At 44.9% G+C, this 56789-nt stretch carries 58 protein-coding genes and 3 riboswitches (1 of these 61 only partly in view); of the genes, 36 read left to right on the top strand and 22 right to left on the bottom strand.

Annotation, left to right across the window (positions count from 1 at the left end):
- Positions 1–426 carry the 5' portion of a sulfite oxidase-like oxidoreductase gene (locus AC4EHK_RS01650; RefSeq protein ID WP_490977910.1) on the bottom strand. Its footprint begins 237 nt before the window's first position, so only the first 426 of its 663 coding nucleotides appear in the window; the start codon lies at positions 424–426; its stop codon lies off the left edge, out of view.
- Between the two features lie 81 nt (positions 427–507).
- A riboswitch (SAM riboswitch) is annotated at positions 508–619 on the bottom strand.
- A 172-nt stretch (positions 620–791) separates the two neighbouring features.
- On the opposite strand from AC4EHK_RS01650, the gene modA reads away from it, so the two are divergent.
- From modA to AC4EHK_RS01675, 5 genes are all read left to right on the top strand, one after another.
- Positions 792–1562: a molybdate ABC transporter substrate-binding protein gene (gene modA / locus AC4EHK_RS01655; protein ID WP_490977060.1), complete on the top strand. Its 771-nt coding sequence runs from the start codon at positions 792–794 to the stop codon at positions 1560–1562.
- Complete coding sequence (gene modB, locus AC4EHK_RS01660; protein WP_490977061.1) at positions 1559–2242, top strand: molybdate ABC transporter permease subunit; 684 nt, start codon at positions 1559–1561, stop codon at positions 2240–2242. The genes modA and modB overlap by 4 nt, the downstream gene beginning before the upstream one ends.
- A gap of 4 nt (positions 2243–2246) precedes the next feature.
- Positions 2247–2885 carry an ATP-binding cassette domain-containing protein gene (locus tag AC4EHK_RS01665; protein WP_490977062.1) on the top strand — a complete coding sequence of 213 codons (639 nt, stop codon included), beginning with the start codon at positions 2247–2249 and terminating at the stop codon, positions 2883–2885.
- 89 nt (positions 2886–2974) lie between these two features.
- Complete coding sequence (locus tag AC4EHK_RS01670; RefSeq protein ID WP_490977063.1) at positions 2975–3994, top strand: ThiF family adenylyltransferase; 1020 nt, start codon at positions 2975–2977, stop codon at positions 3992–3994.
- Between the two features lie 18 nt (positions 3995–4012).
- Positions 4013–4528, top strand: a complete 516-nt coding sequence (locus tag AC4EHK_RS01675; protein WP_490977064.1) for a MogA/MoaB family molybdenum cofactor biosynthesis protein — start codon at positions 4013–4015, stop codon at positions 4526–4528.
- A gap of 99 nt (positions 4529–4627) precedes the next feature.
- Here the strand turns inward: AC4EHK_RS01675 and moaC are convergent, their stop codons facing one another.
- The gene (gene moaC / locus AC4EHK_RS01680; RefSeq protein WP_490977065.1) at positions 4628–5116 is read right to left on the bottom strand and encodes a cyclic pyranopterin monophosphate synthase MoaC; all 489 of its coding nucleotides are present in this window, start codon (positions 5114–5116) and stop codon (positions 4628–4630) included.
- A 247-nt stretch (positions 5117–5363) separates the two neighbouring features.
- Here moaC and AC4EHK_RS01685 point away from each other — a divergent pair, with 247 nt between their 5' ends.
- Entirely contained in the window at positions 5364–5990 is a 627-nt protein-coding gene (locus AC4EHK_RS01685) for a Yip1 family protein (protein WP_490977066.1), read from the top strand.
- 37 nt (positions 5991–6027) lie between these two features.
- Here AC4EHK_RS01685 and AC4EHK_RS01690 read toward each other — a convergent pair whose 3' ends face one another.
- Together AC4EHK_RS01690 and AC4EHK_RS01695 are read right to left on the bottom strand one after the other, a co-directional pair.
- Entirely contained in the window at positions 6028–6834 is an 807-nt protein-coding gene (locus AC4EHK_RS01690; protein ID WP_490977067.1) for a DUF2382 domain-containing protein, read from the bottom strand.
- 134 nt (positions 6835–6968) lie between these two features.
- Complete coding sequence (locus AC4EHK_RS01695; protein WP_490977068.1) at positions 6969–7781, bottom strand: YsnF/AvaK domain-containing protein; 813 nt, start codon at positions 7779–7781, stop codon at positions 6969–6971.
- A gap of 193 nt (positions 7782–7974) precedes the next feature.
- Between AC4EHK_RS01695 and AC4EHK_RS01700 the strand changes: the two genes are divergently transcribed.
- The 6 genes from AC4EHK_RS01700 (at position 7975) to AC4EHK_RS01725 (ending at position 12510) form a co-directional block, all read left to right on the top strand.
- Positions 7975–9093 (top strand): GTP-binding protein, encoded by a 1119-nt coding sequence (locus AC4EHK_RS01700; RefSeq protein WP_490977069.1) that lies wholly within the window; start codon positions 7975–7977, stop codon positions 9091–9093.
- Between the two features lie 12 nt (positions 9094–9105).
- Positions 9106–9255 carry a 50S ribosomal protein L33 gene (gene rpmG / locus AC4EHK_RS01705; protein WP_142826743.1) on the top strand — a complete coding sequence of 50 codons (150 nt, stop codon included), beginning with the start codon at positions 9106–9108 and terminating at the stop codon, positions 9253–9255.
- A 48-nt stretch (positions 9256–9303) separates the two neighbouring features.
- On the top strand, positions 9304–9573 hold the full coding sequence (gene rpsN / locus AC4EHK_RS01710; protein ID WP_490977070.1) for a 30S ribosomal protein S14: 270 nt from the start codon (positions 9304–9306) through the stop codon (positions 9571–9573).
- A gap of 226 nt (positions 9574–9799) precedes the next feature.
- On the top strand, positions 9800–10600 hold the full coding sequence (locus AC4EHK_RS01715; protein ID WP_490977071.1) for an alpha/beta fold hydrolase: 801 nt from the start codon (positions 9800–9802) through the stop codon (positions 10598–10600).
- 4 nt (positions 10601–10604) lie between these two features.
- Positions 10605–11549 carry a GGDEF domain-containing protein gene (locus AC4EHK_RS01720; protein ID WP_490977911.1) on the top strand — a complete coding sequence of 315 codons (945 nt, stop codon included), beginning with the start codon at positions 10605–10607 and terminating at the stop codon, positions 11547–11549.
- Between the two features lie 121 nt (positions 11550–11670).
- The gene (locus AC4EHK_RS01725) at positions 11671–12510 is read left to right on the top strand and encodes an STAS domain-containing protein (RefSeq protein WP_490977072.1); all 840 of its coding nucleotides are present in this window, start codon (positions 11671–11673) and stop codon (positions 12508–12510) included.
- Positions 12511–12560: 50 nt separating this feature from the next.
- Here AC4EHK_RS01725 and dapA read toward each other — a convergent pair whose 3' ends face one another.
- The gene (gene dapA / locus AC4EHK_RS01730) at positions 12561–13451 is read right to left on the bottom strand and encodes a 4-hydroxy-tetrahydrodipicolinate synthase (protein WP_490977073.1); all 891 of its coding nucleotides are present in this window, start codon (positions 13449–13451) and stop codon (positions 12561–12563) included.
- A 128-nt stretch (positions 13452–13579) separates the two neighbouring features.
- Positions 13580–13758: riboswitch (Lysine riboswitch) on the bottom strand.
- A gap of 106 nt (positions 13759–13864) precedes the next feature.
- Between dapA and AC4EHK_RS01735 the strand changes: the two genes are divergently transcribed.
- From AC4EHK_RS01735 to AC4EHK_RS01770, 8 genes are all read left to right on the top strand, one after another.
- Positions 13865–14476 (top strand): SAM-dependent methyltransferase, encoded by a 612-nt coding sequence (locus tag AC4EHK_RS01735; protein WP_490977074.1) that lies wholly within the window; start codon positions 13865–13867, stop codon positions 14474–14476.
- Between the two features lie 57 nt (positions 14477–14533).
- The gene (gene ypfJ / locus AC4EHK_RS01740; RefSeq protein ID WP_490977075.1) at positions 14534–15376 is read left to right on the top strand and encodes a KPN_02809 family neutral zinc metallopeptidase; all 843 of its coding nucleotides are present in this window, start codon (positions 14534–14536) and stop codon (positions 15374–15376) included.
- A gap of 133 nt (positions 15377–15509) precedes the next feature.
- The gene (locus AC4EHK_RS01745; protein WP_490977076.1) at positions 15510–16676 is read left to right on the top strand and encodes a TraB/GumN family protein; all 1167 of its coding nucleotides are present in this window, start codon (positions 15510–15512) and stop codon (positions 16674–16676) included.
- Between the two features lie 115 nt (positions 16677–16791).
- Complete coding sequence (locus tag AC4EHK_RS01750) at positions 16792–17040, top strand: hypothetical protein (RefSeq protein ID WP_490977077.1); 249 nt, start codon at positions 16792–16794, stop codon at positions 17038–17040.
- A gap of 98 nt (positions 17041–17138) precedes the next feature.
- Positions 17139–20186 carry an efflux RND transporter permease subunit gene (locus tag AC4EHK_RS01755; RefSeq protein WP_490977078.1) on the top strand — a complete coding sequence of 1016 codons (3048 nt, stop codon included), beginning with the start codon at positions 17139–17141 and terminating at the stop codon, positions 20184–20186.
- 106 nt (positions 20187–20292) lie between these two features.
- Entirely contained in the window at positions 20293–21711 is a 1419-nt protein-coding gene (locus AC4EHK_RS01760) for a DHA2 family efflux MFS transporter permease subunit (RefSeq protein ID WP_490977079.1), read from the top strand.
- 163 nt (positions 21712–21874) lie between these two features.
- Positions 21875–23086, top strand: a complete 1212-nt coding sequence (locus AC4EHK_RS01765) for a NupC/NupG family nucleoside CNT transporter (protein ID WP_490977080.1) — start codon at positions 21875–21877, stop codon at positions 23084–23086.
- 44 nt (positions 23087–23130) lie between these two features.
- Positions 23131–23352, top strand: a complete 222-nt coding sequence (locus AC4EHK_RS01770) for a hypothetical protein (RefSeq protein ID WP_490977081.1) — start codon at positions 23131–23133, stop codon at positions 23350–23352.
- Between the two features lie 48 nt (positions 23353–23400).
- On the opposite strand, the gene AC4EHK_RS01775 is transcribed toward AC4EHK_RS01770, so the two are convergent.
- The gene (locus AC4EHK_RS01775; RefSeq protein WP_490977082.1) at positions 23401–24312 is read right to left on the bottom strand and encodes a nuclease-related domain-containing protein; all 912 of its coding nucleotides are present in this window, start codon (positions 24310–24312) and stop codon (positions 23401–23403) included.
- A gap of 336 nt (positions 24313–24648) precedes the next feature.
- On the opposite strand from AC4EHK_RS01775, the gene AC4EHK_RS01780 reads away from it, so the two are divergent.
- Both AC4EHK_RS01780 and AC4EHK_RS01785 read left to right on the top strand, forming a co-directional pair.
- On the top strand, positions 24649–25947 hold the full coding sequence (locus AC4EHK_RS01780) for an NCS2 family permease (RefSeq protein ID WP_490977083.1): 1299 nt from the start codon (positions 24649–24651) through the stop codon (positions 25945–25947).
- A gap of 95 nt (positions 25948–26042) precedes the next feature.
- Complete coding sequence (locus AC4EHK_RS01785) at positions 26043–26228, top strand: hypothetical protein (protein ID WP_038705039.1); 186 nt, start codon at positions 26043–26045, stop codon at positions 26226–26228.
- Between the two features lie 44 nt (positions 26229–26272).
- On the opposite strand, the gene AC4EHK_RS01790 is transcribed toward AC4EHK_RS01785, so the two are convergent.
- Positions 26273–27160, bottom strand: a complete 888-nt coding sequence (locus tag AC4EHK_RS01790; protein WP_490977084.1) for a MerR family transcriptional regulator — start codon at positions 27158–27160, stop codon at positions 26273–26275.
- A 152-nt stretch (positions 27161–27312) separates the two neighbouring features.
- Positions 27313–28512 (bottom strand): MFS transporter, encoded by a 1200-nt coding sequence (locus AC4EHK_RS01795; RefSeq protein ID WP_490977085.1) that lies wholly within the window; start codon positions 28510–28512, stop codon positions 27313–27315.
- A gap of 353 nt (positions 28513–28865) precedes the next feature.
- Between AC4EHK_RS01795 and scpC (AC4EHK_RS01800) the strand changes: the two genes are divergently transcribed.
- From scpC (AC4EHK_RS01800) to scpC (AC4EHK_RS01810), 3 genes are all read left to right on the top strand, one after another.
- Positions 28866–30392 carry a succinyl-CoA:acetate CoA-transferase ScpC gene (scpC, locus tag AC4EHK_RS01800; RefSeq protein ID WP_490977086.1) on the top strand — a complete coding sequence of 509 codons (1527 nt, stop codon included), beginning with the start codon at positions 28866–28868 and terminating at the stop codon, positions 30390–30392.
- 74 nt (positions 30393–30466) lie between these two features.
- A complete protein-coding gene (locus tag AC4EHK_RS01805; RefSeq protein ID WP_490977087.1) occupies positions 30467–31111 on the top strand; it encodes a LytTR family DNA-binding domain-containing protein in 645 nt (214 codons plus the stop codon).
- 346 nt (positions 31112–31457) lie between these two features.
- Positions 31458–32972 carry a succinyl-CoA:acetate CoA-transferase ScpC gene (gene scpC / locus AC4EHK_RS01810; RefSeq protein ID WP_490977088.1) on the top strand — a complete coding sequence of 505 codons (1515 nt, stop codon included), beginning with the start codon at positions 31458–31460 and terminating at the stop codon, positions 32970–32972.
- Positions 32973–33286: 314 nt separating this feature from the next.
- On the opposite strand, the gene AC4EHK_RS01815 is transcribed toward scpC (AC4EHK_RS01810), so the two are convergent.
- On the bottom strand, positions 33287–33757 hold the full coding sequence (locus AC4EHK_RS01815; RefSeq protein ID WP_490977089.1) for a VOC family protein: 471 nt from the start codon (positions 33755–33757) through the stop codon (positions 33287–33289).
- A 156-nt stretch (positions 33758–33913) separates the two neighbouring features.
- Between AC4EHK_RS01815 and rlmN the strand changes: the two genes are divergently transcribed.
- The 8 genes from rlmN (at position 33914) to AC4EHK_RS01855 (ending at position 40783) form a co-directional block, all read left to right on the top strand.
- Entirely contained in the window at positions 33914–34987 is a 1074-nt protein-coding gene (gene rlmN, locus AC4EHK_RS01820) for a dual-specificity RNA methyltransferase RlmN (RefSeq protein ID WP_142826765.1), read from the top strand.
- 137 nt (positions 34988–35124) lie between these two features.
- Positions 35125–36249, top strand: a complete 1125-nt coding sequence (locus AC4EHK_RS01825) for an ABC transporter ATP-binding protein (protein WP_490977090.1) — start codon at positions 35125–35127, stop codon at positions 36247–36249.
- 21 nt (positions 36250–36270) lie between these two features.
- A riboswitch (TPP riboswitch) is annotated at positions 36271–36374 on the top strand.
- Positions 36375–36459: 85 nt separating this feature from the next.
- A complete protein-coding gene (gene tenA / locus AC4EHK_RS01830; RefSeq protein ID WP_490977091.1) occupies positions 36460–37143 on the top strand; it encodes a thiaminase II in 684 nt (227 codons plus the stop codon).
- 1 nt (position 37144) lies between these two features.
- Entirely contained in the window at positions 37145–37930 is a 786-nt protein-coding gene (gene thiM / locus AC4EHK_RS01835; RefSeq protein WP_490977092.1) for a hydroxyethylthiazole kinase, read from the top strand.
- Positions 37927–38772 (top strand): bifunctional hydroxymethylpyrimidine kinase/phosphomethylpyrimidine kinase, encoded by an 846-nt coding sequence (thiD, locus tag AC4EHK_RS01840; protein WP_490977093.1) that lies wholly within the window; start codon positions 37927–37929, stop codon positions 38770–38772. The genes thiM and thiD overlap by 4 nt, the downstream gene beginning before the upstream one ends.
- 19 nt (positions 38773–38791) lie before the next feature.
- Positions 38792–39409 (top strand): thiamine phosphate synthase, encoded by a 618-nt coding sequence (thiE, locus tag AC4EHK_RS01845; RefSeq protein WP_490977912.1) that lies wholly within the window; start codon positions 38792–38794, stop codon positions 39407–39409.
- Positions 39406–39888, top strand: a complete 483-nt coding sequence (gene thiW / locus AC4EHK_RS01850) for an energy coupling factor transporter S component ThiW (RefSeq protein ID WP_490977094.1) — start codon at positions 39406–39408, stop codon at positions 39886–39888. Before thiE ends, thiW begins: the two co-directional genes overlap by 4 nt.
- A gap of 94 nt (positions 39889–39982) precedes the next feature.
- Positions 39983–40783, top strand: a complete 801-nt coding sequence (locus tag AC4EHK_RS01855) for a YkuS family protein (RefSeq protein ID WP_490977095.1) — start codon at positions 39983–39985, stop codon at positions 40781–40783.
- A 110-nt stretch (positions 40784–40893) separates the two neighbouring features.
- Here AC4EHK_RS01855 and AC4EHK_RS01860 read toward each other — a convergent pair whose 3' ends face one another.
- Positions 40894–42171: an MFS transporter gene (locus AC4EHK_RS01860; RefSeq protein WP_490977096.1), complete on the bottom strand. Its 1278-nt coding sequence runs from the start codon at positions 42169–42171 to the stop codon at positions 40894–40896.
- A 304-nt stretch (positions 42172–42475) separates the two neighbouring features.
- Here AC4EHK_RS01860 and AC4EHK_RS01865 point away from each other — a divergent pair, with 304 nt between their 5' ends.
- Positions 42476–43231: an exodeoxyribonuclease III gene (locus AC4EHK_RS01865; RefSeq protein WP_490977097.1), complete on the top strand. Its 756-nt coding sequence runs from the start codon at positions 42476–42478 to the stop codon at positions 43229–43231.
- Between the two features lie 393 nt (positions 43232–43624).
- Here the strand turns inward: AC4EHK_RS01865 and AC4EHK_RS01870 are convergent, their stop codons facing one another.
- The 11 genes from AC4EHK_RS01870 to AC4EHK_RS01920 form a co-directional block, all read right to left on the bottom strand.
- Positions 43625–44812, bottom strand: coding sequence for a CDP-glycerol glycerophosphotransferase family protein (locus AC4EHK_RS01870; RefSeq protein ID WP_490977098.1), 1188 nt, complete (start codon positions 44810–44812; stop codon positions 43625–43627).
- Between the two features lie 234 nt (positions 44813–45046).
- A complete protein-coding gene (locus AC4EHK_RS01875) occupies positions 45047–45763 on the bottom strand; it encodes a P-II family nitrogen regulator (RefSeq protein WP_490977099.1) in 717 nt (238 codons plus the stop codon).
- Positions 45753–46490 carry a DUF1538 domain-containing protein gene (locus tag AC4EHK_RS01880; protein ID WP_490977100.1) on the bottom strand — a complete coding sequence of 246 codons (738 nt, stop codon included), beginning with the start codon at positions 46488–46490 and terminating at the stop codon, positions 45753–45755. The genes AC4EHK_RS01875 and AC4EHK_RS01880 overlap by 11 nt, the downstream gene beginning before the upstream one ends.
- Positions 46487–47182 (bottom strand): DUF1538 domain-containing protein, encoded by a 696-nt coding sequence (locus tag AC4EHK_RS01885; RefSeq protein ID WP_490977101.1) that lies wholly within the window; start codon positions 47180–47182, stop codon positions 46487–46489. Before AC4EHK_RS01885 ends, AC4EHK_RS01880 begins: the two co-directional genes overlap by 4 nt.
- Positions 47183–47349: 167 nt before the next feature.
- Positions 47350–47703 (bottom strand): Na+/H+ antiporter subunit G, encoded by a 354-nt coding sequence (locus AC4EHK_RS01890; protein ID WP_490977102.1) that lies wholly within the window; start codon positions 47701–47703, stop codon positions 47350–47352.
- Positions 47681–47965: a Na(+)/H(+) antiporter subunit F1 gene (locus tag AC4EHK_RS01895; protein WP_490977103.1), complete on the bottom strand. Its 285-nt coding sequence runs from the start codon at positions 47963–47965 to the stop codon at positions 47681–47683. Before AC4EHK_RS01895 ends, AC4EHK_RS01890 begins: the two co-directional genes overlap by 23 nt.
- A complete protein-coding gene (locus AC4EHK_RS01900; RefSeq protein ID WP_490977104.1) occupies positions 47962–48447 on the bottom strand; it encodes a Na+/H+ antiporter subunit E in 486 nt (161 codons plus the stop codon). The genes AC4EHK_RS01895 and AC4EHK_RS01900 overlap by 4 nt, the downstream gene beginning before the upstream one ends.
- Before the next feature lie 31 nt (positions 48448–48478).
- A complete protein-coding gene (locus AC4EHK_RS01905; protein WP_490977105.1) occupies positions 48479–49963 on the bottom strand; it encodes a Na+/H+ antiporter subunit D in 1485 nt (494 codons plus the stop codon).
- On the bottom strand, positions 49956–50294 hold the full coding sequence (locus AC4EHK_RS01910) for a Na(+)/H(+) antiporter subunit C (RefSeq protein ID WP_490977106.1): 339 nt from the start codon (positions 50292–50294) through the stop codon (positions 49956–49958). The genes AC4EHK_RS01905 and AC4EHK_RS01910 overlap by 8 nt, the downstream gene beginning before the upstream one ends.
- 3 nt (positions 50295–50297) lie before the next feature.
- Complete coding sequence (locus AC4EHK_RS01915) at positions 50298–50720, bottom strand: Na(+)/H(+) antiporter subunit B (protein ID WP_490977107.1); 423 nt, start codon at positions 50718–50720, stop codon at positions 50298–50300.
- Positions 50707–53112 carry a Na+/H+ antiporter subunit A gene (locus AC4EHK_RS01920; protein WP_490977108.1) on the bottom strand — a complete coding sequence of 802 codons (2406 nt, stop codon included), beginning with the start codon at positions 53110–53112 and terminating at the stop codon, positions 50707–50709. The genes AC4EHK_RS01915 and AC4EHK_RS01920 overlap by 14 nt, the downstream gene beginning before the upstream one ends.
- Positions 53113–53429: 317 nt before the next feature.
- Between AC4EHK_RS01920 and AC4EHK_RS01925 the strand changes: the two genes are divergently transcribed.
- Both AC4EHK_RS01925 and AC4EHK_RS01930 read left to right on the top strand, forming a co-directional pair.
- On the top strand, positions 53430–54122 hold the full coding sequence (locus AC4EHK_RS01925; protein ID WP_490977109.1) for a universal stress protein: 693 nt from the start codon (positions 53430–53432) through the stop codon (positions 54120–54122).
- A gap of 67 nt (positions 54123–54189) precedes the next feature.
- The gene (locus tag AC4EHK_RS01930; protein ID WP_490977110.1) at positions 54190–54831 is read left to right on the top strand and encodes a pentapeptide repeat-containing protein; all 642 of its coding nucleotides are present in this window, start codon (positions 54190–54192) and stop codon (positions 54829–54831) included.
- Positions 54832–55209: 378 nt separating this feature from the next.
- On the opposite strand, the gene AC4EHK_RS01935 is transcribed toward AC4EHK_RS01930, so the two are convergent.
- A complete protein-coding gene (locus AC4EHK_RS01935; protein WP_490977111.1) occupies positions 55210–56706 on the bottom strand; it encodes a peptide MFS transporter in 1497 nt (498 codons plus the stop codon).
- Positions 56707–56789: the final 83 nt, after the last annotated feature.

The following is a 56789-nucleotide window of genomic DNA, read 5'->3' on the forward strand; positions in this document are numbered from 1 at the left end:
AAGAGAATGGGCGAGCAGCACATCCTCACGGTCAAGGTCTGACAGAGCAACATTGGTCGTGTAGTCATAATCGCCGTGAAGCATGACGTAGCCGCTTTTTGGCGTGACGCCCAATTCTTTCATCAAGTCGATAAAGCGGACGCCGGTGAAGGTATTGTCGAAGCGGGACCAGCGTGTCACACAGTGGATGTCGCGGGTCACGGTCGTTTGCGGCAATTTCAACAAGTCATCGTAATGCAAGGTGACTTCCTTGTCGACCTGCCCAAAGATTTTCAATGTCCATGTAGCCATGTCGTATTCTGGCACTTCGCCTTCGTGCAGAACAGGAAAGCGCTCGGTCAAGACTTGTCCAGGCGGCAGGCGTTCAGCCAGCGCAGGATCCACTACAGGGACCCGTGTTCGTTTAATCCGTTCGGCTTTGCTCAACTTCATGCAATCACTCCCTAAAATTAATAAAACTCCTCCGCTGAAAAGTGGAAGAGTGGCTGTCTGTTGGTGAATTTCTCTTCCTCATCTTTCAGAACTTCTAAGCTCTGCTGGATTTGGCACCATTCCAGTTCGTGAACTGGCGGTTGCCGGGCGTCGTCGGGCCATTTCCCTCTGCCTCTCTTGATAAGGATGGTGCAGTATTTAATTTTTTGCTTGCCTCATTTTACCTAATCTATCCGCTTCTTACAAGATTATTCGGAAAATTATTCAGCTTCTCTCTCGCTGGCGTTATACTAGAAAGACGTAGAGAATTTTGGTCATCGGAAATAAACGTTACTTGATGCAAATGAGGAGTCCTCCAAATGAAAAAAATGATCGGTCTTATAAGTTTGACGCTCTTCATGAGCGGTTGCAGCAACACTTCGGCAAGCGACGGGGAGCTGTTGGTTTCAACAGCTTCCAGCTTGACGGAAGTAATGGGGAAGATGGAAGAGGAATTTCAAAAGGCAGAGCCCGATATTGAACTGAGCTTTAATTATGGATCATCCAGCAAACTGCGGAGCCAGATCGAGCAAGGGGCGCCAGCGGATCTGTTTTTGTCTGCCAGTGAAAACGATATGAATTTGCTTCAATCGCAGCAGCTTGTCGAATCAAACAGCATTGTATCTTTCGCTGAAAATCGGCTGGTCCTGGCTTCGCTCGAAAAGTTTCCGGAAACAGCCGATTTTGTGGAAACATTAATGAGTACAGAAGAAACCATTGCAGTCGGAGAACCTGATAGTGTACCACTAGGAAATTATACGAAGCAGGCGCTGGCCAACCAAAATTTATGGCAGCCGCTTGAAGGCCGCCTTGTCTATGCCAAAGATGCAAGGCAAGTAGTAACTTATATCGAGAGCGGAAACGCTGAACTCGGCGTCATCTATTCCTCCGATGCGGTTATTTCCCAGGAAATAACCGGGACGCTCGAAGTGCCCGGACAAATAAGTCCTGTGGTTTACCCAGGTGCTGTCGTAGCGGCTTCCCAAAAACAGCCCACCGCAGAAGCTTTTTTGGATTTTGTCACTGGTCCAAAAGGCCAGGAAGTTCTTAAAGAGTACGGATTTTTGGCGCCAAACGGAGAAACACCATGATGCCCTATGATCTGTCTCCGCTATGGCTGTCGTTGAGAGTTGCAGTTATTTCCACATTTTTTGTGTTTTTGGTCAGCCTGGCTCTGGCACGATTGATGAACAGGCGCGACTTTTTCGGCAAAAGCTTTGTGGAAGCCTTAATACTGCTGCCGTTGGTTTTGCCACCGACGGTCATTGGCTTTGGTTTGATTGTTTTGTTCGGTGCTAATGGTCCGCTCGGCATCTTACTGGAACAATGGTTTGGGTTCCGTGTTGTTTTTACCTGGATCGGTGCGGCCATAGCTTCATTTGTTGTTTCATTGCCGCTGATGTACCAAAGCGTCCTTGCAGCTTATGAAAAAGTAGATCCTCGCTGGGAGAATGTGGCACGGACAATGGGTGTCTCTGAATGGCGCATCTTTCGGACCATCACGTTTCCGCTGGCCTGGTCGGGCATTCTGGCAGGTCTGATTCTTGCTTTTGCACGCGGCATCGGCGAGTTTGGGGCAACCTTGATGATTGCCGGCTATATTCCAAGGGTGACAGAAACGGTGCCATTAGCGATTTACTTTGCCTATGAAGCAGGAGATATGGAAAAAGCCTTGTTTTGGGTAGTGATTATTTCCTCTCTTGGAGTCGCTGCGATCACTTGGGTCAATTATTGGCGCAAAAAAACGGCCATACGAATCGGGAGGGAATGAGCCCATGCTTTTAGTTGATTTTCAAAAACAATTGGACCATTTCAGTTTAAAAATGCAATTCGAGCTGGACCGGGAAATCTTGGCGCTGGTCGGCTCTTCCGGTTCGGGGAAAACCACGCTATTGAATTGCCTGGCTGGTATTGTCCACCCGGATGCTGGTACGATTTCCTTGAATGGCAGAAGTTTTTTCAGCGGAGAACAAAAACCATTAAAGATCCAGAAAAGAAAAGTTGGTTATTTGTTTCAAGATTACGCCTTGTTTCCGCATTTGAGCGTCGAACAAAACATTCTGTACGCACTGTCGCGGGGGGCAGATGTATCGCATATTACCGAACTGACAAAAATTCTAGGCATCACCGGTCTGCTTGGCAAATACCCGCACCAGATTTCTGGGGGTGAAAAGCAGCGTGTCGCGTTAACGCGTGCAATGGCCGTACAGCCGGATATTCTGTTGCTTGATGAACCTTTTTCTGCTTTGGATGACGCCAATCGTGACCGCTGCCAGGATGAACTGCTGCGGATTCACCAGCAATGGCAAATCCCAATTATCTTCGTGACTCATCGGATTGCGGATGCTGAAAAGCTGGCAGACCGGGTGATGCGGATTGAAAAAGGCCGGATGACCGAAGAAACGGGCCATTAAAGCAGACTGTCGTTTGGAAATGCCAACAGTAAACTTATTATAATGAAGAAATGGCTTGAGCGATCAAGCGATAGGAAGTGGGAATCAACGTGGATGAACGCTATTCAAGACAAGTCCTATTCAAGCCGCTTGGCCAAACCGGCCAGGAAAAGCTGGCTTTATCAACTGTCACAATAATCGGCTGTGGAGCATTAGGATCGGCTATTGCCGAAACACTGACGCGTGCCGGTATCGGAACCATACACTTGGTCGACCGCGATTATGTAGAGCTGTCGAATTTGCAGCGCCAACAGCTTTTCACCGAAAAGGATGCCGAGCAGATGCTGCCGAAAGTGACTGCGGCAGAGCAAAGGCTCAAAGCCATCCGCAGTGATCTGCGTTTGTTCACTTATTTGGAGCATTTGGATGCAGCGGGAATAGAAAAACTGGCAGCTATCAGCGACTTGATCCTTGATGCCACTGACAATTTTGAAACCCGCCTGTTGATCAATGACGCATCCGTTAAATACGGTGTGCCTTGGATTTATGGCGCCTGTGTTGGCAGTTCGGGAGTGGTGTTTCCGTTCATACCGAGGGAAAGCTCTTGTTTCCGCTGTTTGCTGCCAGTACTGCCGGCCATTAATGAGACTTGTGATACAGTCGGCATCATCTCGCCGGCGGTTCAAGTGACAGCTGCGCTTCAATGTACAGAAGCCTTAAAATGGTTGAGCGGCAACCGTGAAGCGATGCGGAAAAAGATCCATCACTTCAACTTATGGGACAATAGCCAGCTGGATATCGGTGTTTCACGCATCAAAGATCCGGATTGTAAAACATGCGGACCGGCTGCCGTTTTTCCATCGCTTAACGACACGGGCATAAGCACTTATGCGGTTTTGTGCGGCCGCGATGCCGTGCAAATCTTGCCTGATCCAAACCGGCCCATTACATTAGACGATGCCGAAAAAGTCGGCAACCGGCTGGAAGCTGGAGTGAAACGGACACCTTATTTTGTCGAATTGAAAGTGTTTGATCACCGCATGGTGCTGTTTGGAAATGGCCGGTTGCTGATTCACGGTGTCCACAATGTAGCAGAAGGCCGAAAAATGTACCATCAAGTGTTTGGGTAAACAGAAGGGGGAGTTTGCATGTCGGAGTCGTTTCAAACAAATCATCGGGTGCGCATGGCGGTATTGACCATCAGCGACACACGGACACGGGAAACAGATACCGGAGGGCAGCTTGTCCAGCAGCTAGCTTTAGACAAAGGACTGGAACTTGCGGATTATGCTATTGTGGCAGATGACGTAGCAGCCATTCGCGTTACCCTGTCTGACTGGCTGGAGAAGGATAGAGTGGATGTGATTGTCACCACTGGCGGAACCGGAATTGCTAAACGCGATGTTACCTTAGAAGCGATCGAACCGTTTTTTGAAAAGAAAATAGATGGATTCGGAGAACTCTTCCGTTACGTTAGTTTCGCGGAAGACATTGGCACAAAAGCACTCTTGAGCCGAGCGGCTGCTGGAGCAGCTAATGATAAAGCCATCTTTGTCCTGCCAGGTTCTCGTGGAGCGGTGAAATTGGCGATGGAACGGCTCATTTTGCCAGAAATTGAGCATGTCTACTCTGAGTTGACCAAACATCGTGAGCCTCTTTCGTAGTTGGCTGACAAGAAAATATGGCATGTTAAAACCCTAAGTGGCCGTCAGTTCCCGACGGCCACTTAGGGTTTTCATTGGATTCAGAGCATATAAATGCTGTCAGCTGCGCTCGTAGTCGCCTGACTTCCCACCAGTTTTCTGAAGCAGCATGGTTGGCCCAATGACCATTTCCTTGCCAGCGGCTTTGCACATATCGTAAATGGTCAAAGCAGCGGCGGAAGCAGCCGTGAGAGCCTCCATCTCGACACCTGTAGGTCCTTTTGTTTTCACCTCGGCTGTCAGCAGAACTTCAAAATGATTGGCGTCTTCATCGACGCTCCACTGGAATTCGATATCGACTCCACTAAGAGCCAAAGGGTGGCACATGGGGATGATTTGTGCAGTATTTTTGGCGGCCATAATCCCAGCAACTTGGGCAACAGCAAAAACATCGCCTTTTTTATTGGTGCCTTCCTTGATCTGCAGGTAAATGGCTTTATTCAACAGGACAGAAGTGGTGGCGCGCGCCGTGCGGACGCTGTCTTTTTTATCAGAGACATCGACCATTTTGGCACGTCCCTGGGAATTAAAATGAGTCAGTTCAGACAAGGAGATCATCCTTTCGATATGAAGTTCCTTTAGTATAACATGACTTGCAGAGGTCGATTGATTCAAGAAAAGTGAATAACTGCTCGACAGTTGGCATCAAGAAGCAATCCAGTAGTTTCGGCTCTTTCGTTGAAAAGCAAAGCTTGAAAGGACTCCTCTTCATTAATTCCAATATTTACTATCATTTACATTATTACTCCAGTATGTTTGAATAGAGAGAACACAACAACTGAAAGTGGGAATCAACATGCATAAAACAGAAGGCTATGAAAACTTAAATCCATTTACTGCAATTTGGACCCGGCCGCGTACTGCAGTGCGGCATGTAATTGAAGAGAAGTCTTCCGGCTTTATTTTCCTGCTGCTTGTGCTGGCTGGTTTTGCCGCGGGTCTACTGAGCACGATGAGCTCCGAACAGGTGTTTCCGGTCTTGGGAATTTTGCTGGGAGCACTTTTGTTGGGTCCGATTGGTGTTGCAGTAAGTACCGCCATTGGTGCTGCCATTTACTTGGTAGTCGGCAAGCTGTTTAAAGGCCAAGCTACTTACACAGAAATGTTCCGAGCGATTTTGACAAGTCAGATTCCGCAGATTTGGATTAGTCCAATCATTCTTTTGTGGATGCTGATTTTGCCGGAAACTTATTTCTTGCAGGAAAATGAAGTGCCATTTACAGCGCCCGATCTGCTGTCACTGTTGTTTATTATCATCTTAGCTGTTATGTCCATCTGGACGTTCTTTATCCAGTGCAAAGCAGTGGGGGAAGCACACAAGCTTTCGGCCTGGAAAGGTTTTTTCATCATCATTATCCCTACAGTGCTATTCATTATTGCCATTTCGGCTATAGTTGCTGTTATTGTAATGGCACTTCTATAGCAAATCAAAACAAGGCAGCCGTTTCGGCTGCCTTGTTTTATTTATCAGTTTTATGGACAGTCCCGTTTTCTTCAACATCTGCTACTTCCCGACGGACGGTTTCATTGATGATTTGAACATCTTTGACTTTGCGTTTGCCAATGACAATCTCTTCGCGTACCACTTTCTTTTTGCCGATATCCAAACGCTCTTCGGAAAGCGGAATGTAAATGGCGTCGCCTTTTTCATAAGCTTGTTTTGGTGTCAGTACCTGTTCTTCTTTTTCGGCATCTGTTTCCTCAGAAAGGGGGCGCCGGTCGATGACGATTTCCTCACGCTCAATGGGCACCTCGATTTTCCTGTCCTCTTCCACCACATTTTTCTGGACATGAATTTCACCTGTCTGAACCTGTTCTTTGCCAATGCTTAAACGTTCTTCGTGAAGTGCCAATCGCTGCTCTTCGGGATCGCTACTTGCAGTGCTGCTCTGGTCAGCAGCCGCAGCTGTTTCCGCCTGAAGCGCAGCCGCTGGTTTCCTGTTTGTGTGAAGCAGGAGTTTGCCATTTTCAACTTGCTGAAAATAATAGTCCGTTTCTTCGGCACTTAAACCCATTCGGTTAAAGGCATCTTTTGTAATATCTTCGCCGGCTAAAAAGGCCATGACTTTGCCCTTGAAGTTATCCCGATCCTGCGTATCTACATAAACACTCGTGTATTCAATCAGCAAGTCGATTTGTTCATCATGCTTTGCTACAAGATACATTTCCTCTTCTTCATAACCTGCTGCTTTCAATTCACCAACTTGAATCAATACTTGTGCTTGTGCATCAAAAATACCGACGAGCTTATTTCCTTTTTTCTCCACGCTCAATTCCTCCAGTTTCAGTTGCACCAATTTACTTTGTTAAAGCACATTTACCCACAGTGCCGTACAGGGTAAACCTATGCAAAACAAGGCACATTCGAAAGTTCATTCGAATGTGCCTTGTGTGCTGATCACTATGAGTTGCGGTTCTCTTTTTTTGATGGAATTTGTTCGTCGATATCGGCTTCTTCACGGCGAACGGTTTCATTTACCACTTCCGTGTCCTGAATTTTGCGTTTGCTGACAATAATTTCTTCACTGACGACGTTTTTCTTGCTGACCTCAATGCGTTCTTCGGTAAGCGGAATATGGATGGCTTCTCCGTCATCATAAACTCCAGTTTTTGTTGAACCAGCTATTCCAGAAGGGATTTCGTCGTTTACTGGGCGGCGCTCGATATAAATTTCCTCACGCTCGACGGGTACTTCAATGGTCTGTTGTTCTTCCACCACATGTTTGCCGACGTTGACTTCACCGGTTTGGACACGTTGCTTATCGATGCTTAAGCGCTCTTCGTGGAGATGCAGATGTTCTTCTTGCTCGTGGCTGTTGCCATCAATTGTATTTTTGGCTTCTGTTTGGCTTGCTGTATATGGCTTGTATGAATTGCCATAATTGCTATTGACGTAAAGCACAAGCTTGCCATTTTCCACATGCCGATAATACTCATCTGCTTCCGTGGTTCCTAGGCCCATCTGCGTGAAGGCATCACGTGTTGAATCTTCTCCTGAAATAAAGGATTTGAATTTGCCCATGATGTCTTCGTCATCCTGCGTGTTCAGTTGAACATCGGTTTGTCCTTGCACCATCGAAAGTTGGTCGTCGTGCTTGGCAATTACATACATATCCTCTTCTTTATAGCCTTGTCCTTTCAGTTCATTAATTTTGTGCAAAACTTCTGCCTGTACATCATATGCTTGAATCAATGCTGTCTCTTTGTTTGCCATCGTTGGTTCCTCCTAATTAGTATAAAATTTCTGTTAAGTAAGTAATGATAATCTACCCTGTTGCTTTTCCGAGTAAACAATCTTGTGGCAATGGTTGTGATTAAAGAAAGGCTTGCTTTCCTGAATAAACTTTTATACAATATAAAACGTAATCATTACTATTTAAGGGAATGTAAAAGGAGGAGATGCACGAATGGATAAACTTGTTCCGGTTACAGTGCTGAGCGGATATCTTGGAGCCGGCAAAACAACCTTGCTTAATCATTTGCTCCATAACCGGGAAAACTTGAAAGTTGCCGTGATTGTAAACGATATGAGTGAAGTGAATATAGACGCATCGCTGGTTCAGCAAGGAGGATTTTCGCAAACAGAGGAGAAATTGGTGCAAATGCAGAATGGCTGCATCTGCTGTACGTTGAGAGAAGATCTGATGATAGAAGTCGAGAAACTGGTAAGGCTTGGAGACATCGATTGCATCGTCATTGAATCCTCTGGAATCAGCGAGCCGTTGCCAGTCGCTCAAACCTTTACGTACAGGGATGAAGAGAGTGGAATTGATTTAACCAAAATGTGCCGTCTGGATACTTTGGTTACTGTGGTGGATGGCTACGCATTTTGGAAAGACTTTGCGTCTGGTGAGTCGTTGCTGCAAAGAAATCAAGAGGCGACTGCGGAAGATGTCCGCGAAATTTCAGACTTGCTGATTGATCAGATAGAATATGCCAATGTCATCTTGCTGAACAAAATGGATTTGGTGGCGCCGAAAGAACGGCAGCAACTGAAAAATCTGCTTGCAGTTTTGAACCCAGAGGCACAGGTTATTGAATCCACACATTCGCAAGTGGCACTGAACCAGGTAGTGAACACTGGCTTGTTTGATTTTGAGAAATCGAGTCAAAGCGCTGGCTGGATAAAAGAACTGAATGAGGAACATATTCCTGAATCAGAAGAATACGGCATTGCATCGTTTGTCTACCGAAGCCAGAAGCCCTTTCATGCGCAACGGCTGATGGAGTGGATTTTGGAGTGGCCGGCGGAAGTTGTTCGAGCCAAAGGATTTTTATGGCTGGCCACAAGAAGCGACACAGCTGTTTTATTGTCGCAGGCAGGACCGTCGCTCGGCATTGAGCATGCTGGCGCATGGGACTTGGAAAATGGCGTTAAAATGACCGAACTCGTGCTAATTGGCATTGATATGGACCAAGCCAACATTAGCCGGGAATTGGATCGGTGTTTGTTGACAGCGGAAGAAACTGAACAAGACTGGACAAGATTTCATGACCCGCTGCCAGGATTTCAACTACTTTCTTGAGGAGGAAAAACAATGAGAGTCAACATAACATTGGCATGTACAGAAACCGGGGACCGAAATTACAGCACAACCAAAAACAAGCGCACGAACCCGGAGCGCATTGAATTGAAAAAATACAGTCCGCGTCTTAAGAAAGTTACCATTCACCGCGAGACCAAATAATTTTTTATAAACTTTAAATCGTAATTATTACTGTTAGGAGAGAGTAGAATGGCTAAAAAATCAAAAGTTGCCCGTCATAAAAAGCAGCAGGCAATGGTGGAGCGGTATGCAGAACTAAGACAGGAATTGAAAGAAAAAGGAGACTTTCAAGCATTGGCTAATTTACCGAAAGATTCATCCCCTGTTCGATTAAATAATCGCTGTGAAGTAACAGGAAGACCGCGCGGTTTTATGCGGAAATTTGGCATGTCCCGCATTGTTTTCCGTGATTTGGCACATAAAGGGCAAATACCTGGAGTGAAAAAAGCCAGCTGGTAGAGAAGTGTTCGAGCATATTTTTGAAGAAAGCAAAATTATAATTTATTAAACAGCAGACGACATGTCTGCTGTTTTTTATTGTACTAGATAATAAGTTATGGAAAATATTTCGTAGAAAGAAAAAAATTATTATTTATCGTCTGATTTGATTCATTAATGCTATTATTAGGGTATATTATACTTTTAAATATTCCTTTACGAGTAGATTTAATAAGGGGGAATCCTAGTGGCCATCGATATTTTAAAACGCAATAACGTCCAAATTATCGGGCAAGGAGAAAAAACTATATTGTTTGGGCATGGTTTTGGCTGTGACCAACAGGTATGGAATGAAACGATTGCAGATTTCGAAGGTACTTACCGGGTCGTCACCTTTGATTATGTAGGTTCAGGAAACAGCGACAAAACAGCTTATTCTAAAGAACGGTATAGTACACTTTATGGCTATAAGCAGGATCTTTTAGAAATCTGTGATGCGTTAGAAATAAAAGAAATGATATTTATCGGCCATTCTGTCAGTTCCATGATTGGTGTGCTGGCTTCAATTGAGCGTCCTGAGTTGATGGAGAAATTGATTATGATTGGACCGTCTCCTTACTATATGAATGAACCTGGCTACAAGGGTGGGTTTGAACGAACGGATATTGAAGAATTACTGGATATGATGGAAACCAATTACAAGGAATGGGCAAAGTACCTGGCGCCAGTCGTTATGCAAAATGACGAACGTCCAGAGTTGACGGAAGAATTTGAGCAGCTATTGTGTTCAAATGATCCCCTGATTGCACGGCAGTTTGCCGAAGTGACCTTTACTTCCGACCTTCGTGATCAGCTAAGCATAGTAGCAGTGCCTACCTTAATTCTTCAGCCGAAATTTGATGCCATCGCTTCACCGGAAGTCGGACAATACGTCCATGACCAAATTGCAGGCAGCGAGATAATATTAATGGAGGCTATGGGACACAATCCGCATCTTAGCGATTCGCAGGAAACCGTTGAATACATTAAGCAGTACCTGGCAAAATAGAGGAGTGGGGACATTGGAACAGCAACTCGATAGGGCGCCATGCGGTTACTTGGTTTTGGACCAAGAGTTGCAGATAGTCGAAATGAACAAAACGCTGAAGGCTATGACAGGGACTGCGAGTCCAAAGCACATGCATGATTTGCTGACAATGGCTTCCCGTGTTTACTTTCAAACGTATTTCACTCCTTCCATTAAAATGCATGGTACGGTAATTGAAATGTTTTTAAATTTGAAGAGCGAAGCGGGGCACTTGCCTGTCTTGATGAATACGACAGAGCTAAATGGCTTTTACGAATGCGCCTTGATGCAAATGAGTGTCCGTGACGAATACGAAAAATCATTGCTGCAGGCCAAGCGCGATGCTGAAAAAATAAATCGTGAGACAGCGGAAGCCTATGGCAAACTTCAAACTTTGATGGAAAAAGTAGAGTTCAAGCAACAGGAACTGATAGACCTTAACTTAAAGCTCCAGCAATTAGCGATTACAGATCAATTAACGGCGTTGAAAAACCGTCGGTATTTGGAGGGAAAGCTCAAAGAACTTCTGGAACAGGCAAAAAATGGCGGGCAGTTTGCACTTTTAATACTGGATATTGATCATTTTAAAAAGGTCAATGATACGTATGGCCATCAAACAGGTGATGCCGTGCTGCAGGAATTGGCTTGGCGTCTGGAAGAAGAGATTGGGGATTCCGGTATTGTAGTACGCCTTGGGGGTGAGGAATTTGTGGTGGTCATGCCTGACACTGGAATTAAAGAAGGCTTGGCCATAGGCAATGCTTTATGCACCCAGCTGGCATCAGCTGTCTGGCAGCACGTTCCAATTACGGTGAGCATTGGAGTCGCAGCCTATGAGCCCGGAGACAAAGTAGAGAGTCTGCTGTCCCGAGCGGATGCTTTTCTTTATAAAGCCAAAGCGAATGGCCGTAATTGCGTAGTTGGAAATTGATGAAGTCCGTTGTTGAACATCCGCCTTTGAGGCGGTTTTTTTTACGCAATAAATCGATTACAATCTGCTGTTCAACGGCTATAATAAAAGAATAAAATAATTTCGCCTTTTGGAGGTCGCAATGAAAAACAACAATCAGTTGATAGGTGAACGGGTATTGGCGGATAAAGAGCTGATTGCCCAATTGATCCACGAGGAAGCGGTCAAGGATGTTCCAATGGAGCAACTTCAAATAAATCAAGCATTTCTAGACGTGGTCAATAAAGTTCGAGTTGATTTTGTGGCCTTGATTGGAGAGTCAATCACGAATAGCTGTGATATGCCACAGGTCTATGCGAATATTCAACAGTGGGGAGAAACGACAGGCAATTTTTTTCTTGAAAACGATATGCTGCTTGAAAATGCACTGGCGGAAACTTCACTTTACCGGAAACATATCGGGATGGTCATCAAGACAGAAGCAATCCGAGAAAAGATGGAATTTCAGGTTCTGTTTGATATCATGGAGCTCTTCCATTCCTTGCTGGACTATGCTGCTTTTTCCTATACACAGGCCTATACAAGTTCGTATCAGCAAAAATTAAAATCGGCCAGAACAGAATTTCTCGAATTGTCGGCACCCGTCGTGCCAGTCAGCGACCAAATCGCCATCTTGCCATTAGTGGGAAGCATTGAAATCGATCGGGCCCGCTACATTTTGGAGAAGACATTGCTGTCTGCCAATCAGTTAAAAATCAATGTGCTGATCGTAGACCTCTCAGGAGTGATACGGGTAGACTCGATGGTTGCTGAGCAAATCATCAAAATTATTCAGTCATTAAAGTTGGTTGGCGTACGTTCAGTTCTAACTGGAATCCGACCTGAAATCGCCAGAACTCTGACAGAAATCGGTGTTGATTTAAAAGATTTGGAAATCGGCGGCAGTTTAAAGCGCGTCCTGAGCCAGATGAAAATTAGTTAACAGAAAAAACGCTGAAGCCTGAGGGGCTTCAGCGTTTTTAAATAGTGAATTTAGTTAGTGACTCCTTCTGAATGAAGATTAGGCAAAGATTTTTGCAATGCTGAAGTTTCTTCTTCAGTGAGGGGAATCATTGGCAAGCGAACGCCGCCTACATGTATACCAGTGATGTTAAGTGCTGCTTTGACTGGGGATGGATTTGGTGCGGCGAACAATGCCTTCATTGTTGGCAGCAAGCGTCTATGGATGGCAGCTGCTGTTTTCACGTCGCCCGTTTTAAAACTCGTAATCATGTCCTGCATATCGTTTCCGATTATGTGTGCAGCAACCGATACGATGCCAGTTCCACCAATAGACAGCATCGGCAATGTTAGGCTGTCATCACCGCTGTAAACAGAAAAATCTGGCGGTGTCTGTTCAATGATTTCTGCAGCTGCGTCCAAGTCGCCACTCGCTTCTTTAACCGAAACGATGTTGTCGATCTTGGACAGGCGAATAATCGTCTCTGGAGACATATTGACGACACTGCGCCCCGGGATGTTATACAGCATGACCGGCAGGCTGGTCGATCGGGCGATTGCCTCAAAATGCTGGAACATGCCTTCCTGCGAAGGTTTGTTGTAATAAGGAGTGACCAGCATAATGCCGTCAACTCCCGCTTCTTCCGCTTGTCTCGTCAATGAAATGGACGCGCGCGTATTGTTGGAGCCCGTTCCGGCAATGACCGGAATCCGTCCAGCAACTGTATTGACGGTGAACTGGAACAACTCCGCTTTTTCATCTGTTGACAAAGTTGGCGATTCACCTGTTGTTCCTGCGACGACCAGACCGTCTGAACCGTTTGCTATCAAATGCTCTATTAGTTTCTGTGTTGCCGGAAAATCGACTTCTCCATATTGATCGAACGGCGTCACCATTGCTGTAATTACTTGGCCAAAATTCATAAAAAACACACCCTTTTCTAATTTTTTTCAAAGCTTAGAGGTGGGGGAGCCAGTCAGGAGGGAACAAAAAAGCAGCAACGAGGGGTCCCGTTGCTGCAGTAGAAACAATGTTTGCCATTCGTTTCTGTGCATCAGATAGCCCTCCATATAGTCTCCTATATGACAGTCCTGCATTTATTAAATGCAGACCCAGCGAACAGAAACATGAGATTTCCGCCACTTCGGCAAATCCCCCTTTCGGCAAACGTCAATGGATCTCATCGTCCTCGTTTTGCGTACTGATGGTTTTTGCGCCTCTATCCTACTCCATAAAAACTGGAGCAAGAAATATTTAATTAGCTGTACTATAACAAATTCCCTTGTCAATTGCAAGATAGAGAACGTAAAATCTTATGAAGAAGGAGTGATCTGGGATGAATGAACAGGCTTATGAACGCCTGCTGAACATTGCGACAGCGGGAAATCAGCAAGGCTTCACGGATTCACTGCACCACAACCGCTATGAGCCAACTTCATACGAGCTGCTGGATGAACTCTTTCAGCATTATACCTTATTGCCCGGAGATCGGCTGGTGGACGTAGGTTGCGGAAAGGGCCGCCTGAACTTTTATATTCATCATCTGTTTGGAGCGGAAAGCACAGGCATTGAAATGAATCCTGCATTTTACGAAGAGGCTTTAAACAATAAAAAGGAATATTTTAAAAAACATAAAGGATCAGAGAATTGTATCCAGTTCTATAACGGCTTGGCGCAAGACTACCCGATTGAAGCGCGCGATAATAAGTTTTATTTTTTTAATCCATTTTCGGTACAACTGTTCATTCCTTTTATTAATAAAGTTTTGCGTTCAGCCGAAGCCGATCCGCGCACGGTAGAGATCATCCTATTTTTTGCTTCTCAAGACTACAGCGACTTTCTTGAAACCAGTACAGCTTTTCAATTGGTGGAGGAAATTTCACTGCCGGGTTCTCATAAGGATCTGCGTGAACGTTTTTTGATTTACCGGCTGCCCGAAATGGATTAGAAGCAGCCCGGTAATGGGTATGCTTAAAGTAAAACAATTGTGAAACGAGGAACCTGTATGAAGTGGAAGGGCAGAACCAGAAGCAGAAATGTTGAAGACAGACGAGGAAAAGGCGGCGCGATGGTTGCAGGCGGGGGCATCGGCGGCATCCTAATTGTGCTGCTAGTGGCTTTTTTAGGTGGTGATCCTGGGGTTATTCTCGACCAAATGAGCGGCTCTGGGACTCCTTCCAGTCAGCCGTATGAAGCAACTGCTGAAGAAGAGGAGCTGGCTGAATTTGTATCGGTCGTCTTGGCAGATACCGAACAAGTCTGGACACAAGTATTTGAAGAAGAAGGCATGGAATATATCGAACCGACACTGGTGATTTACAGCGGAAGCGTTGAGTCTGCATGCGGAACGGCCGGTGCATCTGTTGGCCCCTTTTATTGTCCAGCTGACTACAAACTGTATATTGATTTGAGTTTCTACGATGAACTTCAAAACCAGTTCCAAGCGCCGGGGGATTTTGCTATGGCTTATGTAGTGGCGCATGAAGTTGGCCACCATGTTCAAAATTTGCTTGGCGTCATGGAAGAAGTGCAGCCGCTCCGCAATCAATTAAGTGAAGAAGAGTACAATAAAGTGCAGGTCCGCCTGGAACTTCAAGCTGATTATTTATCGGGTGTCTGGGCGCATCACGCACAGGGCATGGGCTATTTGGAAGAAGGCGACCTGGAAGAAGCGTTGACAGCGGCAAGTGCCGTCGGAGACGACACGATCCAGCAGCGTGCACGCGGTTATGTGGTGCCGGAAAGCTTTACCCACGGCAGTTCAGAACAACGCAAAAATTGGTTTTATAAAGGCTTCGAAGCCGGCAACTTGAAAGAAGGAGACACTTTCAATGCGACTGATTTGTGACCGCCGCCTGTTCCGGAAAATAGAATTCAAAGAGCGCGGCATTGATATTTTCGCCGTTGTGATTCATTATAAAGAATAGACAGTCTTTTCATATGGTATGAAAAGAAATCCAGTTCTATAAAGGAAGTACAACATGATCGATGACAATATTACACGCATAACGTATGGTGAAAAAGAATTGATTTTGATTGGTACAGCCCACGTTTCAAAAGTCAGTGCAGAACAAGTCAAAGTGGTCATTGAAGCCGAACAGCCAGATTCCGTGTGCATCGAATTGGATGCGCAGCGCTATGAGTCGGTGACGCAAGGCAGCAAGTGGAAGGAAACGGATATTTTCAAAGTAATCAAAGACAAAAAATCCAGTCTTCTGTTGATGAACTTGGCCATTTCTTCGTTCCAAAATCGTCTGGCCGACCAATTTGGCATCAAGCCCGGACAGGAAATGATCCAAGGAATTGCTTCAGCTAAAGAAAGCGGTGCCGAACTCGTGTTGGCCGACCGAAACATCCAAGTGACATTTTCACGCATTTGGGGAAATATCGGCTTTATGGGCAAAGCCCAGCTGTTGACTTCGGTATTCTTCAGCATCTTCAGTAAAGAAACGATTTCAGAAGAAGACTTGGAAGAAATGAAATCACAGGATACCTTAAATGCGGTCATGAACGATTTCACTCAGTCTTTCCCAAAACTGAAAACACCGCTTATTGACGAACGTGATCAATACTTGGCCCAAAAAATCAAAGAAGCACCAGGTAAGAAAATTGTCGCAGTTTTGGGTGCTGCGCATATCCCTGGAATCATTAAAGAAGTTCACAACGAACACGACTTGGAAGAGTTATCAAAAGTACCGCCTAAATCAAAATGGCCAAAAATCATTGGTTGGGCGATTCCGTTGGCATTGGTCGCTATGATTGCTGTGACTTTCATGAACAACCCGGCAGCTGGCATCGATCAGACCATCAGCTGGATTTTGTGGACAGCTTGTCTCGGTGCAATCGGTGCAGCAGTAGCATTTGGCCATCCCTTGGCCATCTTGACCGCCTTTGTCGGCGGGCCGATTGGTGCTTTGCATCCGCTATTGGCAGCTGGCTGGTTCTCTGGGCTTGCGCAAGCATATATCCGCCGGCCAAATGTCGGAGACTTTCAGACCCTATCAAAAGATGTTTTTACCCTCAAAGGATTTTGGGATAACAAAGTCACGCGCGTACTGCTGGTTGTTGTCTTGACCAATTTGGGGACCGCAGCCGGTAACCTCATCGGCGGCATTGATGTGATCCGTTTGTTTTTCCAGAATCTATAAGTAAACGAAAACCGGATGGCGAACGCGGCTGTCCGGTTTTTCGTTTGTTGACGATGTTTTATTCTGAAAAAAGGGTATAGATTAGTGAAGATTCATAACAACGAGGAGGCGTGTTGTGGTGGGCTTATTTCTAATGGGGATATTGCTCTGGTTTCTGGTCATTGCTGCAGCCTTTCTGGCGTTTATTGGTCTCTGGAAACGTTCATGGAAAGCACTTGCTTGGAGCGGAGTTGCGCTGCTTTTGCCAACGCTGCTGATCTCCATGGACGGACAAGGAATTTGGTTCAGTTTAGCTGTCCTCTTGCCGCTGCTGTTATTTGCTGCCGCTTTCTTGATGAAAAAACAACAGGTTCGGAATGTGTAAAACCGGGTGAATTTTACCCGGTTTTTCTGTGCGTCTTGCTAGTATTTTAAGGAAAATAGTTATACAATAATTATACAAAAATTAAAGGGGATAGGCCGATGAACTATCTATTGGATCGCAGCAAATTATTTATATTTCTGATTTTGATATTCTCGATTATTGGAGCCTACACATTTCTAACCTTGCCCCAGCGCGAAATTCCTGAGACGCCATCAAGTTTGGTTTTAGTATCGACCATTCTTCCGGGTGCGGGACCGGAAGAAGTGGAGACATCGATCACCAATCCATTGGAACGTGAAATCCAGAGAGTCGATGGCATCGCGTCAATGCAGTCGGTTTCCGCCAATTCAGCATCCATCATTACATTGGAAATTGAGGATGGTGAAAATCCAGATGAGTTGATTAACAGCATTCAACAGCAGGCAAGTACTGCGGCTTCGGGATTTCCTGATACTGCACAGGCACCTTCAGTTGAAACCTTGGATCTGACCTTCCCATTAGTATCGTATATGTTTTATGGGGACGAAGAAGAACTGGCAAATATGGAAAATGCCTTGTCTAATTTATCGGAAGATGTGGAAGCGGTTTCTGGGGTTGCTGGAACGACTGTCAAAGGCTTGAATACGCAGCAAGTCTTGGTTGAGTTGAACAGTGAAGAACTGGCTGCCAATAACCTTCAGCCATTCGAAGTGTTGGAATCGCTCCAGCAGGCCAATCAGCCCTTGTCGCTCGGAACTCATAATAACGGCAACGAACAAGTCAGCTTGACCGTTCAGCAAAACGAAGGCATCGCAAAGCTGGAGCAGCTGCAAGTGGGAGGCGCTGCTATTCCGCTGGCAGATGTGGCAACGATTGAAACGGTGGACCAGGAAACGACAGACATTGTCACGTTTGAAGGGGAGCGCGCGATTTCCTATACGGTCTTCTTGCAGACAGAGCAAGATGTTCCCTCGGTAGATGACAATGTTTCTGAAGTGATTGAGGCATTTACCGAAACTTTGCCTGCCGGCGTGCAAGCAGAAAAATACGAGTCGCAGGCTGATAACGTCAATGCCATTTTCAACAGTTTGTATGTGTCCTTGGCCATTGCAGTGTTGGCTGTCCTCATCGTCACCACGGCCGGCTTGACTTTATATGGTTCTTTTGCGGTTGCGTTGACGGTGCTGGCTTCGGTGCTGATTGGAATGATTCCGATTCCGTTCTTGGGCGTCGACTTGAATCAGATTTCGGTTATAGGGCTGATCATTGCCATCGGGATTTTGGTTGATGACAGCATTGTGGTCAACGACAATATTCAGCGGCGCTACAAATTAGGAGATTCGCCGCGCAATGGAGCCGTTAATGGTGTCCGTGAAGTGTATCCATCAATTATTTCTTCAAGTTTGGCAATCATCGTGACATTTTCGCCTTTGCTGCTGTTGTCAGGAGGAAACGGAGCCTTTATCAAAGCATTGCCAAGTATTCTGATTACCACGATCTTGGCTTCTACGGTGCTGTCGATTACGCTGGTACCGATGATGCAGTATTTAAAAACAAAACGAAAAGCGAAAAAAATTTCAGACACACCCGGATTTTTAGGAAAGCCGCTTGAAAAGCTGGCCTTGTTTTATTCCAATAAAGTGCTGCGTGGTGTATTGAAACGACCGGTTTTTGTGGGAGTTGGCGGTTTGTTGATATCGACAGGTTTGTTATCGCTGGCGCTGTTCACACCGTTTGAGTTTTTCCCGGCAGCAGACCGGGAGGAAGTGACGATGGATGTCCGTCTCGCAGAAGGCACAACCATCGAAGAAACCGATGCATTTCTTGCTGATTTGACCGAACAGGTGGTATCGGAAGATGAGGATGTGGCTGAAATAGCCATCTTTACCGGTGAAGGTTTGCCAAGCTTGTTCTCTGCTTCAATGGACAACACAGGAGGCAATACGGGACAGGTGGCATTCCGCATTGATCGCGAAAATACCACAGCTGCCGACTTTATCAGCAAATGGCAGCCAGAGTTGCGCGAGCGTTTCCCTGAAGCGGAAATCTTCCTGGAGACAATTGTCCAGGGGCCGCCTGTTGGTGCTCCTGTAACCGTAGCGATTAAAGGTGAAGACATCAACCAACTGGAATCGCTGCGTGACCGGTTGAAAGAACAGATGCTTGAAAACGGAGCCGATATTGTCGCTGACAACTTGGGAGATCCAGTACCCGCTATTGAATACGTGCCGAATCAGGATGCGCTGCAGGAAAACACAATAGCGCTCAGCACGGTGACCAATCAGCTTCAGCTGTTGACCCAGGGCGTGCCCTTGTACACGATTTATGAGGGGCAAATGCCATACGATGTGTCTTTGAAACAATCAGGGATTGTCGATGGTGAACCAATCGACTTGTCTCAGTTCAATGTACCGTCACTTTCTGAACAAGGACCGCCTCAATTGGTTCCAATGAATGAATTGCTGACGGAAGAAGAAACAACACGTTTGGCTCAAATTCCACATCAAGAAGGAAACCGTTCCATTACACTGCGTGCATTTGGTGAAGTGGATGATTTTGAAAATAAGATGCTGGACCTAGTGGATGCTGAACGTGCGTCGTTGCCAGAAGGCTATGAATTATCGACAGGCGGCGAAAACTCGGATCAGGAAGCATTTTTTGCCGAGATTGGCGTGCTCTTCCTAGTCGTTTTGCTGCTGGTTTATCTGGTTATTGCTTTCCAATTTAAATCGTTCAGCCTGCCATTTTTGGTACTGATCGCTGTGTATCTAGGGATTTCGGGTGCAATTCTTGGCTTATTCCTTACACAGACGCCATTAAGCTTCCTGGGTGTCATGGGGATCGTTTCCCTGACAGGGATTGTTGTACGAAATGCAGTCGTTCTCATCGACTTTGTGGAAACACGCCGTTTATCAGGAGACTTTGATATCAATGAAGCGATCGTGGAATCAGGCTACGCCCGCATCAAGCCGATCCTTCTGACATCGATTACATCAATCATTGCCCTGGTACCAGTTGCTTTGTCAGGCGATCCGCTATTTGAACCGCTGGCTGTGACAATTATTGCCGGATTGACGTTCTCCAGTTTGTTCACATTGGTGATGATTCCGGCGTTGTACCTGGTGTTTTACCGGGTGAATCGCCGTAGAAACAGAGTTGCAGAATAATCAGGAACTGCGCAGCTTATTGGCTGCGCAGTTTTTATTTGAATGGATGAGTATTCGAAAAGTGAGCGGGTAAGCAATAAAGTAAAGATGATTGGAGGAGAGGGGTATGGAGGAAATCCAACAGAAGAATGCAAAAGAGGATATTGCGAAAGGCCCTTTCCTGGCAGTTTTAATGGCTGGTGTTTTTATCGCCATTCTCAATCAAACTTTATTGGCAACGGCTTTGCCGCATATTATGGATGACCTGAGTATTACCGCTAACACGGCACAATGGCTGACAACCGTCTTTATGCTGGTCAATGGGGTGATGATTCCGATTACTGCCTTTTTAATTGGCAAGTTTACAACGCGAAACCTATTTTTTGTGGCGATGGGTTTATTTGCGACGGGCACGATTATTTGTGCCTTTGCTCCTGGATTCTCAGTACTTATGGTTGGGCGGATTGTGCAAGCTGCAGGGGCGGGCATCATGATGCCGTTGACACAGACAGTACTGTTCATCATTTTCCCTGTGGAAAAACGTGGACAGGCGATGGGCTTGTTCGGTTTGGTCATTTCCTTTGCTCCCGCAATCGGGCCTACGTTATCAGGCTGGATTGTAGGGCAATACCCATGGCGTGCCTTGTTTTATATCGTTATCCCAATTGCGTTGCTGGATCTTATTCTGGCTTACTTTTTCTTAAAAAATGTCACAAAGCAAACTTTCCCCACGCTGGATATTTTATCGATTGTTTTTTCTACACTAGGGTTTGGAGGAATTCTTTACGGTTTTTCGAGTGCAGGTTCACTCGGGTGGGACAGTCCGGCTGTGGCAATTTCTATAGTGGTTGGTGTTGGTTCACTGGTATTCTTTATCCGCCGCCAGTTCCGATTGGATGAACCAATCTTGGAATTTCGAGTTTTTTCTTATGGAATCTTTACCTTGTCTACAGTGCTCAGTGTCATCGTTTTTATTTCCATGATCGGCAGCGCTACGATTCTGCCGATTTATATGCAGAACATGCACGGCTTTACGGCCCTTGAATCCGGCTTGATGCTGCTTCCAGGAGCTATCATAATGGGCTTGATGAATCCGATTACCGGCCGTATTTTCGATAAGATTGGCGCCAAATGGCTGTCCATTGTTGGCTTGTCGATTGTTACAGTCTCCACTTTCCAGTTTACGGTGTTGACTGCGACCACTTCTTTTCTTTACTTGACCGTTATGCATGCGGTCCGCATGTTTGGTGTGGCCATGGTGATGATGCCGGTGACGACGGCAGGACTCAATCAATTGCCGGAACGGCTGATTCCGCATGGCACTGCAATGAGCAATACGATGAGGCAAGTATCAGGATCAATCGGCACCGCGCTTTTGGTGACCATTATGACCAGCACCGCGCTTGATCCGGAACAATACGGAGTTCAAGGATTGATTCGCGGCGTCAATATCTCGTTTATGGTTGTGGGGGTTTTAAGTGTAGTTGGAGTAGTTTTGGCTTTTTTCCTTAGGAAAGCCGATCCGGAAAACGAAAAGGAAAGATAAAGCCCGGTATAACGGGTTGTAGGACTTATGTATGCGTTATCATTTTGTCACACGATAGCCATTTACTTCTATCAACAGATTTGGTAAGATGTCTGACGACAGTAGATTTAAACAATTTATTTGCTTAATTTTCTGATAAAAAATATACCAATGAGGTGAAGTTGTGAATTTATTGTGGGGCATCTTTGGCGTATTCGTTGTTCTTGGAATCGCCTTCCTATTATCAAGCGGCAAGAAGTCTATTAAGCCACGGACAATTCTCGGCGGACTAGCCATCCAAATTACGTTTGCATTTATGGTATTGGAATGGGACTTCGGCAGACAGCTTTTGTTGGGGCTTTCAAATCTAGTCCAGAACGTCATTGATTACGCAGGTGAAGGGATCGCTTTTGTATTTGGCCCAGCGGCTGATACGCAGAATTTCGGTTTCGTCTTTGCTTTCCAAGTATTGACGATCATCATTTTCTTCTCTTCATTGATTTCAGTTCTTTATTACCTAGGTATTATGCAAATCATCATCAAACTTCTGGGAGGCGCATTATCGAAGCTTCTGGGAACGAGCAAAGCAGAATCGATTTCAGCAGCGGCGAACATTTTCGTCGGCCAGACGGAAGCGCCGCTTGTTGTGCGTCCGTTTATCGCGGGAATGACCAAATCTGAATTGTTTGCCGTAATGACAGGGGGGCTCGCTTCAGTTGCTGGTTCTACCTTGGCGGGTTACGCACTTCTCGGCGTACCGCTTGAATATTTGCTGGCTGCAAGCTTCATGGCTGCACCAGCTGGTTTGATCATGGCGAAAATGATGATGCCGGAAACAGAAGTGGTTGAAGAAAAAGAGTTCGTGATGGAAAAAGACCAAACATCGGTCAACGTTGTGGACGCGGCGGCACGTGGTGCATCTGACGGCCTGCAACTGGCGTTGAATGTTGGTGCGATGCTTCTTGCATTTATCGCATTGATTGCCTTATTGAACGGTGTGCTTGGTGGAATTAGTGGATTCTTTGGCTTTGAAGGATTGACCATCCAAAGCATATTGGGTGTCATCTTTGCACCGCTTGCTTGGGCGATTGGTGTTCCTTGGGCCGAAGCGGTGCAAGCCGGCAGTTTCATCGGACAAAAACTAGTACTTAACGAATTTGTTGCGTACACAGCCTTTGCTCCAGAAATTGAAAACTTATCACCTAAAACAGTTATCGTGATCAGCTTTGCCCTTTGTGGATTTGCCAACTTAAGCTCATTGGCTATTCTGCTTGGCGGTCTTGGTGCTATGGCGCCTAGCCGTCGTCCGGATATCGCCCGCCTCGGCATTCGCGCCGTTGCGGCAGGGATGCTCGCTTCACTATTGAGTGCAGCTATTGCCGGAATGTTCGTCTAAACTTTATATTATTGAGAGATCTGCAGTTGCTGCAGGTCTCTTTTTTGATTTTAATGCTTTCCGCTTGCGGAAAGCGGGGCACATTGGGGTTTCGGCTAGAGAGTGAAGCCGGCAAAGTGGTCATGGAGCAAGATGGACGCGGCTTATGCACGCTTGATTTGAAATACGCACGTTTAGAGCTGGTTATGCACGTTCAGAAATTTTTATGCACGGTTAAGAGAGACTTATGCACGTTCAATGAAAAATATGCACGCTCACTTCAGTAAATCCCATGAACGCAAAAAACCTCACACCTTAGTGGAGGTTTTGCCGATTTACTCCCACAAATGATAAGAGCAAGTTTTTAAGTCGCCAACTTTCTTCAGGTTCAGCTGGCTTAGCAACCTTGTGGCAACTGCCCTGGATTCCAAACCGCAAAACTCACGGAATTTTCGATTGGAGATCTCCGGCTCTATAAATGTGAAGTATTCCCGAATAGCCAACAGATGCGCGGAAGCGTCGCGAATACTGCATTTTTTGCAGAGCCAGCTCCGCTTGTCGCGCTGCATCGAAAGCGCCTTGCAATTTTGGCAATAAACACCGGGCTGCAAATCTTTCGGATCAATGAAATAGTACACGCACAAAGGGGATTGTTTATAAGGGGTTTGATTGGCCATAATCATTTTTTTGATTTTAGCCAATTTGATGTTTTCAGCTTCTAGGGGGAAAGCTTGCAGAATCCGTAAGAGGTATTCGACCATTTGGTAGGTTTTACAGATAGGAGCACGATGCGGTTTGGATGCGAATTCGCAATCTTTGGCAGTAAAGACGATCAGGCCGGATACTGGGAGATTGATTTTTTTCGTTTTAAAGAAGTGTGTCAAAAAACGGATGTGCTTGTTCAACTGGACTCTAGGGTCTTCCATGACAGTCTTTTCTCCAGCTGAATTAATACGGAAAAATTCGCTCGTCTTATCATCGAAGTGGAGTTGCCCATTGATGTTTTTGGACTCGATGATGATGGCGCATCGTTCCGTGAGCAAGAGACCATCCATTTGAACGGGCCAGGTGCCGATTTTCAAACTGACGTCCCACAGGATCTGGAATTCTTCCTCCGAATAAAATTCATCGAATTTCTTCTGCAGCCGGCTTTCACCTCTTTTTCCGGCAGCGGTCCAGTGCAGCTCCCGTTCAAGAAAGGTTCGCTGCGGGTGCTGTTCGTCGAGTCGCACCAGAAGCAATTCCAATGCTTCCGCCCGGGCTAATGGGTCTAGTTTTCTTTCGATATGAATCCCTCCTTTTTAAAATTAATAGAATTATAGCACTCCGCCTTTCTGCGTGGCTATTTTATTTTAGGGACTCATGAAAAATCTGATTACCGGCTTTTCGCAGGCGAAAAGCGATCAGTTTCGTCATTTTCAGTCGTTCAACAATTTTTTCAGTCGTTCGCGGCCAGCACAACTGCTTATCAAGCATATCCCCTTGACAGCGCCTTCTTTTTGGATTACACTCCTATCTTGGCTTACCTATTTCGATAGGCAGAGCGGGTAGGGAGAGGGCTAATTTAATAGAAGGTTATGACTATGTTTAATTGGATGGATCAATTTTTTGGTCTTCAGGAGAACGGCACAACGGTCAAACGCGAAATCACAGCGGGCTTGGTTGGCTTTTTTACGGTGGTTTATATTATCGCCGTCAATTCCCTAATTTTGTCGGAAGCGGGCATGCCGATTGAAGCAGCAATTGTTGCAACCATTGCGGCGTCGGTGTTCGGCTGCTTGCTTATGGGATTTTGGGGCAATGTTCCGATCTTGCTGGTTCCTGGTATGGGAATCAACGCTTTGTTTTCCTACACGATGGTCCAGTCGATGGGCTTGTCTTGGCAGGAAGCACTGGCAGTTGTTTTTGTTTCCGGAGTGATTTTTGTAGCGGTGGCATTTACACGCTTTGCAAAAATATTGAGCGCAGCGGTACCGCATTCATTGAAGGAAGCAATTACAGTTGGCTTGGGCTTGTTCCTCATGCTGATCGGCCTTGAAAAAGGTGGGATCGTCGAGCGCGGGACGAGTTCGATCCTGGCACTGGGTTCGCTTGCAGAAGCGCAAGTGCTGGCGACGGTGCTGACGTTTCTGATTGCGATTGTTCTGTTTATCCGCAACGTGCCGGGGAATTTCCTTATTACGATTGTGGTGGGAACAGCCATCGCTTCATTTTTCGGATTGATTGATTTCGGCAGTATGAACGAGTCGTCGATCAATGCGGCGGAAGCCTTTGCAGTGTTCGGGGCATTGTCCTTTGGCAATATTTTGTCCATGACATTTTGGGTGGCCGTCTTTTCGCTGACGATGGTGTTGGTGTTTGAAAACATCGGGCTTGTCCACGGGCAAGTGGCATTTATTGAGCGTCCCGAGAAGTTCGGCCGCGCTTTCCAAGCGACTTCTGTGTCTGCGATGACTTCTGGCGTTTTTGGAACCAGCCCAACAGTGGCAACGGTCGAAAGTGCAGCGGGCATGACAGCAGGCGGACGGACCGGATTGACGACCATTACAGCGGGACTTTTGTTTCTGGTCGCATCATTCTTCATTCCGGTAATCAAACTGATTCCGGACAGCGCAATTGCGCCGATCTTGATTATTATTGGGGGTTTGATGCTGCAAAATATCAAAAACCTGGATATGAAGGATATGACGGAAAGCTTTCCGGCTTTGCTGATTGTGGCGCTCATCCCGTTTACGTACAGCATTGCGGACGGCATCGCCATCGGGTTCATTTTGTATCCGATTTTGAAGGTCGCCACCGGCAGAGCGCGTGAAGTTTCACCGATTTTGTATGTAATCTCAGGCTTGTTCCTGGCGAATTTCGTATTTCATTATTTAAGCTAAAGGCGATAAACAGAAACGCATTTGCTGAGGCAAGTGCGTTTTTTTCTATGGCGGTGTACAATAAAGGCAAGAAGATCCAAAAGGAGCGGATAAAGATGAAATACACCAAATCCAAAATGGAACAGTTGGTCAGCGATCACCCGGACTTGAAAAAACGGTTGAAAGTGCTAATGAAAGAAATGGAGCTTGAAAAAGGCTTCGCGCTAAAAGCGCTTTACCATTCAGAAGTGACGGACAATGGACCTTACCAGAAAGATTATCAGGACTTGGATTGGGAATAAAAACACAAAAACTCTCTCAATATAAATTGAGAGAGTTTTTTATGTTAAAAATTTTGTTTGTCGAGCCATTCCTGCCAGTAGTTGACGTCGCTTCCCAAGTACCAGCGGTTGCCTTCAACTTGTTCGTAATCGACTCCGAGGCCTCCGAGAATAAAATGCATTTCTGGATTGGCTTTCGATAGCGCATCAATATACTCATTTGCAACTGGCAGCATTTTGCGCGTCGTGATGGACATGCACATTAACTTGAAATTTTGCTTGCTGACCATTTCTTCTAGGCCTTCAAGAGGCGTGTCCGGTCCAATATAAACGACGGAAAAGCCATTCTCCCGCAGGAATAGGGTGAACAGCAGCAAGCCGAGCTGATGCTGTTCACCACTTGGGCTAAGGGCTATAACTTTCGGCAGCTTTGGAGAAGTTGGAAAGATGCGGAAAAATTGGTTAAAACGCTGGTGAACAATGTGTGTAATCATGTGTTCATGCGCAACGCTGATAACGCCGTTTTCCCATGCTTCTCCAATACGGACCATCAACGGTGCGATAATATGGAAAAAGACTGTTTGATGGTGGAATAAAGAAAAATGAAGGTCCAACAAATAGTTGAAGCGCTCAGTATCCATTTCGGCGGCAGCCTGGAAAAGTTGATTTATTTGTTCATCATATTCCAGCGCTTTTTTTTGCGGCTGTTCTGCATTTGGTATGATGAATTGTTTGCGTGAAGCGTGAAGCTTTTTTACGGCTTCGCTAATTTTCATGCCATTGTCCTGAACTTGTATTTTTAGCCATTTTAAATCTTCCAGATTTTGATCCGAATACAGGCGGTGTCCAGATTCCGTTCGGGCGGGAGTGATTGCGCTGTAGCGCGTTTCCCAGGAACGGATTGTCACTTTCGGCATATCTAAGATTTTGGCAGCTGCCTTAATATTATACATAGCATTACCTTCATTCTATAGATTTATGGTATTTGTTGTACAAATATTATACAACGTAGAATCAAACGCGTAAAGCTACAGACAATATTCTACAAAAAGGACAAAAAAAACAGGTTCTCCTAAGAGAACCCGCCACTTACTTGCCTATTGAATCAAATAGTTGCAGAAGCTTTTGCGGCACGTGAACGCTGCCAAGCAACTGTAATAAACATGGTTACCATCAACATAATGAGGCCCAAAATAAATGGATACACAATATTGATATCGTAGAGAACACCTGCAAGCAAGGGACCAATCACATTTCCGATGCTCATATAGGCGTTGTTCATGCCCATGGCAAAGCCGACTTCACCGTCAGCCATTTTCGAAATCAAGGTATTGAGGACAGGGCGCAAAATAGAAGTGGCCAAGAAAATGACCAAGGATACGGCAAAGAACATCGCATAGCTTCCGGCAAACAAAGACATCAGGAAGCCGAATGCTGCAACACCCAAGAAAGCAATTAGAATAGTCACTTCTCCGTAGCGGCGAACAATCCGGTCAACGATAAACAATTGGACAATCACACTGACGACTCCTGTTGCGGTAATCATAAAGGCAATGTCTTTTGCCGTTGAGTCAAACTGATTGTCTAAATACAGGCCTACTACAGATTCATAAGCCAGCAAACCAAAACTCATGACGAGTGTAATAATCAATGGAATGAAATATGGCATCTTAGTAGAACGACCAATTTTGACAAGCATCGATTCTTCATCCGTTAATTTGGCAGCCAATTCAGGATTAGCTTCTGTTGCATCGTGTTCTTTCAACCAGATGATTGAAAAGAGAACGGCACCTAAAGAAACAAGTGCTGACACGAGGAAGGGCAACTTTAATCCATAATCAGCTAAAAATCCACCGATTCCGGGTCCGACAACGATTCCGAGAGACATAGCGGCTGACACCAGGCTGGTACCTTTTGCACGTTGGTCAAACGTTGTGATATCTGCAATATAGGCGAAAATCGCAGGAATCAACATAGCAGCTCCAACTCCGCCAATGACGCGCGATAAATACAAGATCCAAATTGAGTCAGAAGCATAGAAAACGAACATGGAAATGGTCAACCCAAGCAATCCGTAAATAATCATTTTTCGGCGGCCGTGTTGATCGGCCCATTTGCCGGCAACTGGCGAGAAAATGAATTGGGCAGCAGCGAAAATGGCAATCATTAAGCCTGCTGCCATACCGCCTTGATTGATGGATTCCAGATAAGAAGGCAGAATCGGAATAACAATTCCGAAGCTGGCGATGGCGATGAACATATTGATCATCAGAATGGAAATTTTCTTTTTTTGGTCAGCAGACATAAGGTAAATCCTCTTTTCTTCTATAATATGTATCCGAATTTATTTTCTTCAGCTTTTCTATATTATTTGAGCAAAAACCTCTTGTCAACGGAACAGACTTGATATATTTTCCAACTTTTGGTTGTTAATTAGGTGCATGAACCCAGCAACAAAAATTGGGGTAAATGAAAAACCTTTTTGATTGCAAGAAAAATGGTTTGGACTAGTGAATAACTGTCTTAGATTGTTGCAGGGATGTGAAAGGAAGAGGATAAAAGCGGCTATTCCAGAGTCGCGTCAATTTTGGAGCAAAGCGGAATAAGATATAATAAATGTACAGGCTAACAAACTAGAGCCTCCGAAAGGTGATAAAGGTGGAAAATAAACTTCATCGTATTAAAGCCATTGAATTACAGAACCGGGTCGTCTCCGCTGACGAAGCGGCGTCTTGGATCAAAGACGGAATGACACTTGGATTAAGCGGATTTACACGTGCGGGAGATGCTAAAGCAATTCCATATGCATTGGTTCGCCGTGCGGAAACAGAACAGTTTAAAGTGAATGTATTTACAGGCGCTTCTTTAGGCTCAGATGTGGATAAATTGATGGCTGAAGCCGGAATCGTCCACAAGCGTTTGCCATTCCAGGCAGAACCGGCTATGCGCAAAAAAATTAATAGTGGCGATATGCTATTTGTTGACCATCACTTGTCTCAGACGGCAGAATGGGTTCGGGCAGGCGTCACTGAACCGATTGATTTTGCTGTGATCGAGGCTTTGGAGATCACTGAAGACGGGATGATCATCCCAACGACTTCAGTCGGAAATTCTTCAGTTTTCGTCACGCACGCCAAAAACGTTATAATCGAAATTAATCTTGCGCAGCCCCAGTTGTTTAGAGGAGTACACGATATTTATGAACCTGGAAAGCAAGGACAGCGGTCACCAATCCCGTTGACACGTGTCAATGACCGCATCGGGACCATCGGAATACCGGTCGATCCAGAGAAAGTCAGAGGAATCGTCTTTACCTCGCAGGAGGATTCCCCTTCGACAATCCAGCAGCCGGATGCTGAAACTGAAGTGATAGCTGATCATTTATTGAGTTTCTTGCGTTCGGAAGTAGCATCTGGGCGGTTGACCAATCAGCTTGCTCCGCTGCAATCGGGAATTGGTTCAGTAGCGAACGCAGTTTTACACGGGCTCGTCGATTCGGAATTTCATGATTTGGAAGTATATTCAGAAGTGCTCCAGGATGCCGTTTTCGATTTGATTGATGCCGGGAAAGTGAAGTTCGCTTCTGCATCTTCCATTACCTTGTCGAAAGAAAGAATGAAAAAAGTATTCGGCAACTTTCAAGAATACCGCGACAAAATCATCTTGCGCCCACAGGAAATCACCAACCACCCTGGCTTGGTTCGCCGGCTCGGCCTGATTTCCATTAACACGGCATTGGAATTTGATATTTACGGCAATGTGAATTCCACCCATGTGTCCGGCACTAAAATGATGAATGGAATCGGCGGTTCTGGAGATTTTGCCCGAAATGCACGGTTGTCGATCTTCGTTACCAAATCGATTGCCAAAGATGGGATCATCTCCAGTATCGTGCCATTTGCTTCGCATGTGGACCATACCGAACATGATGTCGATATCGTTGTGACCGAACAGGGGTATGCAGATTTGCGTGGACTTGCTCCACGTGAGCGCGTCGAGTTAATTATTGAAAACTGTATGCATCCGATGTACCGCGACCAAATGCGACGCTATTATGATGAAGCTTTGCTGCGCGGCGGCCAAACACCGCATGTGCTCGAAAAAGCTTTTTCCTGGCATACTAACTTGGCGAATAACGGCACGATGCAGCTAAAAGAAGAAAGTACTCAAACCAGTCCTGCTTAAAGGGCTGGTTTTTCTAATGAAAGAAAAGCTTTTCATGTATAATTGAAACATTGAGTTGAAGCAGGAGGGTTATCATGGAAAGTTTTACATTGGGTTCACTGCTAAATGTCATGGGGGAACTGTTCTCCGATGAAATTTCGATTGCTGTGACAAACACGAAAGAGTATATTTATTACCGCCCAAGCAAGCGAGTGGATTTAAAAATTAAGGCAGGGGATCCGGTAAAGCCCGGAACCATTGCCCACAAAGCGTTAACAGCAAATCAGAAAACATCGGAATTTATCAATCGGGAACTTTTTGGCGTTCCTTATCATGGCATGGCGGTGCCATTTGACCATGAGGGTGAATTGCAAGGATGTGTTATGGCAATCTACCCCGCATTCACGGAAGGGAAGTCGGTGGTCACCGTGAAAAGTCCGGATGGCTGGAAGCCGATTCCTTTTGCTGAAGTGAAGTACTTGGAAGTAAAAGACCGCAAAACCCATGTTCACGCAGGAGGCTACTCAGGAACAAATAAAAACTCTCTTCAGGAATTTGAATTTCTGTTGCCGCGCGAATCGTTTATCCGGTGCCACCGCTCATTTATTGTCAACGTCAATCATATAGAAGAAATCTACCCCGATACACACTCAACATTCGTACTGGCCATGAACAATGGAGAACGAATCCCTGTCAGCCAATCCTATTCAAGCTATTTTAGAAAACTTTTAGGGTTCTAAAGAAAAGCGAAAGCGGCCGTGTAGCTCTGCCGGGCATAAGACGCATTAATAAAGCGGCGATAAGTCGCAACAAGCGCTGAAAGATGCGCTTTTTTGTGTTTTTTTCAAAAAAATGCTGCTTGAGACAGTCTTTTCTCTGCTTCGCGGATGTAAACGCTTTTCCGCTCTGTAAACCTCAATTCCGAAATAGAATAAGTTAAAATTATCTAATAATTAAAAGATGATAGATGATGAGTAGTCTCACCCTTTTTAAGCAGAATGTGATTTTCTATTGAGCAACCATTCATGAAAACGCTTTATTAATAAAGGTGAACTGTCAAACTAACTTCGGAAGAGAGTGATAAAGATGGAAAAGAAACTTGAACGCATTAAAGCGAAACAGTTGCAGAATCGTGTAACGACACCAGAAGAAGCAGCTTCATGGATAGAGGACGGCATGACACTTGGGCTTAGCGGATTTACACGTGCCGGAGATGTGAAAGCGGTCCCTTTCGCATTGGTGCAACGTGCGGAAAATGAAAGTTTTAAAGTAAATGTGTTTACAGGCGCTTCTTTAGGGTCAGATATCGACCGGTTATTTGCAGAAGCCGGAATCGTCAACAAACGTTTGCCATTTCAGGCTGAACCGGCTATGCGAAATAAAATCAACTCTGGCGAAATGCTGTTTGTGGATCACCATTTATCGCATACGGCAGAATGGATTCGTACGGGCGTCACTGAAGAAATTGATTTTGCGATTGTAGAAGCTTTGTCTATCACAGAAGATGGCATGATCATTCCAACAACTTCTGTCGGAAACTCAGCTATTTTTGCCAAACATGCTAAAAACATCATTGTTGAAATCAATCTGTCTCAGCCTGAACTATTTGAAGGCCTGCATGACATCTATGACATGGGTAAACAAGGTGAACGTTCACCGATTCCATTAACGGCAGTTGATCAGCGCATCGGCACCATCGGAATTCCAATTGACATGGAAAAAGTCAGAGGGATTGTATTTACTGAACAATTGGATTCACCTTCGAATATCGTACCGCCGGATGAAGAAACAAAAATCATGGCAGATCACCTGCTTGAATTTTTACGTTCAGAAATTCGTGCTGGGCGGTTGACCGAGAAATTGGCTCCGTTGCAATCAGGCATTGGATCTGTCGCGAATGCAGTATTGCACGGCATGGTCGATTCAGAATTTAAAGATTTAGAAGTGTACTCGGAAGTGCTGCAAGACTCTGTCTTTGATTTGATTGATGCCGGAAAAGTGAATTTTGCATCTTGCTGCTCAATCACTTTATCCGAACCAAAAATGAAGCAGGTTTTCGGTGAATTTGAAAACTACCGCAACAAAATCATTATGCGCCCACAGGAAATTTCCAATCACCCTGAAATCATTCGTCGACTCGGCTTGATTTCAATCAATACGGCTTTGGAATTCGATATGTACGGCAATGTAAACTCGACGCATGTATCCGGCACAAAAATGATGAACGGCATCGGCGGTTCCGGTGATTTTGCACGAAATGCCCGTCTGGCAATTTTCGTTACGAAATCGATTGCTAAAGGCGGCAATATTTCGAGTGTAGTCCCGTTTGTTTCCCATGTTGACCACACTGAACACGACGTAGATGTAGTCGTAACCGAGCAGGGCTACGCAGACCTTCGTGGACTGGCACCGCGTGAGCGCGTAGAAGTCATCCTGGCAAACTGTGTTCACCCAACGTACCGCGCGCAACTTCGTGAATACTACGATGAAGCTTTAACACGCGGCGGCCAAACACCGCATGTGTTGGAAAAAGCTTTCTCATGGCATGCAGACTTGGCTAAAAACGGCACAATGCTCCAGAAAAAAGAACAACTGGTCTAAAGAAAAGCGCAAGCGCCCGTGTAGCTCTGCCGGGCATAAGACAGCCTGGCGGAGCGGCGCTCTTTGCCGCACAGCTGGGTGGTCTTATGACCCAAAGAGCTGGGCGCTGGAGTCTGGACAATAAGAAAAGCGGAAGCGCCCGTGTAAGCTCTGCCGGGCATAAGACAGCCCGGCGGAGCGGCGCTCTTTGCCGCACAGCTGGGTGGTCTTATGACCCAAAGAGCTGGGCGCTGGAGTCTGGACAATCAAGAAAAGTGAAAATACTATATAAGTCAAAAACCAGGCTGCCTTTTTCAGGCTGCCTGGTTTTTCAATTACCGATTTCCATAAACCTCAGAGGTGCTGCGTGTGTACAGTTCAATGATATGGCCGAAAGGATCCTCGGTATAAACTAGATAATGAGGCTTTCCTTTATTAATGTTCCATATCTTGCTTCGCTGTTTGCCGCCATGCTGAACCGCCTTTTCGATTGTATCGATCAAGTCATCGACAATCAGGCAGATATGCATGAATCCAGCATGTGGTGCATAGTGTTCAGCGTGATATGTAGGATCCTGAAATTCAAAAAGTTCAATGCCGACACCACTCGAAGACATCAAATGAACATTGCGCATTTTTTTCAGTGCATCGCCTTGAAGATTTAAAGTCATCGCTTCTGGATTATCATCCGCCGCATCAAAATTGAATGGACCTGCTAAGACGTAGAAGCCGAGGACTTTTTTATACCATTCAATGGCTTTGTCCAAGTCCGGGACGGCGAGCCCCACATGGGTGATAGCGCTCATAACAACCACTCCTTTCTACTTCTCTCTACCCGCAAGAATAATAAATTAAGCAAAAAGTAAAGTTAGACTTTTCTGTCTAAACAAAAATAGTTGTTGTCAAGCGTTATTTTTAGTATTATAATAAGCAATTGTGAAATTTGAAATGAGGGTACTAAAATGAAAAATTCCATCTATGGGTTAACGATAGATCAGTTAAAAGAATGGTTTTTAGAGAACGGCCAGAAAAAGTACCGTGCCGAGCAGGTATGGGACTGGTTGTATATTAAACGTGTCACGGAATTTGCAGAAATGAACAATCTTTCGAAGGATTGCATCCAGTTGCTCGAAGACAACTTTGCCATCCGGACATTGAAAGAAACCGTCAAACAGGAATCAGCGGACGGAACAATCAAGTTCCTTTTCCAAATGCAGGATGGCAACTTGATTGAAACAGTATTGATGCGTTTCAAATACGGGAATTCAGTTTGTGTCACGACACAAGTCGGCTGTAACATCGGCTGCAGTTTTTGCGCCAGCGGACTTTTGAAAAAGAGCCGTGATTTAAACGCGGGCGAAATTGTTGAGCAAATCATGCAAGTACAAGCACATTTTGATACTCAGCAAAAAGAAGAGCGCGTCAGCCATATCGTGGTAATGGGTATTGGCGAACCGTTTGATAACTACACGAACTTGATGGGCTTCCTGAACATCGTCAACTCGCAAAAAGGCTTAGCTATTGGAGCTCGCCACATCACGGTTTCGACAAGCGGCATCGTACCGAAAATTTATGACTATGCGGACGAAGGGTTGCAAGTGAATTTAGCTATTTCGATTCATGCCCCAACCAACGAATTGCGTACACGCATCATGAAAATCAACAAAGCGTATCCAATCGAGAAACTGATGGCTTCCATTGATTACTATTTGGAAAAATCCAACCGCCGCATCACATTTGAATACATTTTATTGCGCGATGTCAACGACCACGTTGAAGAAGCCAATCAATTGGCGAAATTGCTGGAAGACAAGCGTCATCTATCATATGTCAACTTGATCCCGTACAACTCGGTTGATGAGCACGATCAGTATCAGCAAAGCACTCCAGAAGCCATTACGGCTTTCTACGACGCTTTGAAGAAAAAAGGCATCAACTGTGGAGTACGCCACGAGCAAGGCGCCGACATCGATGCAGCTTGCGGACAATTGCGAAGCAAGCAAATCAAAAAAGAGAAAAAAGTAGCAACCGTTTAATAGAACCGAGAAGAGCGTTCCTGGAATTTCAGGAACGCTCTTTTTGTTTTTCATCCTTTAGGTCTTTTTCGGCCGTTTGTAATTTACAGATAATTGTCTATAATTAAAACAACAAAGAGATAAAAGGAGAATGCGGAATGGCAGAGATCAGGATTGAAAAACTGGGAAAACGATATGATAAAGGTACTCTTGCCGTATCGGATTTTAATCTTCATATTCAAGATGAGGAATTCATTGTTTTTGTCGGTCCTTCAGGATGCGGAAAATCTACCACGCTTCGGATGATTGCAGGATTAGAGGAAATATCAGAAGGTGAATTATATATAGATGACAAACTGATGAACGAGGTCGAGCCGAAAGACCGGGATATCGCGATGGTTTTTCAGAACTATGCCTTGTATCCTCATATGACCGTGTCTGAAAATATCGCTTTTGGCTTGAAACTGCGCAAGGTAAAAAAATCTGAGATTAAACGGCTTGTCGATGATGCAGCAGCCATTCTCGGGTTAGAAGATTACTTGGACAGAAAACCGAAAGCCTTGTCAGGCGGACAGAGACAGCGCGTAGCTCTCGGCCGCGCCATCGTTCGCGATGCGAAAGTCTTCTTGATGGATGAGCCGCTGTCTAATTTAGATGCCAAGTTACGCGTGCAGATGCGGGCTGAAATTGTTAAACTGCATAGGCGGCTGAAAACAACCACTATTTATGTAACGCATGACCAAACAGAAGCCATGACGATGGCTACCCGTATCGTCATCATGAAAGACGGGTTGATTCAGCAGGTCGGTTCGCCAAAAGAAGTCTATGATTTTCCGGAAACCCGCTTTGTGGGTGGTTTTATCGGCTCTCCTGCCATGAACTTCTTTGAGGGAAAAATCGATCAAGGTACTTATATAATGGGCGACAAAGTACTGGATATCCCGGCACCGATAATGGCCACGCTGAAGAGTGAAGGCTACGAAGGCAAGTCGGTGACGTTGGGAATCCGTCCAGAGCATATTCACGTCAACAATGAAGATTTGTCAGGTATTCCGGCAAGTGAGTTTGAAGCGGTTATTACGGTTGCTGAATTGACAGGGGCTGAAACCATTCTGCACGCGGTATACGCGGAGCAGGAATTTATTGCACGTGTTGAAGCTGCGACCACCATTGAGCCCGGAGATACCGCTACGCTTGCATTTGATATGGCCCATGCCCATTTCTTTGATGAAGAAACGGGAAATCGCATAAAAGCTATAGAATTATCAGAAACTATGATATAGTAATTTCGAAAACTTAAATAAAAACACCACTAGGGGAGCCGGATATCGGCTGAGACGAGCATAAACTCGGACCCTTTGAACCTGATCTGGATCATACCAGCGGAGGGAAGTGGCGACCGTCTGCTATTTCCTTTATCGACTGCATACGCCGCTTCCCTTTACTGGGAAGCGGCGTTTTTATTTTGTCCAAAAAGAAAGGGAGATGGGAATATGACATTTTGTAAAGAAGCGAGAAAAGAATGCAACAGTCTGTGGCAGGCAAGCTTTGATCATCCATTCGTCAAAGGAATTGAAGATGGGACATTGCCGATCGATGTTTTTCGTTTTTATGTAATGCAGGACGCTTATTATTTATCGCATTTTGCCAAAGTGCAGGCCCTGGGAGCATCCAAAGCAACAGATTTAGAAACCACCCAGCGTTTTGCCGTTCATTCTGCGCATACGTGCAGTGCCGAAATGGCGCTCCACGAATCATTCATGGAGCTGCTTGAAGTCACAGAAGCAGACTGGACTGCCTTTGAGCCTTCGCCGTCTGCTTATGCTTACGTATCGCATATGTACCGTGCGTCGGCTGGTGACTTGGCCGATGTGCTGGCCGCTATTTTGCCCTGCTATTGGCTTTACTACGAGATTGGGGAACGCCTGAAGAACGCCAAGCCAGATCATCCGATTTATGACCGGTGGATTGAAACATATGGCTCCGAGGAATTTGGGGCGCTTGTCAATGAACAGATTGCCCGCATGGATCAATTGGCGGAAGGACTGCCGGAAGAACGCCGAAAAGAGTTGAAAAGCCATTTCCACAAGAGCAGTTATTACGAGTGGAACTTTTGGGACCAGGCATGGCGAAAAGAATGCTGGTCTATAGATGCTAGTGAAAAGGCAGGTGTATAAAATGATTCATCAGATCAAAAGAAAAACCCCGATTATCCACTGTATCACCAATCATGTGGTATCCAATTTTCAAGCGAACGGCTTACTGGCCATTGGTGCTTCGCCGATCATGGGAGAGGCACCGGAAGAAGCCGCAGAGCTCGCTGCTTTGTCGCAAGCCTTGTCATTGAACATCGGAACGCTGCATGCAGAGTCGCTGAAAAGCATGTTGATTGCTGGGGCGACTGCTAATCGGCTTGGAATTCCAGTAGTGCTGGATCCAGTGGGGGCAGGAGCGAGCCTCTTTCGGAAAGAGACTGTCCGCAAAATTTTGGATGCAGTTGACGTCAGCGTCCTTCGCTGCAATGCAGGAGAGCTTGCAGCTATAGCAGGTGAACAGTGGCAGTCCAAAGGAGTAGATGCCGGAGAGGGGCTTCTAGACGTCAGAGAACTGGCCATCTCGACTGCAAAAAAACTGGGCTTGCTGGTCGCAGTTACAGGAAAGACGGATGTTGTTACTGATGGAAAATCAACAGAAGAAATCCCTTTCGGCGACCCGATCATGGCTTCCATCACAGGAACGGGTTGCTTATTGAGCAGTGTGGTTGCTGCAGGAATGGCCGTTGAATCTGAAGATCCTTTGAAAACAGTTAGCCGCATGCTGCAGTTTTATGCAATTGCCGGTGAACGGGCTGCTAAACTTGCGGCACTTCCAGGTGATTTTCAGCTGGCTTTTATCAATCAGCTGGCCACCTTGACCGACGATAAAGTAAAAGAACAAATCTATTTGCAGGAGGGAAGGCTATGACTAAGATTCCGCAAACTTTGACGATTGCTGGATCTGATTCAGGTGGGGGTGCGGGGATCCAGGCTGATCTGAAAACCTTTCAAGAGCTGGGTGTTTATGGAACTTCTGTCATCACGGCAGTGACCGCACAAAATACAACAGGTGTCGCTGCTATTTATCCGATGTCCAAGGAAGCGGTGCGCGAACAGCTAAAAGCAGTGGGCAGCGATTTTGAAATTGCGGCGTTAAAAACAGGCATGTTGTTTGATCCTGGAATTATAAAAGAAACGGCTGCTGCCATCCGGCAGTTTAGTTGGCATAAGCTAGTTGTAGATCCGGTCATGATTGCCAAGGGAGGTGCCAGTTTATTGCAGCAGGAGGCGGTGGAAGCACTTAAAGTTCATCTATTGCCGTTGGCGTTTCTGGTTACCCCAAACATTCCAGAGGCGCAGGCACTGACAGGGATCTCCATTACAGACCCTGCCAGCAGGCACCTGGCAGCACAGCAGATTTTGTCCATGGGTGCAGAGGCAGTTGTTATTAAAGGTGGACACGGTAGGGATCCAAAGTACGCAGAAGATTATTTCCTGCATGCCAATGGGGAATCGGTGCTGTATCGTTCTACCCGCATTGCAACGGTGCAGACGCATGGTACTGGCTGTACATTTGCCGCAGCTTTGACCGCGGAACTCGCTAAAGGCCAAGAACTGCCGGAAGCAATTTTCATTGCAAAACAATTTATCCAAGCAGCGCTTAGGGTGCCGCTAAATATTGGAGCTGGCCACGGACCAACTAATCACGCTGCATATAAAGCAGCGATAGCAAGCCACGAAGGAGTGGAAAGCATTGAAGTTTTCCGATAAAGCAGCAATTTATTTTATAATGGGATCAAAGAATTCGGGAATACGAAATCCTCTTAAAGTATTGGAGGAGGCATTGGAAGGGGGCATTAGCTACTTTCAGCTGCGTGAAAAAGGGGAAGGCGCTTTAACAGGTACCGATTTGCTTGAATTTGCTTCGAGCTGCCAGCAATTATGCCGCGGCTATGGTGTCCCGTTTATCGTAAATGACCTTGTCGATCTGGCATTGCAAATCGATGCTGATGGTGTTCACATTGGACAGGATGATGCAGAAGCTGGGCAGGTCCGACAAAAGATTGGGAAAGAAAAGATTTTAGGTGTCTCTGTCCACTCGATAAAAGAAGCTCAATTAGCTGCAGAAGCCGGCGCAGACTATATTGGAATGGGTCCGATTTTCGGTACTACTTCAAAAGCGGATGCAAAAAGGCCAGCTGGCGTTAAAGAAATTCAGGCGGTTGCAACAGCGTTTCCGTTATTGCCAATTGTGGGCATCGGGGGCATCAAGCCTGAAAATGTGACACAAGTATGGGAGGCAGGCGTTGCGGGAGTTGCCGTTATTTCTGCAATCTCAGAAGCACAGGATATTGCACAGCAGATTGCCGCGCTGCAGCCCCAAAGTAAAGTAGGTGACGGGAAATGAACACGAAAAAACTAGTTATTATGGCAATGTTCGTTGCCATTGGAGTAGCAGGCTCTGCTTTTGTTTATTTTCCTGCGGGTGTTGCCCGTGCCTATCCTCTTCAGCATGCGATCAACGTACTGGCAGCAGTTTTTTTTGGACCGGGTCCGGCTGTGATGATCGCTTTTTTGACAGGAGTCGTTAGAGTGCTTACAGGAACCGGCTCTCTTTTAGCTTTTCCTGGGGGAATGATTGGGGCTTTACTTGCGGGAATCCTGTACGCTAGATTCGGCAAAGTCTGGTTTGCTGCTATAGGAGAAGTTTTAGGAACTGGGATCATTGCCTCATTAGTGGCCGTTCCTTATGCGCGGCTTTTTCTTGGGACAGAGTTTGGAGCGCTATTTTTTGTCCCTCCATTTTTCATCTCCAGTCTGGCTGGGGCCATATTAGGAACGGTCGTGGCAGCCCGTCTCGCAAGAGTGGAAACCTTAAAAGCATAACAAAAAATTACGGGATTTTCTGGAAGGTGTTTATAAATTCTTAATTGCGGGGAAACAGTGCAATATAGACTTTTAAAAAGGGAGTGGACAGAATATGGTAAAAATTGCAGTTGAACATCCATTTACGTCAGTACGCGAAGCTTTAGAGAAAAAAGGGTATCAAGCAGATATGCTGGAAGAAAAATCAGATTCTACGGATTATGACGTCATCGTCGTGCGCGATCAGGCAGATTTGGCTGATTACCACATGAGCGTTTCACTTGTTGAAGCTAAAGGCCGTACATTATATGAAATCGTAGAAGAAGTAGAAGAACGTCTTGTACGTGGCGGTAAAATTCAAGCGCCACAGCCTACAGAAGCTGAACGCAAAGACCATCACAGCGGTGGAGGCGGCGGATTCTTGGCCGGTGCAGCGACTGGTGCAGTAATCGGTGCAGCAGCCGGGCTTTTGTTTGCACCAAAGAGCGGCAAAGAGCTTCAAGAAATCGTCAAAGAAAAAGCTGCCAGTGTCAAAGAGCATGACGATGACAGCTCTGGTGGAGCAATGGATCAAGTAAAAGAAAAAGCTAATCAGCTGAAGGACAAAACTAGCGGCATTACAGATAAAGCCAAAGATAAAGCTGATGAGTTAAAAGCGAAACGTGTAGAAAAGCAAGAAGAAAAAGAAATCAAGAAACAAGAAAAAGTGATCGAAAAAGAAGTAAAAGAGCAAGAAAAAGCTGAAAAAGAACATGAAAAAGCTGAAAAAGCAATTGAGAAAGAAATCAAAAAAGCCGATAAAGAAGCTGAAAAAGAAAAAGGCGGCATCGAAGTTGTTGAATTGGGTGACGCATCTGTCGAAAAAGACAGCACTGGCAGCGTAACGGTTAAAGCTGAAGATAAAAACAAAAAGTAATATAGTATAAAAAAGGTGTCTGCCGTGTATTTGGCAGACACCTTTTTGTATTGGAAGCAAACTTCACTGCAGTATGCCAGTCAGAGCTACACGGGCTTTTCCGCTTTTCTTTATTCCGAGGCGACTTTGTCTATAGGGTCATGAGGTGTCGGTTCGGGTACACGGGATAGGACCGCTAGACCAATGACAAATAATATGACAAGGCTGAATACACCCATGCTTGAGTTACCGGTTACTTGTGAAGTGATGGCCACAAGCAGAGGCCCCGTGATGGCGGCGAACTTGCCGAAAATGTTGTAAAAGCCAAAAAATTCATTGGAATTTTCTTTAGGAACAAGTTTGCCGAAATACGAACGGCTGAGTGCTTGGATTCCGCCTTGACTGGTTGCCACAAGCATAGCCAAAATCCAAAAATCCGTAATCGTTTCCAAAAAGAAGGCATAAATACAAACGACAATGTACACACAAATTCCAACGTAGAGCATCTTCTTGCCAGTAAACCGATTAGCCAAGCGGCCGTAAAGGAGAGCAAATGGAGCGGCGACTACTTGGGTAACAAACAGCACGATCAACAGATTGGTTGCACTCAATCCCAAATCAGTACCGTACGCAGTCGATAAGGAAATAATTGTGCCTACACCATCAATATAAAAGAAGTAGGCAATCAGGAACAAGAACAAGGAACGATATTGACGGATTTCCCTGATGGTTTTCCCAAGGCGCTTAAAGCTTTGGTAAACGGGATTGGGTTCTCGATCAATGTAGTAAATTTGCTTGACATGGCGAAACATCGGCAGTGAAAAGCAAGCCCACCAAACTGCTGTAATCAAAAAGGCAATTCGGCTCGCAGTAGTAACAGAAATTGGCAGTACGCCATTTTGAGCGAGCAAGATAATCGCAATAGAAATAATAAATGGAATGGTTGAACCGATATAGCCGAGTCCATAACCAAAAGCGGAGACACTGTTCATCCGTTTTTCCGTCGTGACATCTACAATAAAGGCATCATAAAATAAATTGGCACCAGTTGCGCCAAGTGCTGCAAAAACATAACAAATTAGCATCAGCAACCAATCATCGCTTGGTACAAAAGCTAATAGAGCTGTAGAAATAGTACCGAGAAGGAAGAAGGCCGTAAAAAACTTTTTCTTCATTCCTTCGTAATCTGCAATGGTTCCTAAGATAGGTCCGATCATAGCCAAAATAAATGTGAAAATAGCAATTGTATACCCTAAATAGGCTGTTGAATCCGATAAACTGACGCCAGCTTCCGTTGCCGATGCTTTATAATAAATAGGGAAAACTGCGGTTGTGATGATAATCGAATAAGCAGAATTTCCCCAATCGTACAAAGCCCAGCTTTTTTCTTCTTTTGTAAACTTTTTCATAGCTCTACCCCCTGTGTCCCGCTTGAAGCAGCAGTTAATCAACCGGCACTTAATGGACTTTCTAGATGATTGAATTTTCTCTGTATATGCTGATTTTATTGTACAAGAAGAATCCTGAAAATGATGCTTATTGTTTAAAAAAATACAGAAATTTTACATATTTTAATTAAGGCAAAAGCAGTTATAAGGATTAATATAACGATCAGCGCTGGGATCTATGAGCTTGTTGCCATATTTATCGCATTGGTTGAGTGCGGCTTACTCATCGTTTAAACTTGAAAGTAAGAGAAAGTAGGGATTAGTTTTGAAGTTAATTTCATGGAACGTCAATGGCTTGCGAGCTGTGATGAAAAAAGGTTTTATGGATTTTTTTACTGAAGCAGATGCAGATATTTTCTGCCTGCAGGAAATAAAATTGCAGGAAGGACAGATAGAAATGGACCTTCCGGGCTATTATGCATATTGGAATTATGCCCATAAAAAAGGCTATTCTGGAACAGCAATCTTCACCAAAAAAGAACCTTTATCCATTCAATATGATTTGGGTTCGGAAGAACACAATACAGAAGGGCGCATGATTGCATTAGAGTTTGATGATCATTATGTCGTCACCGTCTATACACCAAATTCTCAGCATGGTTTGCTTCGTTTGGATTACCGTCTGCTCTGGGAAGAAGCCATATTGTCATTTGTGAAAAATTTGGAGCGCCAGAAGCCAGTTATTTTATGCGGTGATTTGAATGTGGCCCATGAAGAAATCGATTTGAAAAATCCAAAAGCCAATAAAAAAAACTCAGGCTTTACTCCTGAAGAGCGAGGCAAGATGACACAGTTTTTAGCGAACGGTTTTGTGGATACATTTCGCCACTTCCATCCGATGGAAACAGGTTTTTATTCGTGGTGGTCGTATCGTTCCAATTGCCGTGAAAAAAATGTGGGATGGCGAATTGATTATTTCATCGCTTCACAAAAATTGCTGCCACAGTTGAAAAGCGCAAAAATCCATGCGGACATATGGGGATCAGATCATTGCCCAGTTGAATTGCAAATCGCGCTATAAAAAAGCACACTCAAATGTTTGAGTGTGCTTTTCAGGCTGTCGAGAAAATTGCAACAAGCCGTGGATTTCCGAAGCTTACCGTTCGCTTTCCGCGGGCTCGCGTCCAAACCTCCTCGGTCATGTCTTTGCGACGCAGCGTGAAACGCTGTGGGAGCAGAAGGGTTTATGAACAGACACTCCACTTAATAAAGGCTCTCTTTTTTGACTGCAGTGGAAGGTGGCCACTCCAACGAGAACAGTGGCGGAGCAAGACGGCAGAAGCAGTACCCGTGGAACGCATCTGACTGAAGCCAAATGAATGAGTAATGCCCTTTTTCAACAAGCTGAAAACCACACTCAAATTTTTGAGTGTGGTTTTCTTTGATTGTTTAGTAATAGTTTCACGTGAAACTATTAGAAGTTCATGACACGCTTTGTCAGACGCTTGCAGTTATCCTGGTCAAAGTAATCAATATAATCCTTTGCCTTTGGGTACCATTCGTTGTAAGAGATTTTTTCTTCAATAATTTTTTTCAAGTACTTATAGACGTGGTCAATTGAACCAGCGTTATACCCATAAAAATCTGTATCGAGGTTTAAGTAGGCTCCTCTTTTGTCGAGGTATTCTTGCTTGTCAAACATATAGAAAATGATGGGTTTATTCAGGTAAAGAAAATCCCATGACACGCTCGTAATATCAGTCAGGAGCATGTCATTGTGGTCAATTGAATATTCAATAGTTTCCTGATCGAAATCAAGAAATTTAATGCCATGCTCATTGTCAGTTAAGCCATCAAAGTATTTTTCGAACTTTTTCATAAAAGGGTGCAATGCAATGTTTAGGTGAAGGTTGTGATCCGTAAGCAGTTTTTGAATGCCTTCGTGCTTTAATATACCAACAGTGCTTCTAAAATAAGCGCTATCGGTAAATTCTTCTTTTGTCAGATCAAAAAGCCACTCGCGCCACGTCATCATCATCAAAATATTTTTGACTTCTGTAGAAGGGTGATTAGGCGGATACCGGTCAAATCTGGGGAAACCGGTTATAATCAATTTTTGTTCAGGGATTTTCCATTCGTTGAGCTTCAAGTTGTATTCATATTGCGAAGCACAGTTGAAATAATCGGTTCTCTTCAGTAAAGGTATGTCTTCTTTTTGAATTAAGATTTTTTTGAAACCTTCGATTCCGTGGCTAACATGGGTAATGAGGGTTTTCCGGTTGAGGAAAAGAAACTTGTCGGCCGAGGGAACAATATCGTATAGAAGAGAGTGTCCGTGGAACGTATAATCAGCTTGAAAAAACAGCAAGTAATTCTTAAAGCTTCCAAGTGGAACTGCATTTTCAATCCTTTGATCTTGAGCATAGGTGGTTTTTGGATCGTACATCCAATAGGCCGTTACTTGTTCGTGATGATTGTTTACTAAGTATTTATGATAAACCGCAGCATTATCTTCATACTTTTCTCCGAGGTTCCCCCCGACTAAAGCGATTTTTTTTCCATTCCTTTTCTTCGTGAAAAAGGCGAGGAGATACGCGGCTGAGACTTTTGAAAATACCTTCAAAGGATCCCATCTCCCTTTTTCTTTTAATTCTACACTCATCTAAAAGCCCTGCTTTCTACTAGTTGTCATTCCTTTAGTTTTTCATATATCGTTGCCTTTGTCTATCTTCAGCTAATAAACTAATTTTTCATTCACTTTGAGTCGGATTTATGATTTTGAATTGCACCATAGGCAATAAAAGCGAGAGCCTGCGAAATAAAATTCTGCTGGCAGGAATTTAAAAAGGCAGGCACACCTGGGCAGCGTTGTCTGTTCTTTAAAGCAAAGACCATATTAATGATCCTTGTGCAGCTGATTTTGGCGGTCGAGAGAAGAATGATTAACGCCAAAGACCCTTTCAACATCTATGAGAAACGCAATCCCTTTGCCTGGAGCGTTTAAATCGACGGCTTTTTCAATGCTCTTGACGACACCTTCTGCATAGCTGGCAGGCACTAGCGTCAGTACCACGTCTTTTTCAGGATCGATGGTGAAATTTAAAAACTTTTGCTGCTCATTGACGCCGGTTCCACGGCCATTCAAAATGGTTCCGCCTTCAGCTCCAGCCTTCGAAGCGGCTTTTACGACAGCTGCAGAGTCTCCGGAATTTACAATCGTTACAATCAATTGAAAGATGTTTTCTGTTGTCTCCATTTCATTGCCTCCATTCTTTTTTCTCCTGTCATCCGTTCGTTTGGAAAGATGGGGCACTCCCAATAACTTGCTTAAATGAACAGTAAAACCAAGCCCGTATCCTGATTTCCCCAATTCTCCGGCTTTAGAAACGGCCTCTGTTACAACATTCTCAAGATGGCCGTCCAGGGCTAGGAAAATCACGTCCTTCTCATGAGTTGCCGGCAAGCCAAAGAAAGTTGATTTTTCATTTCTCCCGATGCCTTGTCCATATATAACGGTAGCACCGTCAACACCGGCATGTTTTGCAGCAGAAATGACGTCACGTGAATGACCTCGTTTAACGATAGCGATCATCAGCCTATGATTAAGAGTCATCAGTATCTCTCCCGCCTTTTCTAGTGAAAATTAGCCCCACTATCAGTACAGCGATGATTGGGGTAAGGGCAACGAGTGCGATCATTCCAAAGCCATCTATCAATGGATCACTGCCTTCTATCGCTGTTGAAATTCCAACAGCGATAGCAACCACAAATGTAACCGTCATGGGACCAGTTGCTACTCCGCCAGAATCAAAAGCGATGCCAATAAACGTTTGGGTTGAAAAAAATACAAGTATGAATACGAGTAAATAACCTGGAATAATGAAATACCATAAGGACCAGCCAGTTAAAATTCTAAGCATGGACAAAGCAATGGCGGTCCCGACGCCTACAGACAATGCAGAGAGCATTACATTTCGTGAAATATACCCGCCGGTTTCCTGGTCGACTTCATCGATCATAATGCTGACTGCCGGTTCAGCAAAAGTGGCGGCAAAGCCAAGGACAAAGCCTATCGGAATCAGCAGCCACTTGTTTTCCAAACTGCCGAGTTCTTGTCCCATCATGGTTCCAACTGGCATAAAGCCGACATGGACTCCTTGAAGAAAAAAAGAAAGGCCAAAGAACGTTAAAATAAATCCGAGTCCCACCTGTAAAACACGTTGCAAAGGCAGTTTTAGCATAAACACTTGAAAGGCAGCAAAAAAAATAAGGAGCGGAAGAAGGGCCATGCTGACTTCTAACATCACAGTTTGAAAGCCATCGAAAACATCAAGGTTCACCTGAATAACACCCCCAGCACCATGACTGCCAGTATCGGTCCAATGGATGCCAAGCCAATTAGGCCAAACTTTTCACCAGAACTTTCATTTTCCGTGCGAAGTACAGAGGCTACCCCAATGCCAAGTGCCAGAATAAACGGAACTGCCATGGGCCCAGTTGTAACGCCTCCAGAATCGAAGGAAATAGAAATAAAGGATTCGGGCACGAACAAGGACAAGAGGAAAACAAGCGCATAACCGCCGAACAGTAAATAATGAAGAGGAATTCGATAGATGGTTCGGATCATGGCCAATGCGACAAAAGCAGCCAAACCAATAGAAACGGAGAAAATCAGAATTGCGGAGCTAACGGCTCCTTGCGAAACTTCATCAATTTGTTTAGCAAGAACACGAACATCTGGTTCAGCAATAGTGACTGCCAGACCAAGCAAAAATCCGGTTGCAATTACAAGTCCAGCTTTTTTTGTGCTGGGCAGTCGCTTGCCAATCATTTCGCCAATCGGCAACAGTCCAGCATTCACACCAATAAGAAACAGGAAAAATCCAAGGCTGACAAAAACGACTCCAATAAAAAATTGGAGCACGGCTTCAAAAGGCACTCGGATAAAGAGGAGCTGCAAAAGAACAACGACTACCGTGACGGGAAGGATTGCGGCGGCAACTTCTTTAAAAGTTTCGGTCACATTTTCCATCAGATGTCCGTCTCCATTTCTGTTTTTTTATTCCTATTCCCTGCGAATAGAATCATAAACTTTTGCTTTATTATTAAAAAAAGAGCATTTGCATATTCCGAAGAATAGCCATGCTCTTGTCGTCTGAAGTTATGGATGGCAAGAAAAGATAGTGAAATTCCTATTTCTTACTTTTTTCGCAATATCTCTTCCAATGCATCTTCTGTGGAAGAGTCAGCTAATTTTACGTTTGAACGGTATGCAGCCCGCGTAATCAAATGGCCTGAGACAGGAGCTGTTAAAAAGACAAACGCGATGCCTAATAAAAGCCGGACGCTGATAAAATTTTCGGATGCCCAAAAATAAATGAAGGTACCTAATAAGGACAACAACACAGCTAATGTTGAGCTTTTGGTGGCAGCATGAGAACGCGTATAGACATCTGGCAGTCTAAGGATCCCAATAGCGCTGATGACAGCCATAATGCTGCCGACTAGAATTAAAAGTACACCGACATATTCACCGATCATGCTTATGCTCAACGATATCGCCCCTTTCAACAAAACGAGCTAATGCGATGGTACTGATAAATGCTAGAATACCCACAATCAGGATGACTTCGAGAAAAGCATGTGTGCCAAGAACTACCGAAAATACGGCAACTCCTGAGATTAAGTTGACTCCGATCATATCAAGTGCCACCACCCGGTCTGGCATTGATGGCCCGCGGATGATCCGATAAAGTGCCAGGATGATGGCCAGGATGAACAGTGACAGCGCAACAGTCAATATAGTACCAATCAATTTCTCGTCACCTCCATAATTGCTTTTTCGAACACTTTAATGGATTTCAATACGGAATCGTGAGAGCTTTCCATATCCATCGCGTGGATATAGAATGTTTTTCCATCTGGAGATACTTCCATGACAACAGAACCCGGGGTCAACGTCAGCAAAAGGGCGAGCGTGGTCAACTCATAATCGCCTTCCATGCTATGTTCGTATGTGAAAATTCCTGGTTTTATTTTTAGCTTTGGGCTAAGAATCTGCTTCATGATCAGCAAACTGGATTGGGAAAGTTCCGAGATAAAAATGAACAGCAATTTGATGGTAGAGTAGACGCGCAACAAGTAAAACTTGGTTCCAAAGAAACGATGCATAAGGAAAAGAATCCCAATACCAATCAAATAACCAGTTAGAAAAGTCGTGATATAAAAAGCGTCTTCATCCATCAACAGTGTCCAGAGCAAGGCGATGGTGATATTTAATAGGAACTGAGCCGGCACTTTAATTCACTCCTTTCAATAAAAAATGGATTTATTGGATGATGCCCAACACAGCATCAATATATATATCAGGGTTTAGCAAAGTTTCAGCTGCATCCGTTACGTAAATGGACAAGCCCTCGACGCCTAAACCAATGGCAATGGTCATAAATACGAGCGCCAAGCAAGGAAGAAGGACGCCTCTGCGCAACGGCAGCTGTTCTTCCTTACTGACAATGGTTTCACCCCAGAAACAATTTTTAAAGATACGGAGCAGCGAGTACAGAACAAAAATACTGGACAATAGCGCTAACGCCAGCAACACATAAGAGCCACTGTCAATTGCTGCACTCGAAATCAACACTTTGCCAATAAACCCACTGAGTGGGGGAATGCCGGCAAGCGACAGCATGGCGACAAAGAAAGACCAGCCAAGCAACGGATAGTTTTTCATCAGTCCGCTCATCCCGACCATTTTCGAAGTGCCGCTTAAGGTAATCATGGTACCGATCAGCAGGAATAACAGCGCTTTGGCAACCATATCATGAATGATATAGTAGATAGCTCCTTCAATTGCCTCCGGAGTAGCAATTGCCAAGCCGACAAGCATAAATCCGACAGCAATGACTACGTTGTAAGCCGCAATGCTGCGGATATCATTAAAGGCAATCGCCCCCAAACTGCCTCCGATCAAGGTGATAGCAGCCATGATGCCGATAATGGTGTGAGTAACTTCCGGCTGGTGATGAAAGATTAGTGAAAACATGCGAAACAGGGCATAAATCCCAACCTTCGTCAGCAAAGCTCCAAAAAGGGCGGAGGTGACAATAGGGGGTGAACTGTAAGAACCAGGAAGCCAAAAGTACAAAAGTAAACCTGCCTTCAAGCTGAAAACCACTAAAAAGACAATGCTAATGGTTGTCAAAAGTGGGGTTTGGCCAACTTCTGCAACCCGTTCGGCCACGTGAGCCATATTCAGTGTACCAACGCTTCCATAAAGGAAAGCGAGAGCTACCAGGAAGAACCACGAGGAAACGATGTTGATGGATACATATTTGATGGCTTCGCGCAGCTGGCGTTTGGAATTTCCCAAAGTTAGCAATACATAAGAAGATAACAACATTACTTCAAAACAAACAAATAAATTGAACAAATCACCGGTCAAGAACGAACCATTGACGCCAGCTAACAAAAACAGCACAGTTGGATAAAAATACATGGTCTGCAGTTCTTTACTGGTAGAAATCAGGGCATAACTCAAGCAGACGGCCGTCACTATGCTGGAAGTCAGCACCAACAAAATGGAAAAAGAGTCCGCGACGAATAGAATGCCAAAAGGTGGTTCCCACCCCCCGAAATCCAAGCGGAAAATCCCTTCAGTCTGTACTAGATGTAAAATATAGAACGAAATTCCGGCCGTCACGACCATGGCCGCAATACTGATCCAAGCTTGAATACGGCCATAAGTACGGAGGAAAATTAGCAATACACCAACGATAATTGGAATTAGCATGGGGAGAACTAAAATATTATTCATCATCAGAACCTCTCATTGCTTCCAAATTATCTGTTCCCAGTTCCTGATAGGCGCGATAGGCGAGCACAAGGACAAAGGCCGTAACAGCGAAACTGATGACAATGGCCGTTAGGATCAATGCCTGCGGCAAAGCATCCACGTAAGTTTCAGCTTCTTCACCAAGTAGAGGGACTGTCCCGAGCTTCAAACCACCCATGGATAGAATGAGCATATGGACCGCGTGGGACAAGATCGCAGTCCCTAATATGACGCGTACTACATTTTTGGATAATACGAGATAGATGGCGACCGTGGTAAGGACGCCGACCAAAATGATGATCAATGATTCCACAGGCTACTCATCCTCACTTATACTAAGAATTATATTTACAACTACGCCAACAACCGTCAACGCGATGCCAGCTTCAAATATGGTGACCGTGGCAAGTTCTGTTTTGCCAAAGATCGGCAAATCGAAATAACCAAAGCTTTGGGCCAGAAAAGCTTCACCAAAAAACATGGGTACTGTTCCGCTTACCATCGCCAATAATACACCCAGTGCCGATAATTTTTTGAAATCAATCGGCAATGCATCGCTGACTGTTTCTGAATCGTACGATAAAAACATCAATACAAAAGCTGAAGCAATTACCAAGCCCCCGATAAAGCCACCGCCTGGCTGATTGTGTCCGGAAAGAAACAGGTAAATGCCGAAAGTTAAAATAATCAAGACGACGGCTTTAGAAACAGTTTTTAAAATCACGTCATTGATGTTCATCTTTTTCCGGCCCCTTTCCATGCTTTAAGCGAATCAACGTGTAGACGCCAAGTCCGGCAATGAACAGAACCAGTGATTCCAGCAAGGTATCAAAGGCGCGGAAATCACCAAGAATGGCATTGACGATATTGTCGCCGCCGGCCAATTCATAGGAATCTTCAAAATAGCCAGAGATGCTCTCAAACAAATTCCCGCTGTTGACTGTCAATCCAATCAGCGTAACTGTAGCGCCGGCTCCGATTGCAATAACAGCATTTCTGATCTTTGTCCGTTTTGAAGCGTCCTCTTTTGTCCATTCCGGCAAAAAGTTGAAACATAGAAGGAATAATGCCGTAGTGACTGTTTCAATAACCAATTGCGTCAACGCCAAATCCGGCGCACGGAAAAGAACAAAGAAAATAGCGATAGAAAAGCCCAGCACACCGTTCAATAAAATAGCAGTAAGCCGTGATTTTGCAAACAGAATGCTGATCGCAGCGGCGGCCATAACAAATACAAGCATGCCTTCATATAAAGCAACAGGCGAATCGTTGGCCAAATCAATCGATAATGCGCCAGTCAAGAATAGGGCCCCGCCGGCTGCCACAATAAAGAAGACAAAAATATAAGCAAAATAAGCAGGAAGGTAGCCTGTCATATAATGTGTAGTGATCCAATTTGCAGCTCTTTTCAAATCCTTCAGGAACGAATTGTATAGAACTGTAAAATTCCATCCTGCCGGCTGGATAAGGTAAATTTTGCGCCAGCTGCGGAATGTGAGGAAGAGAAGCGTCCCGATTACAATAATTCCCAACGTCATATACAACTCTGTATTAAAGCCATGCCATGCATAAATGCGTTCGGGTGCTGCTCCTGAAATTCCTGGGATAACGCCAGTTAATGCTGGTTTTAGAAGGTGATCGCCCAACAGGTTAGGCGCAAAGAACAAACCGACGATCAATACACAAAGTATTGCTGGAGAAATAAGCATACCGATAGATGGCTCTACTGGTTTTCTATCTAATTTCTTTAACTGGGGTGTGCCAAAAAAAGTACGGAAGACAAAAATCATGCAGTAAACGAAAGTGAAAACGGATGCGGTCCAGGCAATGATTGGAATCAACAAGCCCCAAGCAGAAACTCCAAAAATTGGCAGGCTAACCGCATTGACAGAGGCCGTGAAAAACATTTCCTTGCTCAAAAAACCGTTAAGCAGCGGAAGGCCCGCCATTGAAAAACTGCCAATGACAGCAAATGTAAATGTAATTGGCAGAAAAGCCATAAGGCCGCCAAGGCGTCGGATATCCCGCGTTCCGACCTGATGATCGACGATACCGACTACCATGAACAGTGCGCCTTTGAATGTAGAATGGTTAACCATATGAAACAAGGCAGCGAATATGGCGAGCCCGTACAGCGCTCCCTGTTCGCCATCTCCAAAGTGCAATGCAGCCGAACCAAGGCCCAGCAAGCTCATGATGAGGCCGAGCTGGCTGATGGTTGAGTACGCGAGCAGAGCCTTTAAATCAGTCTGACGAACGGCACAGAATGCCCCCCAGAATAAAGTAATGAGGCCGACAATTGTGACTGTCCAGAACCACTCGGCTGTCCCTCCAAAAATCGGAGTGAACCGGGCAACCAGGTACAAGCCGGCTTTAACCATCGTAGCAGAGTGCAGATAGGCACTGACAGGGGTTGGCGCCTCCATGGCATCCGGCAGCCAGATGTGGAAAGGAAATTGGGCCGATTTTGTAAAGGCGCCGAGCAGCACTAGGAACATTGCCGGATAAAACAGCGCATGGTCTGTATACTGACCAATACTAGCCAGAATTTCACGGATGCTGAAAGTGCCGGTCATGGAATGTAGCATCAAAAATCCTGCCAACATCCCAAATCCACCAAATACAGTAATAAGCAGTGACTTTTGAGCACCGTAACGTGAGTTTTTCCGGTGATACCAGAAAGCAATCAGCAGGAATGAAGAGATGCTAGTCAGTTCCCAGAAGACGTAGAGAACAAGGAGGTTGTCAGATAAGACGACGCCAAGCATAGCGCCCATGAATAAGAGCAAGTAGGCATAAAAATGCGGAAAAGAATCGGATGATGATAAGTAGTAGATGGAGTAGAGAACTACCAGGCTTCCCATGCCGGTAATCAGCAACGCCATAATCAAACTGAGGCCATCAAGATAAACTGTGAAGTTAATGCCAAGTGAAGGAATCCAATTGACCGCCTGAATCAGCGTTTCACCATTTGAGATAGCGGGGATTTGAATGACGAAAATAAGGAATAATGCGAGCGGAACAAGCAAAACAAGCCAGCCGATATGAAGGGCTCCTAATCGTTTATGTATAATCGGTATGAGAGCGGCGGCGATAAATGGGACTAAAATAGCTATAATCAATAAATGCACAGCAGAACCTCCTGGAGTAGAGTAGAAAACAAAGGTGAATGAAAAAATGGGAAATGGGTATATAATAAGGAAAAAGGATTTAGATTTTTCTAGCACATGGTATGCTGAGGGCTCGTAAAGTAGCCAATGTAAATTATACAGGAAAATCAAGTGTTTTTCATTTGTCAGCCAACGCTGCAGCGAAAAGACTTGCAAACCTTCCCGAATGGAAAATCTAAAAGTAGATGAAAACCCTTGATTTTCTATAGCGGAAGAAGTATAATTTCATAGTTTTGAACATCAGGATATGAATTATATTCCCGGAGGGGTGAACATAAATGAAAAAAATTAGAGGACGAATGGATGAAAGCATCCTCGTATGTGTTTTTTACGGGCCGAATGGTGAACGTTTAATCAATCGGGGTAATAAACTTGCTACTATGTTGGATTGTCCCTTGTATATTTTAACAGTGGATCAGAAGTCTGCTGATGAATTTGACGCCGAAAAAGCATCTTACATTGAACGGTGGAGAGAACTTGCCGAAGAATATGAAGCTGAAGAGTTTATTGTTCGCGATAATGAAAAACGTCCATCTGCGAAAGTAATTGCGGAAGTTTCTCATGAATTTAACATTACTCAAATCATTATTGGGCAAACGGCAAGAAGCAGATGGGAAGAAATTACCAAGGGTTCTTTCCTGAACATGTTGCTGCGTGAAATTCCGCTAGTGGATCTTCACGTTGTTTCACTGGCACGCACTGTCAAAGGCGTTGAAGGGGACGAATTTGAAAAAGGCGTACGCTGTTATTTGGTGAAGGATGAAGAAAGCTATAAAATCAACTTTACCCAATCGAAAAACTGTCAGCTTGAAGGGATTTTCTTCAAGGAAATCGGCACCGATTTTGATAATGGCATTTTTAAGTTCATGCACGACAACAAAGTCTATCAGGTTGAGGTAACCGAAGACTGGATTGACTTGCCTGAAATTATAGATGAGTGCCTGGGCAAAGAATTAGTGAAAAATAAATAATAACAATAAAGGGCTGCTTCGCCATAGAGGCAGCCTTTTGTTGATTCAAGAGGAGGATCAGGAATTTATGAAGAAAACCAAAAGGTTGGAACCCGCGATCGCTAACGAACTTGAAACCAAACTGTTTGCCGAAGCATTAGATGACAATTACATAAGCAATTGCAAAATTTTTCAGGAAACCATTGATTTCCAAACAGAAGAAGCACTTCACGTTGATAATGTCATTTTTGAGAACGTCAATTTTCTTGAAATTGTTTGGCCGCGTTCAGAATTTGTCGATGTGATTTTTTTAAATTGTGATTTATCCAATGCTGATTTGACCCGTGCCGTTTTTCACCGGACTGAATTCCGAAATTCCAAACTGCTGGGCACCAATTTTGCTGAAGCTGGAATACGCCACACACTTTTTGAAGAATGCATTATGAATTATGTTACTTTCGGATTTTCTTTGTGCAATACGGTTCAATTTCTTTCCTCTTCGCTTCGTTTCGCAGACTTTTACGAAATGGAGCTAAAGGCCAGTGAATTTCTTAAGTGTGAGATGAACGATATCAATTTCACTGAAACGAGCTTAAAAGGAATTGATTTGAGCACAAATACTTTTGAGAGCATCCAAGTATCCATTGATAAGTTGCGAGGTTGCAAGGTATCGCCAGATCAAGCTATCGCTTTTGCACGGCAAATGGGAATGATTGTAGAACATAACTAATATTATAGAAGAAACATGAAAAAAACCCGGCAGTTTTCACTGCCGGGTTTTTTTCATGTTTTAAATATATCTTCAACTATTTTATTAATGTTCCAAGTAGAGCTACATGGGCGCTTACGCTTTTCTTTATTGTCCAGACTTCAGCGCCCAGCTCTTTGGGTCATAAGCCAGCCCGACTGTGCGGCAAAGAACGCCGCTTCGCCGGACTGTCTTATGCCCGGCAGAGCTACATGGGCGCTTCCGCTTTTCTTTATTGTCCAGACTTCAGCGCCCAGATTCTAGTGTCATAAGCCACTCTGGCTGTGCGGCTGAAAACATGCCGCACAGCCAGTGCGTCTTATGCCCGTCGAATCTACACGGGCGCTTACGCTTTTCTAGTTACCGGACGCCTTTCATGAAGCTCTGAATGCGTGGGGCGAAGATGAACAACAGAATACTGAGGGCGATTGATGCACCGCCAATAATTCCGAAATACATCATTTCATTTTCTACTGTGTAAAACTTAACCAATTGTGCATTGATCGCCTGAGCGGCAGCGTTGGATAAGAACCAGAGGCTCATTGTTTGTGCTGAGAAAGCGGCAGGTGCCAATTTGGTAGTCGCTGATAAGCCTACTGGAGACAAACAAAGTTCGCCGAGCACAACGATGAAATAACTAAGAACAAGCCAAAGCGGGTTGACGAGTGCTGCAGGACCTCCAAAATAAGCGGGCAATAAGATCACCAGGAATGATAGGCCTGCAAACAGGAGTCCCAGAGAGAATTTCTGTGGAATAGACGGTTGTTTGCTTCCGAGTCTTACCCATAGCCAAGCAAAGACTGGAGCTAGCATGATGATGAACAATGGATTTAGAGATTGGAACCAGGCGGGAGAAATAGTAATTCCCGCAAATTCGAGATCTGTGCGTGTATCGGCATATGCAGCAAGAATGGTAGACCCTTGTTCCTGGATCGCCCAGAACATGACTGAAGCAATGAATAATGGAATATACGCCAACAGATGTGAGCGTTCCACTTCTGTAGTTTTCTTGCTGCGATACATTACGGTGAAATAAGCGACTGGAATCAAGATGCCAAAAATACCGACAATCGCTACAAAACTGTCAAAAGTCAGCAATCCAGTGGGGATGCCGACGGCTACTGCCGCAGCGATGATCAAGGCACCAATAGTAAAGATTTTAATGGTAGTCTTGCGTTCCGAAGGCAATAACGGATTTGGCACTACGGTTCCTGCCAATCCAAGATTTTTCTTTTTCGTAACTACAAATATCACTAAACCTAGGAACATGCCGATAACTGCGATACTGAAGCCCAAGTGGAAGCTGATTCTCATGCCGACAGTACCGACAAGAAGTGGAGCAAGGAATCCGCCCATATTGATGCCCATGTAAAAGATGCTGAAGCCAGCATCGCGGCGGTCATCATTGTCCGCATAGATTTCACCAACGACACTGGATACGTTTGGTTTCAGCAAGCCGGTACCTAAGACAATCAGTACCATGGATACAAAGAATAAAGCAAGGCTTCCTGGAATCGCAAGAGCAATGTGCCCAAGCATAATAAGTATCCCACCATAAAAAACAGCTTTTGAAGTACCAAATATCCGGTCGGCTAGCCAGCCGCCAATGATTCCTGACATGTAAACTAGTGAGCCATAAATGGACATGATCGACAGTGCAGTTGTTTGGTCGAGGCCGAGGCCGCCATCAGAAATTTCATAATACATATAAAAGACCAGGATGGCTCTCATCCCATAATAGGAGAACCGCTCCCAGAATTCAGTGAAAAACAGGGTGAAAAGCCCTTTTGGATGACCAAAAAAGCCTTTTTGAGGAACGCTATCGACAATATCTTGCCGAGAATATTTTTCAGACATCTTCATAACCTCCAATTGTTTATTCTAACATAGTAATTTTTTTGTTTGAAAAAGTCAAAATTAATTTAATTTCTAATTTAAAA

Source organism: Planococcus sp. TJ-307, from assembly GCF_058268435.1.

Excerpts from the sequence above, each read along its gene's own strand:
- modA (WP_490977060.1), top strand. The coding sequence starts at position 792 with ATGAAAAAAATGATCGGTCTTATAAGTTTGACGCTCTTCATGAGCGGT.
- modB (WP_490977061.1), top strand. The coding sequence starts at position 1,559 with ATGATGCCCTATGATCTGTCTCCGCTATGGCTGTCGTTGAGAGTTGCA.
- AC4EHK_RS01665 (WP_490977062.1), top strand. The coding sequence starts at position 2,247 with ATGCTTTTAGTTGATTTTCAAAAACAATTGGACCATTTCAGTTTAAAA.
- AC4EHK_RS01675 (WP_490977064.1), top strand. The coding sequence starts at position 4,013 with ATGTCGGAGTCGTTTCAAACAAATCATCGGGTGCGCATGGCGGTATTG.
- AC4EHK_RS01685 (WP_490977066.1), top strand. The coding sequence starts at position 5,364 with ATGCATAAAACAGAAGGCTATGAAAACTTAAATCCATTTACTGCAATT.
- AC4EHK_RS01695 (WP_490977068.1), bottom strand. The coding sequence starts at position 7,781 with ATGGCAAACAAAGAGACAGCATTGATTCAAGCATATGATGTACAGGCA.
- AC4EHK_RS01700 (WP_490977069.1), top strand. The coding sequence starts at position 7,975 with ATGGATAAACTTGTTCCGGTTACAGTGCTGAGCGGATATCTTGGAGCC.
- rpmG (WP_142826743.1), top strand. The coding sequence starts at position 9,106 with ATGAGAGTCAACATAACATTGGCATGTACAGAAACCGGGGACCGAAAT.
- rpsN (WP_490977070.1), top strand. The coding sequence starts at position 9,304 with ATGGCTAAAAAATCAAAAGTTGCCCGTCATAAAAAGCAGCAGGCAATG.
- AC4EHK_RS01725 (WP_490977072.1), top strand. The coding sequence starts at position 11,671 with ATGAAAAACAACAATCAGTTGATAGGTGAACGGGTATTGGCGGATAAA.
- dapA (WP_490977073.1), bottom strand. The coding sequence starts at position 13,451 with ATGAATTTTGGCCAAGTAATTACAGCAATGGTGACGCCGTTCGATCAA.
- AC4EHK_RS01735 (WP_490977074.1), top strand. The coding sequence starts at position 13,865 with ATGAATGAACAGGCTTATGAACGCCTGCTGAACATTGCGACAGCGGGA.
- ypfJ (WP_490977075.1), top strand. The coding sequence starts at position 14,534 with ATGAAGTGGAAGGGCAGAACCAGAAGCAGAAATGTTGAAGACAGACGA.
- AC4EHK_RS01745 (WP_490977076.1), top strand. The coding sequence starts at position 15,510 with ATGATCGATGACAATATTACACGCATAACGTATGGTGAAAAAGAATTG.
- AC4EHK_RS01755 (WP_490977078.1), top strand. The coding sequence starts at position 17,139 with ATGAACTATCTATTGGATCGCAGCAAATTATTTATATTTCTGATTTTG.
- AC4EHK_RS01760 (WP_490977079.1), top strand. The coding sequence starts at position 20,293 with ATGGAGGAAATCCAACAGAAGAATGCAAAAGAGGATATTGCGAAAGGC.
- AC4EHK_RS01780 (WP_490977083.1), top strand. The coding sequence starts at position 24,649 with ATGTTTAATTGGATGGATCAATTTTTTGGTCTTCAGGAGAACGGCACA.
- AC4EHK_RS01785 (WP_038705039.1), top strand. The coding sequence starts at position 26,043 with ATGAAATACACCAAATCCAAAATGGAACAGTTGGTCAGCGATCACCCG.
- AC4EHK_RS01790 (WP_490977084.1), bottom strand. The coding sequence starts at position 27,160 with ATGTATAATATTAAGGCAGCTGCCAAAATCTTAGATATGCCGAAAGTG.
- AC4EHK_RS01795 (WP_490977085.1), bottom strand. The coding sequence starts at position 28,512 with ATGTCTGCTGACCAAAAAAAGAAAATTTCCATTCTGATGATCAATATG.
- AC4EHK_RS01805 (WP_490977087.1), top strand. The coding sequence starts at position 30,467 with ATGGAAAGTTTTACATTGGGTTCACTGCTAAATGTCATGGGGGAACTG.
- scpC (WP_490977088.1), top strand. The coding sequence starts at position 31,458 with ATGGAAAAGAAACTTGAACGCATTAAAGCGAAACAGTTGCAGAATCGT.
- AC4EHK_RS01815 (WP_490977089.1), bottom strand. The coding sequence starts at position 33,757 with ATGAGCGCTATCACCCATGTGGGGCTCGCCGTCCCGGACTTGGACAAA.
- rlmN (WP_142826765.1), top strand. The coding sequence starts at position 33,914 with ATGAAAAATTCCATCTATGGGTTAACGATAGATCAGTTAAAAGAATGG.
- AC4EHK_RS01825 (WP_490977090.1), top strand. The coding sequence starts at position 35,125 with ATGGCAGAGATCAGGATTGAAAAACTGGGAAAACGATATGATAAAGGT.
- tenA (WP_490977091.1), top strand. The coding sequence starts at position 36,460 with ATGACATTTTGTAAAGAAGCGAGAAAAGAATGCAACAGTCTGTGGCAG.
- thiM (WP_490977092.1), top strand. The coding sequence starts at position 37,145 with ATGATTCATCAGATCAAAAGAAAAACCCCGATTATCCACTGTATCACC.
- thiD (WP_490977093.1), top strand. The coding sequence starts at position 37,927 with ATGACTAAGATTCCGCAAACTTTGACGATTGCTGGATCTGATTCAGGT.
- thiE (WP_490977912.1), top strand. The coding sequence starts at position 38,792 with ATGGGATCAAAGAATTCGGGAATACGAAATCCTCTTAAAGTATTGGAG.
- thiW (WP_490977094.1), top strand. The coding sequence starts at position 39,406 with ATGAACACGAAAAAACTAGTTATTATGGCAATGTTCGTTGCCATTGGA.
- AC4EHK_RS01855 (WP_490977095.1), top strand. The coding sequence starts at position 39,983 with ATGGTAAAAATTGCAGTTGAACATCCATTTACGTCAGTACGCGAAGCT.
- AC4EHK_RS01860 (WP_490977096.1), bottom strand. The coding sequence starts at position 42,171 with ATGAAAAAGTTTACAAAAGAAGAAAAAAGCTGGGCTTTGTACGATTGG.
- AC4EHK_RS01870 (WP_490977098.1), bottom strand. The coding sequence starts at position 44,812 with ATGAGTGTAGAATTAAAAGAAAAAGGGAGATGGGATCCTTTGAAGGTA.
- AC4EHK_RS01875 (WP_490977099.1), bottom strand. The coding sequence starts at position 45,763 with ATGACTCTTAATCATAGGCTGATGATCGCTATCGTTAAACGAGGTCAT.
- AC4EHK_RS01885 (WP_490977101.1), bottom strand. The coding sequence starts at position 47,182 with ATGGAAAATGTGACCGAAACTTTTAAAGAAGTTGCCGCCGCAATCCTT.
- AC4EHK_RS01905 (WP_490977105.1), bottom strand. The coding sequence starts at position 49,963 with ATGAATAATATTTTAGTTCTCCCCATGCTAATTCCAATTATCGTTGGT.
- AC4EHK_RS01915 (WP_490977107.1), bottom strand. The coding sequence starts at position 50,720 with ATGAACATCAATGACGTGATTTTAAAAACTGTTTCTAAAGCCGTCGTC.
- AC4EHK_RS01925 (WP_490977109.1), top strand. The coding sequence starts at position 53,430 with ATGAAAAAAATTAGAGGACGAATGGATGAAAGCATCCTCGTATGTGTT.
- AC4EHK_RS01930 (WP_490977110.1), top strand. The coding sequence starts at position 54,190 with ATGAAGAAAACCAAAAGGTTGGAACCCGCGATCGCTAACGAACTTGAA.
- AC4EHK_RS01935 (WP_490977111.1), bottom strand. The coding sequence starts at position 56,706 with ATGTCTGAAAAATATTCTCGGCAAGATATTGTCGATAGCGTTCCTCAA.